Annotated in this window: 56 protein-coding genes (2 of these 56 cut by a window edge); 18 read left to right on the top strand and 38 right to left on the bottom strand. The window is 49.9% G+C overall.

Annotation, left to right across the window (positions count from 1 at the left end):
* Positions 1-567 carry the 5' portion of a heme o synthase gene (cyoE, locus tag ACFSDB_RS05410; protein ID WP_204892604.1) on the bottom strand. The gene continues 351 nt to the left of window position 1, outside the view, so the window shows 567 of its 918 coding nt (coding positions 1-567); the start codon lies at positions 565-567; the stop codon falls past the left edge of the window.
* 401 nt (positions 568-968) lie between these two features.
* Here cyoE and ACFSDB_RS05405 point away from each other — a divergent pair, with 401 nt between their 5' ends.
* Positions 969-1,832, top strand: a complete 864-nt coding sequence (locus ACFSDB_RS05405; RefSeq protein ID WP_377339612.1) for a COX15/CtaA family protein — start codon at positions 969-971, stop codon at positions 1,830-1,832.
* 38 nt (positions 1,833-1,870) lie between these two features.
* Here ACFSDB_RS05405 and pyc read toward each other — a convergent pair whose 3' ends face one another.
* The 3 genes from pyc to ACFSDB_RS05390 all read right to left on the bottom strand — a co-directional run bounded on the left by pyc (position 1,871) and on the right by ACFSDB_RS05390 (position 6,838).
* Entirely contained in the window at positions 1,871-5,311 is a 3,441-nt protein-coding gene (gene pyc, locus ACFSDB_RS05400; protein ID WP_204892606.1) for a pyruvate carboxylase, read from the bottom strand.
* A gap of 15 nt (positions 5,312-5,326) precedes the next feature.
* Positions 5,327-6,493, bottom strand: coding sequence for an FtsW/RodA/SpoVE family cell cycle protein (locus tag ACFSDB_RS05395; RefSeq protein WP_204892607.1), 1,167 nt, complete (start codon positions 6,491-6,493; stop codon positions 5,327-5,329).
* Between the two features lie 63 nt (positions 6,494-6,556).
* Positions 6,557-6,838, bottom strand: coding sequence for an Fpa/YlaN family protein (locus tag ACFSDB_RS05390; RefSeq protein WP_204892608.1), 282 nt, complete (start codon positions 6,836-6,838; stop codon positions 6,557-6,559).
* Between the two features lie 165 nt (positions 6,839-7,003).
* Between ACFSDB_RS05390 and ACFSDB_RS05385 the strand changes: the two genes are divergently transcribed.
* From ACFSDB_RS05385 to ACFSDB_RS05375, 3 genes are read left to right on the top strand one after another with little or no spacing between them, the layout of a single operon-like run.
* Complete coding sequence (locus ACFSDB_RS05385) at positions 7,004-7,510, top strand: peptidyl-prolyl cis-trans isomerase (protein ID WP_204892609.1); 507 nt, start codon at positions 7,004-7,006, stop codon at positions 7,508-7,510.
* Positions 7,511-7,521: 11 nt separating this feature from the next.
* On the top strand, positions 7,522-7,725 hold the full coding sequence (locus ACFSDB_RS05380) for a YlaI family protein (protein WP_204892610.1): 204 nt from the start codon (positions 7,522-7,524) through the stop codon (positions 7,723-7,725).
* Entirely contained in the window at positions 7,725-8,174 is a 450-nt protein-coding gene (locus tag ACFSDB_RS05375) for a hypothetical protein (RefSeq protein ID WP_204892611.1), read from the top strand. Before ACFSDB_RS05380 ends, ACFSDB_RS05375 begins: the two co-directional genes overlap by 1 nt.
* On the opposite strand, the gene ACFSDB_RS05370 is transcribed toward ACFSDB_RS05375, so the two are convergent.
* Both ACFSDB_RS05370 and typA read right to left on the bottom strand, forming a co-directional pair.
* Entirely contained in the window at positions 8,168-8,467 is a 300-nt protein-coding gene (locus tag ACFSDB_RS05370; protein ID WP_204892705.1) for a YlaH-like family protein, read from the bottom strand. The genes ACFSDB_RS05375 and ACFSDB_RS05370 overlap by 7 nt on opposite strands.
* Before the next feature lie 63 nt (positions 8,468-8,530).
* On the bottom strand, positions 8,531-10,378 hold the full coding sequence (gene typA, locus ACFSDB_RS05365; RefSeq protein ID WP_204892612.1) for a translational GTPase TypA: 1,848 nt from the start codon (positions 10,376-10,378) through the stop codon (positions 8,531-8,533).
* Positions 10,379-10,488: 110 nt separating this feature from the next.
* On the opposite strand from typA, the gene ACFSDB_RS05360 reads away from it, so the two are divergent.
* Positions 10,489-10,674 (top strand): YlaF family protein, encoded by a 186-nt coding sequence (locus ACFSDB_RS05360; RefSeq protein ID WP_204892613.1) that lies wholly within the window; start codon positions 10,489-10,491, stop codon positions 10,672-10,674.
* A gap of 88 nt (positions 10,675-10,762) precedes the next feature.
* Here ACFSDB_RS05360 and ACFSDB_RS05355 read toward each other — a convergent pair whose 3' ends face one another.
* Positions 10,763-11,554, bottom strand: coding sequence for an inositol monophosphatase family protein (locus ACFSDB_RS05355; RefSeq protein WP_204892614.1), 792 nt, complete (start codon positions 11,552-11,554; stop codon positions 10,763-10,765).
* Positions 11,555-11,638: 84 nt separating this feature from the next.
* On the bottom strand, positions 11,639-11,833 hold the full coding sequence (locus tag ACFSDB_RS05350) for a hypothetical protein (protein ID WP_204892615.1): 195 nt from the start codon (positions 11,831-11,833) through the stop codon (positions 11,639-11,641).
* 156 nt (positions 11,834-11,989) lie between these two features.
* On the opposite strand from ACFSDB_RS05350, the gene ACFSDB_RS05345 reads away from it, so the two are divergent.
* Positions 11,990-12,628 carry a YktB family protein gene (locus ACFSDB_RS05345; RefSeq protein ID WP_377339341.1) on the top strand — a complete coding sequence of 213 codons (639 nt, stop codon included), beginning with the start codon at positions 11,990-11,992 and terminating at the stop codon, positions 12,626-12,628.
* Between the two features lie 13 nt (positions 12,629-12,641).
* Here ACFSDB_RS05345 and ACFSDB_RS05340 read toward each other — a convergent pair whose 3' ends face one another.
* Both ACFSDB_RS05340 and ACFSDB_RS05335 read right to left on the bottom strand, forming a co-directional pair.
* The gene (locus tag ACFSDB_RS05340; RefSeq protein ID WP_204892617.1) at positions 12,642-12,920 is read right to left on the bottom strand and encodes a UPF0223 family protein; all 279 of its coding nucleotides are present in this window, start codon (positions 12,918-12,920) and stop codon (positions 12,642-12,644) included.
* A gap of 9 nt (positions 12,921-12,929) precedes the next feature.
* Complete coding sequence (locus ACFSDB_RS05335) at positions 12,930-13,901, bottom strand: NAD(P)H-dependent flavin oxidoreductase (RefSeq protein ID WP_204892618.1); 972 nt, start codon at positions 13,899-13,901, stop codon at positions 12,930-12,932.
* Between the two features lie 135 nt (positions 13,902-14,036).
* Between ACFSDB_RS05335 and ACFSDB_RS05330 the strand changes: the two genes are divergently transcribed.
* A complete protein-coding gene (locus ACFSDB_RS05330; RefSeq protein ID WP_204892619.1) occupies positions 14,037-15,506 on the top strand; it encodes an aminotransferase class I/II-fold pyridoxal phosphate-dependent enzyme in 1,470 nt (489 codons plus the stop codon).
* Positions 15,507-15,901: 395 nt separating this feature from the next.
* Here the strand turns inward: ACFSDB_RS05330 and ACFSDB_RS05325 are convergent, their stop codons facing one another.
* From ACFSDB_RS05325 to ACFSDB_RS05300, 6 genes are all read right to left on the bottom strand, one after another.
* On the bottom strand, positions 15,902-16,768 hold the full coding sequence (locus ACFSDB_RS05325) for a polysaccharide deacetylase family protein (RefSeq protein WP_204892620.1): 867 nt from the start codon (positions 16,766-16,768) through the stop codon (positions 15,902-15,904).
* 92 nt (positions 16,769-16,860) lie between these two features.
* Positions 16,861-18,270, bottom strand: a complete 1,410-nt coding sequence (gene lpdA, locus ACFSDB_RS05320; protein ID WP_204892621.1) for a dihydrolipoyl dehydrogenase — start codon at positions 18,268-18,270, stop codon at positions 16,861-16,863.
* A 5-nt stretch (positions 18,271-18,275) separates the two neighbouring features.
* Entirely contained in the window at positions 18,276-19,685 is a 1,410-nt protein-coding gene (locus ACFSDB_RS05315) for a dihydrolipoamide acetyltransferase family protein (protein WP_204892622.1), read from the bottom strand.
* Positions 19,686-19,712: 27 nt separating this feature from the next.
* Positions 19,713-20,690: an alpha-ketoacid dehydrogenase subunit beta gene (locus tag ACFSDB_RS05310; protein ID WP_204892623.1), complete on the bottom strand. Its 978-nt coding sequence runs from the start codon at positions 20,688-20,690 to the stop codon at positions 19,713-19,715.
* Positions 20,691-20,693: 3 nt separating this feature from the next.
* On the bottom strand, positions 20,694-21,806 hold the full coding sequence (pdhA, locus tag ACFSDB_RS05305; RefSeq protein ID WP_204892624.1) for a pyruvate dehydrogenase (acetyl-transferring) E1 component subunit alpha: 1,113 nt from the start codon (positions 21,804-21,806) through the stop codon (positions 20,694-20,696).
* 251 nt (positions 21,807-22,057) lie between these two features.
* A complete protein-coding gene (locus ACFSDB_RS05300; protein WP_204892625.1) occupies positions 22,058-22,702 on the bottom strand; it encodes a YkyA family protein in 645 nt (214 codons plus the stop codon).
* Positions 22,703-22,845: 143 nt separating this feature from the next.
* On the opposite strand from ACFSDB_RS05300, the gene def reads away from it, so the two are divergent.
* The gene (gene def / locus ACFSDB_RS05295; RefSeq protein ID WP_204892626.1) at positions 22,846-23,412 is read left to right on the top strand and encodes a peptide deformylase; all 567 of its coding nucleotides are present in this window, start codon (positions 22,846-22,848) and stop codon (positions 23,410-23,412) included.
* A 479-nt stretch (positions 23,413-23,891) separates the two neighbouring features.
* Here def and ACFSDB_RS05290 read toward each other — a convergent pair whose 3' ends face one another.
* Positions 23,892-24,662 carry a Cof-type HAD-IIB family hydrolase gene (locus ACFSDB_RS05290; protein WP_204892627.1) on the bottom strand — a complete coding sequence of 257 codons (771 nt, stop codon included), beginning with the start codon at positions 24,660-24,662 and terminating at the stop codon, positions 23,892-23,894.
* A 281-nt stretch (positions 24,663-24,943) separates the two neighbouring features.
* Here ACFSDB_RS05290 and ACFSDB_RS05285 point away from each other — a divergent pair, with 281 nt between their 5' ends.
* Together ACFSDB_RS05285 and rnjA are read left to right on the top strand one after the other, a co-directional pair.
* Positions 24,944-25,156: a DNA-dependent RNA polymerase subunit epsilon gene (locus ACFSDB_RS05285; protein ID WP_204892628.1), complete on the top strand. Its 213-nt coding sequence runs from the start codon at positions 24,944-24,946 to the stop codon at positions 25,154-25,156.
* A gap of 2 nt (positions 25,157-25,158) precedes the next feature.
* Positions 25,159-26,826, top strand: coding sequence for a ribonuclease J1 (gene rnjA, locus ACFSDB_RS05280; RefSeq protein WP_204892629.1), 1,668 nt, complete (start codon positions 25,159-25,161; stop codon positions 26,824-26,826).
* A gap of 55 nt (positions 26,827-26,881) precedes the next feature.
* Here rnjA and ACFSDB_RS05275 read toward each other — a convergent pair whose 3' ends face one another.
* Positions 26,882-27,541 (bottom strand): potassium channel family protein, encoded by a 660-nt coding sequence (locus tag ACFSDB_RS05275; RefSeq protein WP_204892630.1) that lies wholly within the window; start codon positions 27,539-27,541, stop codon positions 26,882-26,884.
* Positions 27,542-27,628: 87 nt separating this feature from the next.
* Positions 27,629-27,862 (bottom strand): hypothetical protein, encoded by a 234-nt coding sequence (locus tag ACFSDB_RS05270; protein ID WP_377339334.1) that lies wholly within the window; start codon positions 27,860-27,862, stop codon positions 27,629-27,631.
* A gap of 359 nt (positions 27,863-28,221) precedes the next feature.
* On the opposite strand from ACFSDB_RS05270, the gene ACFSDB_RS05265 reads away from it, so the two are divergent.
* From ACFSDB_RS05265 to ACFSDB_RS05240, 6 genes are all read left to right on the top strand, one after another.
* Complete coding sequence (locus ACFSDB_RS05265) at positions 28,222-28,764, top strand: helix-turn-helix domain-containing protein (RefSeq protein WP_204892632.1); 543 nt, start codon at positions 28,222-28,224, stop codon at positions 28,762-28,764.
* Positions 28,765-28,785: 21 nt separating this feature from the next.
* The gene (locus ACFSDB_RS05260) at positions 28,786-29,892 is read left to right on the top strand and encodes an ABC transporter ATP-binding protein (protein ID WP_204892633.1); all 1,107 of its coding nucleotides are present in this window, start codon (positions 28,786-28,788) and stop codon (positions 29,890-29,892) included.
* Complete coding sequence (locus ACFSDB_RS05255; RefSeq protein WP_204892634.1) at positions 29,882-30,706, top strand: ABC transporter permease; 825 nt, start codon at positions 29,882-29,884, stop codon at positions 30,704-30,706. Before ACFSDB_RS05260 ends, ACFSDB_RS05255 begins: the two co-directional genes overlap by 11 nt.
* Positions 30,690-31,493: an ABC transporter permease gene (locus tag ACFSDB_RS05250; RefSeq protein ID WP_204892635.1), complete on the top strand. Its 804-nt coding sequence runs from the start codon at positions 30,690-30,692 to the stop codon at positions 31,491-31,493. Before ACFSDB_RS05255 ends, ACFSDB_RS05250 begins: the two co-directional genes overlap by 17 nt.
* The gene (locus tag ACFSDB_RS05245; RefSeq protein ID WP_204892636.1) at positions 31,490-32,566 is read left to right on the top strand and encodes an ABC transporter substrate-binding protein; all 1,077 of its coding nucleotides are present in this window, start codon (positions 31,490-31,492) and stop codon (positions 32,564-32,566) included. The genes ACFSDB_RS05250 and ACFSDB_RS05245 overlap by 4 nt, the downstream gene beginning before the upstream one ends.
* A 108-nt stretch (positions 32,567-32,674) precedes the next feature.
* On the top strand, positions 32,675-33,865 hold the full coding sequence (locus ACFSDB_RS05240; RefSeq protein ID WP_204892637.1) for an MFS transporter: 1,191 nt from the start codon (positions 32,675-32,677) through the stop codon (positions 33,863-33,865).
* A gap of 184 nt (positions 33,866-34,049) precedes the next feature.
* On the opposite strand, the gene ACFSDB_RS05235 is transcribed toward ACFSDB_RS05240, so the two are convergent.
* From ACFSDB_RS05235 to fadH, 14 genes are all read right to left on the bottom strand, one after another.
* On the bottom strand, positions 34,050-36,623 hold the full coding sequence (locus tag ACFSDB_RS05235) for a VWA domain-containing protein (protein WP_204892638.1): 2,574 nt from the start codon (positions 36,621-36,623) through the stop codon (positions 34,050-34,052).
* Positions 36,604-38,340: a vWA domain-containing protein gene (locus tag ACFSDB_RS05230; protein WP_204892639.1), complete on the bottom strand. Its 1,737-nt coding sequence runs from the start codon at positions 38,338-38,340 to the stop codon at positions 36,604-36,606. The genes ACFSDB_RS05235 and ACFSDB_RS05230 overlap by 20 nt, the downstream gene beginning before the upstream one ends.
* A gap of 11 nt (positions 38,341-38,351) precedes the next feature.
* Positions 38,352-39,209, bottom strand: a complete 858-nt coding sequence (locus tag ACFSDB_RS05225; RefSeq protein ID WP_204892640.1) for a DUF58 domain-containing protein — start codon at positions 39,207-39,209, stop codon at positions 38,352-38,354.
* Positions 39,206-40,198 (bottom strand): AAA family ATPase, encoded by a 993-nt coding sequence (locus ACFSDB_RS05220; protein WP_204892641.1) that lies wholly within the window; start codon positions 40,196-40,198, stop codon positions 39,206-39,208. The genes ACFSDB_RS05225 and ACFSDB_RS05220 overlap by 4 nt, the downstream gene beginning before the upstream one ends.
* Positions 40,199-40,212: 14 nt before the next feature.
* Entirely contained in the window at positions 40,213-41,658 is a 1,446-nt protein-coding gene (locus ACFSDB_RS05215; RefSeq protein WP_204892642.1) for a hypothetical protein, read from the bottom strand.
* Positions 41,659-41,670: 12 nt separating this feature from the next.
* Entirely contained in the window at positions 41,671-42,516 is an 846-nt protein-coding gene (locus tag ACFSDB_RS05210) for an ABC transporter permease (protein ID WP_204892643.1), read from the bottom strand.
* Complete coding sequence (locus tag ACFSDB_RS05205) at positions 42,513-43,448, bottom strand: ABC transporter ATP-binding protein (protein ID WP_204892644.1); 936 nt, start codon at positions 43,446-43,448, stop codon at positions 42,513-42,515. Before ACFSDB_RS05205 ends, ACFSDB_RS05210 begins: the two co-directional genes overlap by 4 nt.
* Positions 43,445-45,805 carry a hypothetical protein gene (locus tag ACFSDB_RS05200; protein ID WP_204892645.1) on the bottom strand — a complete coding sequence of 787 codons (2,361 nt, stop codon included), beginning with the start codon at positions 45,803-45,805 and terminating at the stop codon, positions 43,445-43,447. Before ACFSDB_RS05200 ends, ACFSDB_RS05205 begins: the two co-directional genes overlap by 4 nt.
* A 676-nt stretch (positions 45,806-46,481) precedes the next feature.
* Complete coding sequence (locus ACFSDB_RS05195) at positions 46,482-47,597, bottom strand: N-acetyldiaminopimelate deacetylase (protein WP_204892646.1); 1,116 nt, start codon at positions 47,595-47,597, stop codon at positions 46,482-46,484.
* Between the two features lie 13 nt (positions 47,598-47,610).
* Positions 47,611-48,324 carry a 2,3,4,5-tetrahydropyridine-2,6-dicarboxylate N-acetyltransferase gene (gene dapD, locus ACFSDB_RS05190; RefSeq protein WP_204892647.1) on the bottom strand — a complete coding sequence of 238 codons (714 nt, stop codon included), beginning with the start codon at positions 48,322-48,324 and terminating at the stop codon, positions 47,611-47,613.
* A gap of 66 nt (positions 48,325-48,390) precedes the next feature.
* Entirely contained in the window at positions 48,391-49,266 is an 876-nt protein-coding gene (locus ACFSDB_RS05185) for a LysR family transcriptional regulator (RefSeq protein WP_204892648.1), read from the bottom strand.
* Positions 49,256-50,734, bottom strand: coding sequence for an MDR family MFS transporter (locus tag ACFSDB_RS05180; RefSeq protein ID WP_204892649.1), 1,479 nt, complete (start codon positions 50,732-50,734; stop codon positions 49,256-49,258). Before ACFSDB_RS05180 ends, ACFSDB_RS05185 begins: the two co-directional genes overlap by 11 nt.
* Positions 50,735-50,802: 68 nt before the next feature.
* Complete coding sequence (gene cbpB, locus ACFSDB_RS05175; protein ID WP_204892650.1) at positions 50,803-51,246, bottom strand: cyclic-di-AMP-binding protein CbpB; 444 nt, start codon at positions 51,244-51,246, stop codon at positions 50,803-50,805.
* 104 nt (positions 51,247-51,350) lie between these two features.
* On the bottom strand, positions 51,351-52,118 hold the full coding sequence (gene fadH / locus ACFSDB_RS05170) for a 2,4-dienoyl-CoA reductase (RefSeq protein WP_204892651.1): 768 nt from the start codon (positions 52,116-52,118) through the stop codon (positions 51,351-51,353).
* A 133-nt stretch (positions 52,119-52,251) separates the two neighbouring features.
* Here fadH and ACFSDB_RS05165 point away from each other — a divergent pair, with 133 nt between their 5' ends.
* Positions 52,252-52,722 carry a YkyB family protein gene (locus ACFSDB_RS05165; RefSeq protein WP_204892652.1) on the top strand — a complete coding sequence of 157 codons (471 nt, stop codon included), beginning with the start codon at positions 52,252-52,254 and terminating at the stop codon, positions 52,720-52,722.
* A 34-nt stretch (positions 52,723-52,756) separates the two neighbouring features.
* On the opposite strand, the gene ACFSDB_RS05160 is transcribed toward ACFSDB_RS05165, so the two are convergent.
* From ACFSDB_RS05160 to ACFSDB_RS05140, 5 genes are all read right to left on the bottom strand, one after another.
* Positions 52,757-53,620: an NAD(P)-dependent oxidoreductase gene (locus ACFSDB_RS05160; RefSeq protein ID WP_377339609.1), complete on the bottom strand. Its 864-nt coding sequence runs from the start codon at positions 53,618-53,620 to the stop codon at positions 52,757-52,759.
* A 177-nt stretch (positions 53,621-53,797) separates the two neighbouring features.
* Complete coding sequence (locus ACFSDB_RS05155) at positions 53,798-55,015, bottom strand: DUF4129 domain-containing protein (RefSeq protein ID WP_204892654.1); 1,218 nt, start codon at positions 55,013-55,015, stop codon at positions 53,798-53,800.
* Positions 55,012-56,166 (bottom strand): DUF58 domain-containing protein, encoded by a 1,155-nt coding sequence (locus ACFSDB_RS05150; RefSeq protein ID WP_204892655.1) that lies wholly within the window; start codon positions 56,164-56,166, stop codon positions 55,012-55,014. The genes ACFSDB_RS05155 and ACFSDB_RS05150 overlap by 4 nt, the downstream gene beginning before the upstream one ends.
* Position 56,167: 1 nt before the next feature.
* A complete protein-coding gene (locus tag ACFSDB_RS05145) occupies positions 56,168-57,103 on the bottom strand; it encodes an AAA family ATPase (protein WP_204892656.1) in 936 nt (311 codons plus the stop codon).
* Positions 57,104-57,135: 32 nt separating this feature from the next.
* Entirely contained in the window at positions 57,136-57,324 is a 189-nt protein-coding gene (locus ACFSDB_RS05140) for a hypothetical protein (protein ID WP_204892657.1), read from the bottom strand.
* A gap of 210 nt (positions 57,325-57,534) precedes the next feature.
* Between ACFSDB_RS05140 and ACFSDB_RS05135 the strand changes: the two genes are divergently transcribed.
* On the top strand, positions 57,535-57,540 hold the beginning of the coding sequence (locus ACFSDB_RS05135; protein ID WP_204892658.1) for a CPBP family intramembrane glutamic endopeptidase. It continues 609 nt past the right edge of the window; the window shows 6 of its 615 coding nt (coding positions 1-6); its start codon is at positions 57,535-57,537; the stop codon falls past the right edge of the window.

The raw sequence follows: 57,540 nt of genomic DNA, 5'->3' as shown, positions 1-57,540 counted from the left end.
CAGGAACAATGCCCATGCGCCCATGCCGAGCGACGGTTCAACTGCAGCCCAGCCGATTAGCGGCGGGATCGCTCCCGAGATGCTCCCCACAATTGTATTGCCGACATGTCTTCTCTTGGACCACATCGAATAAAGAACCACATAAGCCAAGATTCCTGCTATCCCTAGAACACCAGCTGAAACAGAAGCAGAGAACAAAAATATTTCGCCTAGAACGATGAAAGACGAAGCGAGTGCCAATACAGCAGACGGCTTGAATCTTCCGGTAACAGTCGGACGCGCTTTCTTGCTCTCCATCAATGGATCGATGTCAGTATCAATGTAATTGTTCATCGCAGCAGAACCGGCGATGATCAATGCTGAACCGACCAATGTATAAGCGAGAATGTCCAACTCCTGCAGAAAATGCCTGTCAGAAAACTGAAAAGCCAACCATAGACCCGTAAAAACGGTTATTAAATTCGAATTCACGATTCCGATTTTGATCAAAGCAAGAAAATCTGCCAGGAATGTGGTCGTTTCAGCTGCCTGATGGTCTTCTGCAGATAAAGACCGGCCGTTTGACATAAAACCCCCTCCTTTCAAAGTTGTAAGCATATTCCGCTAACCATAACTATATCTAAATTCCAGCCATTTTTCCACAGCAAACTGCAATTTCCCGATAAAAGCGATGATTTCATGTAATTTGTCTCAGAAATATGCTCTCCTCATCATACATGAGTATTCACGTTATTTTAAGATAGAAAAAAATTAGTTTTTGAACAGTTTGTGAAGCCGCCCTGTATTATGTCCAAATCTTGAAAGTTTCCGTGAAACCTCATTTTCCGTTGTGTTTTATTGTGACTTTCGCTATTATCGAGTATGCAGGCAAAGGACGGTTTAAAAAAGTTTTTTATCGAAAAAAGTAGGTGACATCCTTGCAACAAAGTAAATATATAAAATGGTTTGCAGTAGCGGCGACAATCGGCATGCTGCTGATTTTGCTGGGTGGTGCACTTGTCACGAAGACAGAGAGCGGCATGGGCTGCGGCCGGTCATGGCCGAGCTGCAACGGCGAACTGATTCCCGATGAGATCACCGCCGAAGTGCTGATTGAATTCTCCCATCGCTTGGTCACCGGTGCTGTCGGCATCCTGATCGTTGTACTGGCGGTTTGGGCGTGGCGAAAATACGGCCATATCCGCGAAACCAAGTTCCTTGCTTCGATGGCTGTCTTCTTCCTGGTCCTCCAAGCTTTGATCGGTGCTGCCCAAGTCTTGTGGGGGCAAGGCGACTTTATCCTCGCGCTCCACTTCGGCATTTCATTGATTTCCTTCGCTTCGGTTTTGCTGCTTACGCTCCTGGTGTTCGAAGTCGACCGGAAGTTCGACGCAGACCGTGTGATGATTGGCAAGAAATTGAAGTACCATACCATCGGGGTCACGCTTTACTCCTATATTGTTGTTTATACCGGCGCACTTGTCCGGCATACAGAAGCGAGCCTCATCTGTTCAGACTGGCCGCTTTGCCGGAATGACCAATTTGCATTGCCGAACAATATGTACGAATGGGTGCAGATGGGCCACCGGTTCGCAGCCGGATTGATCGTCATCTGGCTCGGCGTTATCGCTTGGCACGCTTTCAAGAATTACAAAGACCAACGCGTCATTTACTGGGGCTGGATCACCGCTTTCATCATCGTGCTTCTTCAAGCGACGACTGGCATGCTAGTGGTCCTCACCAAACTGAATTTGGCTGTCGCACTTCTTCATTCACTGTTGATCTCTATGCTCTTCGGATTGCTCTGCTATATGGTCTTGCTCGTTTCGAGAAGCCGCGTCAAAAATTCATAAACAAAAAAGAGCCGGTGCGCATGCACCGGCTCTTTCATTTATACTCTTTCCATTTCAATCAATAAATCGCCGGTTGAAATGCCGTCGCCAGCTCCTACATGGATCGCCTTCACGTTGCCGTCGAACGGCGCTTGGACGGTCGTTTCCATCTTCATCGCTTCAGTGACCAGCAAGTGATCGCCGCGCTTCACTTTCGCTCCGACTTCCCCGACCACTTTCAAAACGGTGCCTGGCATCGTTGCCGCAATATGCGTTTCATCTTTCAGATCCGCTTTCGGCCGTGCCAATGCATCTGTTTCTACCGTCATATCCTGTATGCTCACTTCGCGGGGCTGCCCGTTCAGTTCAAAATAGATGGTCCGGGTTCCGTCTTTTTGCGGTTCGCCGATCGACACCATTTTGATCATCAAAGTCTTCCCTTTTTCGATTTCCACTTCAATTTCTTCTCCCAGCCTCATGCCGTAGAGGAACGTCAGTGTATCGAGCACTGAGACATTGCCAAATTGCTGATCAGTGGCCGTATATTCATCGAACACTTTTGGATACAGCGCATAAGCCAGCACTTCCTGGCTGGTTACCGGGCGCTCCAATTTTTCAAACAAGGAGTTCTTGATGCCATCGAAATCTGCCGGCTCCAACAATTCTCCCGGGCGCACCGTAATCGGTTTACGCTCTTTCAGGACGACCGACTGCAATTCCTTCGGGAACCCGCCGTGCGGCTGGCCGATATAGCCTTCGAAAAATTCGATGACCGATTCCGGGAAATCGATGTTCATTCCGCGCGTCAGCACTGTTTCTTCATTTAAGTCATTCTGAACCATGAACAAGGCCATGTCTCCTACGACCTTGGACGATGGCGTCACCTTGACCACATCGCCGAAAAGCATATTGACGCGGGAGTACATTTCTTTCACTTCTTCCCAGCGCATGCCAAGGCCGACTGCTTTAGCCTGCTGCTGCAGATTGCTGTACTGGCCTCCCGGCATTTCATGGACATAGATTTCAGAATGCGGACTGTTCATGCCGCTTTCGAAATCGCTGTAATACTTCCGGACATCTTCCCAATAATGCGATAGTTTTTCGAGCGACGCTACATCCGTCCGTACTTCCCGTCCGCCGCCTTTCATCGCGTAATACAACGAGTTCGCACTTGGCTGCGATGTAAGGCCCGCCATAGTGCCCAGGGCCGTATCGACGATATCGACGCCTGCTTCGATCGCTTTCGAATACAGGTAAATGCCGTTTCCGCTAGTGTCATGCGTGTGCAGATGGATCGGCAAGGAAACCGTGTCCTTCAATTCCGAAACCAGGCGGTAAGCCGCTTCCGGCTTCAGTAGTCCCGCCATGTCCTTGATCGCAAGAATATGGGCGCCTGCCGCTTCCAGTTCTTTAGCCATGTCTTTATAATATTGGACCGTGTATTTATCACGGCTCGGGTCTAAAATGTCCCCGGTATAGCAGATGGCCGCTTCCGCGATTTTGCCGGATTGGCGGACTTCGTCAATCGCCACTTCCATGCCTTTGATCCAGTTCAAGCTATCGAAGATGCGGAACACGTCGATGCCGGCATCCGCTGATGCACGGGCGAACTCCCGGATGACGTTATCCGGATAATTCTTGTAGCCGACGGCATTGGCGCCGCGGAACAGCATCTGGAAAAGGACATTCGGAACTTGTTCGCGCAATTTGATCAGCCGCTGCCATGGATCTTCTTTCAGGAAGCGGTAAGACACATCGAATGTCGCTCCGCCCCACATTTCCATTGAGAACAGGTCATTCTGGAGATGGGCCGTCTCTTTGGCGATATTGAACATATCGAACGAACGGACACGCGTCGCCAGTAGCGACTGGTGAGCGTCGCGGAATGTCGTATCTGTCAACAGGACCTCTTTTTGTTCGTGGATCCACTTCACTAAACCTTCCGGCCCTTGGGCATCAAGAATCTGCTTTGTGCCTTGTGGTATCGGCGCAGTGAAATCGACTTCAGGTTTTCTCGGATTGGCGTGGATCGGCTTTTTCTTTTTCTCGATTCCTGGGAAGCCATTGACGGTGACATTGCCGATATAGCTCAGCAATTTTGTGCCTCTGTCTTTCCGTACCGGGAAAATGAACAATTCCGGCGTCGAATCGATAAAGCTTGTATCAAATTCACCTTTTAAGAAATTCGGGTGTTTTACAACATTTTCCAAGAAAGGAATATTTGTTTTGATTCCACGGATCCGGAACTCCTGCAAGTTGCGGTCCATTTTTGCTGCTGCGTCCTTAAATGTCACTGCCCATGTAGACAGTTTCACCAGCAATGAATCGTAGAACGGTGTAATGACAGCGCCCTGGAATCCGTTTCCTGCATCAAGACGTACTCCGAATCCGCCGCCGGAGCGGTAGACCATCAATTTTCCGGCATCCGGCATAAAGTCGTTCAGCGGATCTTCCGTCGTGACACGGGATTGGATGGCATATCCGAAGAGCGGGATGTCCTTCTGCTCGGGTATGCCGATTTCCTCGCTGTGCAAGGAATGGCCTTTGGCGATATTGATTTGGGCATGGACAATATCGACTCCAGTAACCATTTCGGTGATCGTATGCTCCACCTGGACACGCGGATTGACTTCGATAAAGTAGAATTCGTCATTCGCCACCAGGAATTCAACGGTCCCCGCATTTATGTAATCGATGTTCTTCATCAGTTTTACAGCTGCATCACAGATTGCATTCCGCAGCTCATTGCTGATCGAGTTGGATGGCGCTATTTCCACGACTTTCTGGTGCCGCCGCTGAATCGAGCAATCCCGCTCGTAAAGGTGGATGACATTGCCTTCTGCATCCCCTAAAATCTGCACTTCTATATGTTTTGGTTTGTCTACGTACTTTTCCACATACATTTCATCTGATCCGAAAGCCGCTTTGGCCTCTGATTTTGCACGTTCGTAAGCGGATTGAAGCTCGTCTGCTTCCTTCACAATGCGCATGCCGCGTCCGCCGCCGCCAAGTGATGCTTTGATCATCAGCGGGAAGCCGGCTGTCTTGCTGAACTCGATTACTTCTTCAAGAGACTCGACCGGCCCATCTGTTCCTGGGATAACCGGAATGCCTGCCGCAATCGCCTGTTCGCGCGCTTTGACTTTATCGCCGAACATATCAAGATGCCGGGATGTCGGCCCGATGAAGACGATGCCTTCTTCCTCACACCGGCGTGCGAAGTGCACGTTTTCGGATAAGAATCCGTATCCTGGATGTACTGCGTCCGCTTCTGAGTCTTTCGCGATGCGGATAATGTCTTCAATGTCCAAATAAGCGTCAATCGGTTTTTTGCCTTTTCCAACCAAATAAGATTCATCTGCTTTATAGCGATGGTAAGATCCACTGTCTTCTTGCGAATAAATCGCAACCGTCCGAAGATTCAGTTCAGTACATGCGCGGAAAATCCGAATTGCGATTTCTCCGCGGTTGGCCACCAAGATTTTGTTAATCTCCTTCAACTCGCAGCACACCCTTTACTTTTTGGATTTTTCGTATTTGTGGAACATGGAAACATTCATCAATACTCCCATAGCTAAAGATAACAAAATAACCGACGTTCCGCCATAGCTGATAAATGGAAGGGTGACCCCGGTCAGCGGAATCAAGCCGGTCAGGCCGCCAAGGTTGACGAACGACTGGATGCCGATCATGCTCGATACGCCTGTTGCAAGCATCCGCGCAAGCGGGTCATCAGTAGTCATTGCAATTGCCAGCCCTTTAAGGACGATAAAGCCAAGGCCGCCAAGGACGAACAGAACGCCGAATACGCCAAGCTCTTCTGCAATGACAGACATGATGAAATCGGTATGGGGTTCCGGAAGATAGCCGAGCTTCTGAATCGATTGCCCAAGGCCGAGCCCGCTCAGTCCGCCGGAGCCGATGGCCAAATACCCATTGACGATTTGAAGGCCGAACCCCAATTCATCAGAAAAGGGATTGAAAAAGGCGTCCAGCCGGCCAAGCCGTTTTTCGGTAAAGATCATATCCGAGGCAAACAGCATGATCGGGATGATAAATACGGCGGATGCTCCGACGACAATGGCTGCCAGCCTTGCAAAGTATTTGAACTTGATGCCGCTTGCCGCCATTACCGACAACCCGACTGCACCGATGATCATCATGGACCCCAGGTCCGGTTCAAAGAATACCGACAGCAGCACAAGCGTCAAGATGATGACCGGCGGAGCGACCGATTCGTTCAGTTTATTAATGGTGCCGTTTTTGTACTTATTGGAAAAGACGCCTGCCAAGTACAGGATGATTCCGACTTTGGCAACTTCCGAAGGCTGAAAATTGGCAAAGCCGAGGCTGATCCAACTTCTCGCCCCGCCTGCTTCAAATCCGATGATGTGCACAAGGACCAGGCCGAGGAAGATGACCCCCAGTACCGTCATCATCATCCATCGCTTGTTGAAGTGCTTGTACGGGAAGAACGCTGCCACCGCAAACGCCGGGAATGCAATGGCCAAATTGATCAATTGCTGTATGTAAAAGCGGTCAGGTGCATCGCCATAATAATTGACTGACCAGGCCATGCTCGAACTATAGATCATCACTAACCCAAAAAGCGTTAATGCAATATAGACGAAGAATAATGGATAATCGAAATTTTTCATATATCTCTTAAAATACTGTTTCATTGGAATAACCTCATTTTTTTGGATTAGTAAAAAAACTCAAACAAGAATCGTTTGAGTTTTGGTTCATTTATTTGTATACGCTTCATGGAGAATCGAGAGTTTCTTCTCCAGCGTATCCATCAGATTTTTTCCGGTTTCGCGTTCGATAAGGCCTAATTTTACGGCAAAATCGATTTCCCGCGAAAGCCCGAACATTTGCGTGTCCAGCACTTCTTCATATAAGGGGCAAGACGGCAGCGTCAAATTGTCCATCTGGACTTTTATCAGTTGCTCAATTTTTTCTGCGTCGGCTTTCAGGAGTTCCAGAGCCTTCAGCTGATAAGTTTGTTCTTCTGTATGTTCCATGAGGACTCCCCCATTAAATGATATTTAGCTATGATAACCTGTTTAAAGTGTATCTTTTAAACAGCCAAATTGCAAGCCTCTATCCGCCGCAGAATTAATCCCTTTAGGAATTTAGCAGGAAACGGTATACTGATAAAAGATCGATTATTTGATGGAGGGTTAACAATGGAATTTATCATACCGTTTAAAGGTGAAGTGAAATTCAAAATAACGCTGGATCCGACTGTCTGGATTTTTGACGACCGCAAACTCAATTTGGAAACCTATTTCACCGAGGAGCGGATTGAGAAAGACGAATTGGAGGAATACAAACGCGGCATGGGGGAACACTGGTCGCGCGAGATCATGGAAGGCGCTACTGTCCCTCCTACACTGAACTCTGAAAAGACCTACAAGCGGCAGGAAAAGCAGGAAATGATGACCGGCACATTCGGCATGAAATTCGCGCCTTTCTTAAAAACTGCCGAACCTGCAGCCGGAGCGGATACTGTCGTATTCGAAACGGCAAACGGCGAACATGCCTTCCCGATTCAGGAAGCAGAAGAATTGATCTTTAAGTTCAGCGAAAAAGGCAAGCCGCTTAAAGAAGACGGCCCCGTGCACATCCTGCTGCCGGACGGCTCGAACCTGAACAGCCCCATGACGGACATCTTGGCGATCCGGGTCGAATAGGAGGAAAAGCTATGCGCGTGAAATGCGTAATCTGCGATACGATTGAAGAATTGGTTGATGACACGCTTGAAGCCAAGAGGCTGCGCAACCGGCCGATCCACACCCATATGTGCAAGAAATGCCACGACCGCATCACCGAGCGGACCAAAGAGCGGATCGCCACCGGCAATTTCCATTTTTACCGGAGTTCCCGCAGAATCGAGGATGACTTCTGATGAAAGTTCTTAAAGGGATCTGGATCGGCTTCTGGAGCGGCCTGCTGCTTGGACTGTTATTGAAATGGATTCAAGCGGTCACCGGAAAACAAATCTACACTCTTCTATTGAATGTGGATTTTATTCCCTTGGTTGGCAAAGTGGAATGGTCGGAACCGATTGAATTTGCCTTCCATATTGCCATTTCCATCATACTTTGCATCATTTTCGTGTATATCGCCAAACACTGGAATTATTCATTTGGCCAATTGACCATACTCAGCCTGGTCATGAGCATTCCGCTCTACCTGTTGTACTTCCCGCTTTCTGCGCTCGCCCTGCGGGAAGATGTGCCGGAACTGACGGATTTAGGAGCCTTCCTCTATTGGATGTTCGCTCATTTGACTTATGCCTTATCGCTTCCGATCCTTTATAAAACGTTTGAACGCAAAAACGCTGCATCTCAATGAGATGCAGCGTTTTCGCGTTTTTCGCGCCAGAGGCGGATTTTATAAAGGATCAGGATGAGCGCTGCAATGACCAGCCCTTCTACAACCGGAAGGAAAAAAGCCAGGAAAGTCAGGCCTAATCCTCCCGCAAGAAGGAAGAGTGCAATTACGGCGTTTTTGCCGATCGATAATTTTTTTGCAAAGCCGAGCTTATAGACAAACGCCGATAAAAGGAAGATAACCGCAAAAAGCGCATATCCGGCTATCGTGTAATTCGGCAGATTTTCATATAAGACTCGTGCAACGGGATACATACTGTCATAGACAAAAGCTTGTTCGTCGCCCACAGATTATACATCCTTCCCATTCCATAATGATTATTCTTCGATGGCCACTTTTTTCTTCTTAGCCATGCGTTCGCGTTCGTTCTTATCAAGAATCTTCTTGCGAAGACGGATGTTTTGCGGCGTAATTTCGCAATACTCATCATCTGCCAAATACTCAAGCGCTTCTTCAAGGCTCATCAAACGAGCTTTCTTCAACGTTGTCGTTTGGTCTTTGTTTGCTGAACGGATGTTTGTCGCAGCTTTGATTTTAACAATGTTTACAGTCAAATCGCTGTCGCGGTTGTGTTCACCTACGATCATGCCTTCGTAGATTTCAGCGCCAACTTCAACAAATGCCGTTCCGCGATCTTCGATGCCCATAAGGCCATAAGTTGAAACTTTTCCGCGCTCCATGGAAACCAACACACCTTGACGGCGTCCGCCAACGCGCCCTGAAGCGACTGGCTGGTAGCTATCGAATGTATGGTTGATGATTCCGTATCCGCGAGTCTGCGTCAAGAATTCAGTTGTGTAGCCGATCAAGCCACGGGCCGGTACATTGAATACCAAACGGACTTGTCCGCTTCCGTTGTTGATCATATCCAGCATTTCACCTTTGCGCTCACCCAAAGATTCGATGATTGCGCCAGTGTACTCTTCAGGCACGTCAACTTGCACACGTTCAACCGGTTCGCAGCGGACGCCGTCAACCATGCGCACAATTACTTCCGGCTTGGATACTTGAAGTTCGAAACCTTCACGGCGCATGTTCTCGATCAAGATCGACAAATGCAATTCGCCGCGGCCGGAAACGACCCAAGCATCAGGAGAATCTGTATTTTCTACACGCAGCGATACATCCGTTTGCAGCTGTGCATCCAAGCGTTCCTGGATTTTGCGTGAAGTGATCCATTTGCCTTCTTTACCGGCAAACGGGCTGTTGTTGACAAGGAATGTCATCTGCAAGGTCGGCTCATCGATGCGAAGGATCGGCAATGCTTCAGGATGATCTGAAGGACAAACCGTTTCCCCGACGTTGATGTCTTCCATACCCGAGATGGCAATCAAGTCGCCTGCTTCGGCTTTCTGGATTTCAATCCGCTTCAAGCCCATGAAACCGTGAATTTTTGTGACACGGAAGTTTTTCACAGAACCATCCAATTTCATCAATGAAACCGACTGCCCTACTTCGATTGTTCCGCGGAACACACGTCCGATACCGATACGGCCAACATAATCATTATAGTCAAGAAGCGCTACCTGGAATTGAAGTGGCTCATCTCGGTTATCGACTGGCGCTGGAACATGCTCCATGATCGCATCATAAATAACCTGCATGTTTTCTTCCTGATCAGCTGGGTCCGGTGACAAACTTGCCGTTCCGTTCATACCCGATGCAAAGATAACAGGGAATTCAAGTTGATCGTCATTAGCTTCAAGCTCAATGAACAATTCGATGACTTCGTCAACCACTTCTTCTGGACGAGCGAAATCACGGTCAATTTTGTTGACTACAACAATCGGTTTCAAGTTCTGTTCCAAAGCTTTCTTCAAAACAAAACGTGTTTGCGGCATACAGCCTTCATAAGCGTCAACAACCAAAAGTACTCCATCAACCATTTTCATGATACGCTCAACTTCGCCGCCGAAGTCAGCGTGTCCAGGTGTATCCAAAATGTTGATCTTAGCGTCTTTATATTGAATCGCAGTGTTTTTTGCAAGAATCGTAATTCCGCGTTCTCTTTCGATGTCATTTGAGTCCATTGCGCGTTCTTCCACATGTTCGTTCGAACGGAAGATACCAGATTGCTGCAGCAGCTGATCCACAAGCGTCGTTTTACCATGGTCAACGTGGGCAATAATAGCAATGTTTCTTAAGTCGTTACGTAAGTTAGTCATACTTTCACTCCAATTATTCTTTTTTCGTCCCTATAACTGTGTTAGTATATCACATGTAGGGGAAAAACCCTAAGATTTTATTTTGAGTTTTACGCCAGGAGGAAAAATAAGTGAAAAACATCAAATGGATTTTCGTCTTCTATTCTCTTGCTGCAATGTTGTCAATGGCAGGAATCGGAGTGGCCGTAGGATTCCGCAGCATACCGGGCATCTTGCTCGCTATCGTGCTCCTCGGATTCATTATGGCACGCGGTTTCAAAAAGAAAAAAGAGATGATTGATGCAGGTTTATTATAATAAAGCAGATTGTAGGGATGCAACGATACCCGCTTTCCGCAAAATAAAGAGCGCAGAAAGTCCGGATTCCGGACTTTCTGCGCTCCTTTTATTTGATTTGGATATAGTCCGATAAAATCCGGCCGTGAATCGAAGGGTTGGCTGCAATGAATGTATCAGACCCGAGAAGGTTCGGCTGCTCCCCTTTGAAATTGGAAGTGATGCCGCCGACTTCATTGACAATGACCGCTCCTCCGGCGATATCCCACGGGGAAAGCCTCATCGAAATATAGGCATCAATGCGCCCGCTTGCCAAAAAGGCAAGTTCCAGGGCTGCCGAGCCGTAGGAACGGGTCCCCCGGACATCCTGGATCAGCCGTATGGTATCTTCGTGTCTGACATACCTGTTCGGCGTCACCCACATTGCATTGATGGCCACAATCGCATCTGCAATGGAAGTCTCCTCCAGCGGCTTCATCTTTTCATCGTTGAAATAAGCGCCGCCGTCTTTCACGGCATGGTATAAATCATCATTGACCACGTCGTATATGTATCCGAGCTGCCCTACCCCGTCATGGTAAATACCGAGTGAAATGGCAAAATTCCGCTGCTGATGGACGAAATTCATCGTCCCGTCAATCGGGTCCAGAAGCCATATGACGCCTTCCATATCCTTGATGTCATCCCCAAAACCTTCTTCTCCGAAAATCCGGTGGCCCGGGTAATCCTGGCGGATGCGCTCGATGAAGAAATTTTCGATCTCCTTATCGATATTGGTCACCAAATCGTTGATATGCGACTTGCTTTCAATTTCGATTTCCATGCGGAAAGAGCTGCGGATCCGATGCCCCGCTTCTTTGATCAATGATTTGATATATCTGTCTAATGCATGCAAATCCACTTTACTGCCCCCTTTTTCTACTATTATAAATGAAAAAGGCACATACTGTCTTATCTCAGTAGGTGCCATTATGTGATAAAAGTATTAGAGCGCATGTAGGGCCTCCAGTTCGTGATGAATTTCCTGCAGCCGCTTTTTGCTTTTCACTTCCTGGATACCATCTTTTTGCTGAATGGCATCGAACAAGCTGGCAAGTTCATAGTCCAATTCCAGTTTCAAGACATGGATGTATTCTTTCTCGACTTCTGCTTTGCGAATGATTTGAATCATCTGTTTCATAGATAAGCACCCCTTCCTCTCCGCATTTCGACAATTCAGACTCTATTTCTTGCATGTCATCCGGGCCCGTGGCTGAGTGAGAAAAACTTATTTATACTCTTTCTTCCCAAACTTCGTTAAAATGAAACCTGTGAAATGCTAAAGGAGGAAATAAAATTGCAGACTTTCTGGAATCAGCAGGATTTTGAAGTTTTTGAAACACCCGGGCTCGAAGAACGGATGGAATTATTGATTTCCCGTGTCCGCCCGAAATTCGAGGAATTAGGCGATAATTATGCCGCTTTCTTCTCTGCCCTGACAGGCAAGGAATTCTACCCACATGTCGCCAAGCACATGCGTCGGTCGGTCAATCCGCCAAATGACAGCTGGGTGGCATTCGCTTCCTATAAACGCGGCTATAAGGCGCTGCCCCATTTCCAGATCGGTTTATGGAAAAGCCATGTGTTTGTCATTTTGGCCGTCATTTATGAAGCGCCGGGCAAAAGCGCAATGGCGGAACTTCTGCTCCAAAGCGACACAGTCGCTTCGCTTCCCGGTGATTTCATGTTGTCCGGAGACCATATGAAGCCGGATGCTGCCGCCTTGGGAGAATTATCCCCGGCGGAAATCGAGAAAACGATCATCCGGTTGAGGGACGTTAAAAAAGGAGAGTTCGTAATCGGCCGGCACCTTCCGCGCGAAGCTGCTGTAAATATGACAACGGACGATTTCCATAAATTCCTCGAAGCGACATTCGAAGAATTACTCCCTGTCTACAATACTCTTCTCGAAAACACAAAAGTTCCGCAGCGCTGAGCTGCGGAACTTTTTATTTTTTCATGCGGATCGTTTCTTCATCATCTGTTTTCGCTTTCATTTCCTTGATGACCGGAAAGCTGGCATAGCCGCTTTCTTCCTCGAATTCCCGGAAATAAGTCTTCTCTTCTGCAATGGAAGGAACAACTTCCTTGAACCGGCGATATCTCGCCATCAGGTTTCCGCGCTTGATGCCTTTTTCATACGCCATTTCGATCCCCTCGAAAAAGGTGACGACATCAACAATCTCATCTGTGCTCCAGTCAATGGAAAAAGGATATGAATAATCCATGGTGTTTCCCTACTTTCTGATCATGAGCGACCATTTTTCCGAAATGGCTTCCGCTTCTTGTTCCATCCGGCCAAACAGTTCTGCGACTGTCGGGATGTCATGAATCAGGCCGGTCACTTGGCCAGCCCAGCCGAAGCCTTCTTCGGTATGGCCTTCATAAATGTATTTTTTATTGGCTTCCCCGCTGATGTAATTCCGCAAGGCTTCGTACGTCGGAGTTTCCGATTCGATTTCGAGAATCTTATCGGTCCAGCTGTTCCTCAATGTCCTTGCCGGCGACCCGATGCTTTTCTTGATGATGACGGTATCGCTTTCCGAACCGTTGACAAGGGCTTCCTTATATACTTCGGAAGCATGGACGCATTCTTTTGTGGCGATAAACCGGGTGCCCATTTCAACGCCTTCCGCGCCGAGCGCTAAAGCCGCCATCAAGCCCCGGCCATCTCCGATTCCGCCGGAGGCGATCACCGGAATGGACACGGCATCGACAACTTGCGGAATGAGCACCATCGTGCCGATGTCATCGCGGCCCAGGTGGCCGCCGCCTTCATGGCCGACGACCATTACCGCATCAGCGCCCAGCTGCTCCGCCTTTTCAGCTTGCCGCCTTGCAGCCACAAGAACCAGTTTTTTTATCTGTGTGCCTTTTAATTGTTCAAATATCGGCGTCGGGTTTCCGCCGGTCATCGAGACGACTGGCACATTTTCTTCAATCGCGACGTCGAGCATATGCGAAAATGCACGGCCGTGCTCGCCAATAGCAAAATTAACGCCGAATGGCTTGTCTGTCAACTCCCGCACTTTTTTGATTTCTTTGCGCAGCTCGTCCGGACTTGAAAGGCTCATGGCGGTGATTTGTCCAAGTCCCCCGGCATTCGATACTGCAGCAGCCAGCTCGGCATAAGCAAGATATGCAAGTCCGCCTTGCACAATCGGCAAACGGATTCCGAGCAGATCGGTTATTCGTGTATCAAAGTTCATAGCGTGATTCCTCCCCTTCCATATTCCCTTTATTCGATGGAACATTCAAAAATCCTTTTATTTTTATAGTATAGCGTCTTGCAACGTGCTATAATTCAATTTGTTTTTATTTTAAATAAGTTAGGTGGGTTCCCATTGTCTCAATTAGAAACTCCGTTATTCGATGCGCTCTTGAAGCATCGGAACCGGCACCCAATCCAATTCCATATTCCCGGCCATAAAAAGGGCCAGGGCGTCGATCCGGCATTCCGTGAATTTGTCGGCGACAATATCCTTTCAATCGACTTGATCAACATCGCCCCGCTGGATGATCTCCATTCACCAAAGGGTGCGATTAAAAAAGCGCAGGAACTGGCCGCAGAGGCATTTGGCGCAGATTATACGTTCTTCTCCGTTCAAGGAACGAGCGGAGCCATCATGACGATGATTCTGAGCGTAGTCGGCCCGAACGACAAGATCCTTGTCCCGCGCAACGTCCATAAGTCGATCATGTCGGCTATCGTATTCGCTGGCGCGATCCCGATCTTCATCCATCCCGAAGTCGACCCGGAACTCGGCATTTCGCACGGCATCTCGGCAGAAGCCGTCGAAAAAGCGCTGAACGAGTACCCGGATGCAAAAGCGGTCCTCGTCATCAACCCGACCTATTTCGGAATTGCCGCGGACCTGAAGCGCATTGTAGACATTTCCCATGAGCGCGATATTCCGGTCCTTGTTGATGAAGCGCACGGTGTCCATATCCATTTCCATAAATCGCTGCCGGTTTCTGCAATGGCGGCTGGCGCGGATATGGCAGCCACTTCCGTCCATAAACTCGGCGGCTCGATGACCCAAAGTTCCGTCCTGAACGTCCGTGAAGGCCTCGTATCGCCGAAGCGTGTGCAATCAACCCTGTCGATGCTCACGACGACTTCGACATCCTATCCGATCCTGGCTTCGCTCGACACCGCCCGCCGGCAATTGGCCATCCACGGGTACGACCTGATCGACCAGGCAATCCGCCTGGCGCAGGATGCCCGTAAACGAATCAATAAGATTCCGCATCTCCGCTGCGTCGGCAAGGAGCTGCTCAATACATCGGCGACTTACGATATGGATCCGACCAAGTTGTTGATCAGCGTCAAAGATCTCGGCATTACCGGCCATCAGGCAGAGGAATGGCTGAGAGAGAACGCCAATATCGAAATCGAACTTTCCGACCTGTACAACATCCTGTGCCTGGTCACAATCGGCGATACGCGCAAGGAACTGAATCTCTTGGTCAATGCGCTTCACCGCATGAGCGAAGCGTTTGAAAGCGATGCAGCCGTCATCGAGCCGGTGGTCCTCCTTCCGGACATCCCGAGCCTTGCCATGACCCCGCGCGATGCGTTTTATGCGACGACGGAAGTCGTCCCGATCGGAGAAGCGGTCGGCCGGATATCAGCTGAGTTCATCATGGTCTATCCTCCGGGCATCCCGATTTTCATCCCTGGTGAAATCATTACACAGGAGAACATCGCCTATATCGATATGAACGTCAAAGCCGGCTTGCCTGTCCAAGGCCCTGAAGATGACACTTTGCAAAATTTACGCGTCATCAAGGAACAGAAAGCCATCCGATAAAATTTACGGCCCTGAAGCGCATTGCTTCAGGGCCGTATGCTTGTTGAGAAAGATCCAGATTTCATTTCTCTACTAAATAATAAATCGATATTCTGCAAAACAGTCTCGCTTATCGCAGGCTCCCGCTGGTGTCGCCGCTGTTTTGCTCCATATCGAAGCTAAGCTTTCTGAACCAATTTGATGACAGGCACATTTCTCTTCTAGAAAGCCTGTCTAGCGCCGGCGCGTCCGTGGGCTGAGCGGAGCTATGAGACGAGTGCCCTTCTCGGCTCATAGCGGGAGCTTTGCCCCAAGCGACCGAAGCGGCATGAAAGTTCATTTCTTTTATGGACTCTTTGAATGAAAGTTCCTCAAAAGCCTGACGGCCCTGAAGCGCATTGCTTCAGGGCCGTTTTTCATGGCGTAATGCCTTCGATTTCGTCCGGGTCGACAAAGCTGTATCCTTTTGAGCTGAGCCCCTTGATGATGCCAGGCAGCGCTGCTGCGGTCCACTCCCGGTCATGCATCAGCAAGTTCGATCCATTCCCCAGGAATTCCGTATTGACCATGATATCCGTCAACGCGGCAGCGTCCATATATTGCTTTTCCCAATCGTAGCCGTAAGACCAATTCATCAACAGCATGCCTTCCTGGGCAACAAGCGCTTCACTGAAATCCGTATTGCTGCCGTTCGGTGCCCGGAAGAATTTCGGCTTCTCTCCGATGATTTCCTCCACTGTCTGGCTGAGCGAAAGAATCTCCTCTTTCTGCTGCGCTTCGCCGATCGTCTTCAGGTTCGTATGCGTGTATGTATGGTTGCCGATTGCAAAACCCATCTCATGAATTTTTTTCAGATTTTCTTTTTCTTCATCGGTATCCAAAAAATGTCCGTTGACGAAGAAAATTGCAGGCACTTCCAATTCCTTCAATGCGGTGGCCATCTCTACTGAATGATCGTCCGGAGCGTCGTCAATGGTGATCAATACCGCTTCTGCCGGTGCATCCGAAATCGGCTCTACGCGCCAATTGGCTGCATTTACCCGGTATTTCGGCTCGGCCGTGGCTTCTGCAGCCGGTTCTTCCGGAACTTCTGCTTCCGGTTCAGCCTCCGCTTCTGGTTCAGCTTCTTCTTTAGTTTCTTCTTTTGCAGGTTCCGGAGTTGCCATCGGCGCTTCTTCTGCGCTTTTTTCCGCTTCGGTTTCTTCATTTTCAGCAGGTTCAGCACTGCAGCCCGCTAAAAGAGCGATTGTCGCAGTTGCTGCCATCCATTTCTTGAATATCATGTCTTATCACCTATGACCCTTTCGGAGCCATTTTACCATATCGAATTGCATAAAAAAAGAAGCCGCGCAACAAGTTGCGGGCTTCTTTCGGATTATTTGATGATGTGGATTGGTGTGCCAAGTGCCACTTCTGCAGCTTCCATCGTGATTTCAGCCAATGTCGGGTGCGCGTGGATGGTCATCGCGATGTCTTCTACTGTCATGCCTGCTTCGATTGCAAGGCCAAGTTCAGCGATCATGTCAGATGCACCTGCGCCAACGATCTGTGCGCCAAGTAGCAAGCCATCCGATTTGCGTGAAACAAGTTTCACAAAACCTTCAGCTGCATTCAGCGACAATGCGCGTCCATTTGCGCCGAATGGGAATTTCGCAGCCTGAGCTTCGAATCCTTCTTCTTTTGCCTGCTCTTCTGAAAGGCCGACACTTGCAAGTTCCGGATCTGTGAAGCAGACTGCCGGAATCGCCAAGTAATCGACAACTGATTTTTCGCCTGCAATCGCTTCTGCAGCCACTTTGCCTTCGTATGAAGCTTTGTGCGCCAACTGAAGGCCGGCTACAACATCACCGATTGCATAGATGTTCGAAATGCTTGTGCGGCATTGCTTGTCGACTTCGATCAAACCGCGCTCAGACATTTTGAGACCTAGTTCTTCAAGGCCCATTTCATCTGTGTTCGGACGGCGGCCGACAGTTACAAGAACATAATCCGCTTCAACGGTTTTTTCTTCCCCGCCCGCTTCATAAGTCACTGTTACGCCTGTTTCTGTTTCTTCAACGCCTTTAGCAGACGCTTTTGTAATCACTTCAACGCCTTTTTTCTTCAAGCCTTTTTTGACGATTGCCGTCATCTGCTTTTCAAATCCGGCCAAGATGTCAGGTGCGCCTTCAAGGATCGTCACTTCAGAACCCATATTTGCATATGCTGTCCCAAGTTCCGTACCGATATAGCCGCCGCCGATAACCAGCAGTTTGCCTGGCAATTCTGTAAGAGCCAATGCCCCTGTCGAGTTGATGACGCGCTTCGAGAATTTGAATGTCGGGATTTCAACCGGACGTGATCCAGTTGCAATAATGGCATTCTTGAATTTATACGTTTGAGCTGAATTTTCATTGATGACACGGATAGACGTATCGTCTACAAAATAAGCTTCGCCGCGGACGATTTCCACTTTATTGCCTTTAAGAAGCGATTCTACGCCGCCTGTCAGCTTTTTCACTACGCCGTTTTTGAATTCCTGAGCTTTCTCGAAGTTCAACGTCACTTCATTTGCAATGACGCCCATATCCTCCGAGTGCTTAGCTTCTTCAAAACGGTGTCCGACTGAGATCATCGCTTTTGAAGGGATACAGCCGACGTTCAAGCACACGCCGCCGATGTATTCTTTCTCAATGATCGTTACTTTTTGTCCAGTCTGTGCTGCACGGATTGCTGCTACATATCCGCCAGGGCCTGAACCGATGACGAGCGTATCTGTTTCGATTGGAAAATCTCCTACTACCATAAGTTTTACGCCTCCATTAATAGTAATTCTGGTTCGCTTAATAAACGTTTGATGTGATTTAATGCGTGTTGAGCAGTTGCTCCATCAATCATCCGATGATCGAAGCTCAATGATAATGCTAACACAGGTGCCGCTACAATTTCACCATTTTTAATAACCGGTTTCTCTGCAATGCGGCCAATTCCTAAAATCGCCACTTCCGGATGGTTGATGACCGGCGTGAACCACTGGCCACCGGCAGAACCGATATTGGTGATCGAACAAGAAGCGCCTTTCATTTCTGCAGGCGTCAATTTGCCTTCGCGGGCTTTTGTCGCCAAGCCGTTGATTTCATCGGAAATTGCAAACACAGACTTGCGGTCAGCGTTTTTGATGACCGGTACAAGAAGTCCTTTTTCAGTATCCGCAGCGATGCCGATATTGAAGTAATGCTTCTGGATAACTTCGCTTGTCTCGTCATCGAATGATGTATTCAATGCCGGGAACTCACGCAATGTGCTGACAAGCGCTTTTACAACATACGGCAAATACGTCAATTTGATTTGCTTTTCCGCTGCAATGTCTTTGAACTTTTTGCGGTGAGCTACCAATTCTGTTACATCCACTTCGTCCATCAACGTCACGTGCGGAGCAGTATGCTTCGAATGCACCATCGCTTTGGCAATGGCACGGCGCATGCCGGACATCTTCTCGCGCGTTTCCGGGAATTCCCCTTTAGGTGCAGGAGCTGCCTTCGGCGCCGCTTCTTTCGCCGCTTCTTCTTTTGGAGCTGCTTCGGTTTTCTCTTCAACCGCTGCCGGTTGTTCAGCTGCAGCTTGCTGCTGTCCGCCGCTCATGAACGATTCTACGTCTTCTTTCAGAACTCGGCCGTTATTGCCTGATCCTGTAACTTGCGTAATGTCCACATCTTTATCGCGGGCGAATTTACGAACAGACGGCATCGCGATAACACGTGCATTTGGGTCTTTCGGAGCCGTTTGAGCTTGCGGCTGAGCACCTGCGCCGGTTTCCCCTGTTGCCGGCTGTTCTTCTTTAGCCGGTTCTTTGTCAACATCCTGGGCAGCTTCCGCTGTTCCAGCCTGCACTTGCTCTTCTGTTTCCTCTTCGCCTTGAGGATCTGCAGCCTTTTCAGGAGCTGCTTCTTTTTCCCCGCCTGATCCTTCGTTATCAGCGGCATCGTCGCTTTCAATCGTCACGAGTACATCTCCGACAACAGCGACAGTGCCTTCTTCGACAAGGATTTCCTTGACTGTGCCAGAAACCGGCGAAGGCATTTCAACTACCGCTTTATCATTCTGTACTTCGAACATAATGTCATCTTCTTCGATACGGTCGCCTGCTTTCACGAACCATTTTACAATTTCACCTTCATGGATACCTTCACCGATATCCGGTAAACGAAATTCAAAAGCCATTAGTTTCACCCTTTCTATTCTCGACCATTAAAACGTTAGAACTTTTGTAGCTGTTTCTACTATATCCTTCGAATTTGGAAGCCAAACTTGCTCAGCTTGCGAGAATGGGAATATAGAATCCGGTGCAGTTACGCGAAGTACAGGAGCCTCTAGGCTAAGAATCGCACGGTCCATGATTTCAGCCACGACGTTAGCGGCAATTCCGGCCTGTTTCTGTGCTTCTTGTACAACCATTGCACGTCCTGTCTTTTCGACCGAAGCCACAATCGCTTCGATATCCAGCGGCTGGATGGTGCGCAAATCGATGACTTCTGCTGAGAAGCCTTCTTTTTCAAGTTCTTCGGCAGCTTTCAAGCTTTCTTGTACCATTGCGCCGTAAGCGACAATCGTCAAATCTTTACCTTCACGCTTCACGTCCGCTTTGCCGAGTGGAATCGTATACGATTCTTCAGGCACTTCCTGGCGTCCTGAACGGTAAAGTTTCAAATGCTCAAGGAAGATGACCGGATCGTTATCGCGGATAGAAGAAATCAACAACCCTTTTGCATCGTATGGTGTGGACGGGATAACAACTTTCAAGCCAGGCTGGGAAGCCATAAGGCCTTCAAGTGAATCGGCGTGCATTTCCGGTGTATGGACACCGCCGCCAAATGGCGAACGGATCGTGACCGGTGCATTCAGGCTGCCGCCGCTGCGGAAACGCATACGCGCCATCTGACCGCTGATTGAATCCATCACTTCATAAACAAAACCGAAAAACTGGATTTCAGGTATCGGACGGTATCCTTGCAATGCCAGACCGATTGCCAAACCGCCGATGCCCGATTCCGCCAATGGCGTATCGAAAACGCGGTCTTCTCCGAATTCTTTTTGCAGCCCTTCCGTCGCCCGGAAAACACCGCCGTTATTCCCTACATCTTCTCCAAAAACAAGTACATTTTCATCGCTTTGCATCTCTGTTCTTAGAGCGTCGGTAATTGCTTGAACCATCGTCATTTGTGCCATCGCTTACTTCGACTCCTTTGCATTGTAGATATCAAGCTGCTCTTGTACATTAAAAGGAACTTCTTCGTACATGATTTCCAGCATATTTGTGACAGTCTGTTTCGGAGCAGCATCCGCTTTCTTGATTGCTGCTTTGATTTCTTCTTTCGCTTGTTCGATCACTTCGTTTTCTTTCTCTTCGCTCCAAAGCCCTTTAGCTTCCAAGTACTTGCGGAAACGGAGAAGTGGATCTTTCTTTTCCCATTCGCTGTCCGTATCGGATGTGCGGTAGCGGGTCGGATCGTCACCAGCCATTGTATGCGGCCCGTAGCGGTAGCAAAGCGTTTCGATCAATGTCGGGCCTTCACCTCTGATAGCGCGCTCGCGTGCATCGCGTGTGACTGCGTAAACTGCCAATGGATCCATTCCATCGACCAATACACCAGGAATCCCTGCGGCAACTGCTTTTTGCGCAATGGTTTTTGCGGAAGTCTGCAATTCACGCGGTGTCGAGATTGCGTACTGGTTGTTCTGCACGATAAAGATCGCCGGCGCACGGAATGCACCTGCAAAGTTGATGCCTTCATAAAAATCGCCTTGCGAAGATCCGCCATCGCCTGTATATGTAATAGCGACCGCTTCTTTTTTGCGTTTCTGCATGCCCAAAGCAACTCCGGCTGCCTGAATGTACTGTGCGCCGATGATGATCTGAGGCGGCAGGATATTCAATCCTTCTGGCATCTGGTTGCCCATGAAGTGCCCGCGCGAGAACAAGAATGCCTGGTGCAACGGCCAGCCGTGCCAGATCAATTGAGGAACGTCGCGGTATCCCGGTAGGATGTAGTCTTCTTTGCTGAGTGCAAAATGGGAAGCAAGCTGAGAAGCTTCCTGCCCCGCAGTCGGCGCATAAAAGCCCAGGCGCCCTTGGCGGTTCAACGAAATGGAACGCTGATCAAGGATACGCGTATAGACCATCCGGCGCATCAATTCCTGAAGATCTTCATCGGATAATTTCGGATCCGCTTCTTCATTGACGATTTCGCCCTCTTCATTCAAAATCTGAACCATTTCAAATTTCTCTTCAATTGCGTGCAGTGTTTCCACTGGTTGGAACTGCATCGATTTTTTCGCAGCCATAAAAGCAACTCTCCTTTATCTGTATTAAAATTATTTAATTCAATTAGTAATACAATACAATTTCTTTCTCAGTATACGTGAGAAAATTTTATGGGTCAATCATACCGAATCTATTATTAGCAAGCATTATAGGAAAATAGAAAATTCAAAATCCAAAAACTGTATCACTATATCTTTCGGTCTGTATTATAAAACAGTTGAGCTTTCCCTCTCCTTTTATAGCACAGAAAAAGCGGCCTTGGAGGCCGCTTTTATTGTTCGCTTTTTTCGATCGTTTCGATCGTTTTGTTTTTCAGCTCATTGAATTCCTCGGTCTGTGTGTTGAACGCTTCGACCGCTTCCTGTACCGCTGTATTTTGTTCGTTCACTGCAAGAGCTTTCTTTTGAAGCTCTTGGAGATTTGCCTCATCATCCAATAGCATTTCATACAGTTCCTGCTGTTGGGCGTTCAGCGTTTCATAGGCTTCAGCGAAAACCGCATGTGCTTCGAAACGCTCCTGCATCTTCGCTTTCAAAGCTTCAAGATCAGACTTGACGGCTTCGTCTTCAGTTTCAGCAATCACCGTATCGATTTCCTTGAAATTTTCTTTGGCGCTGTCCATTGAGGCCGTTTCTGCCTTAAGGAGTTCCAGCCTTTCTTCAGCACTTGCAATCGCTTCTTCAGCATGCCCCTTCACTTCTTCTTGCTGCTCTTGGGTCAAAGACATGATGGACTCGAACAGCTCCTGCTCCTCTTTTTCGAGCTTCTCCATTTCACCTTGTGTTTCGCGGTATTCTTTTTCTGCTTCGAATGTATTTTTCAAGACGCCGTCCAATTGTTCGCCTGCCGCCGGGCCTGAACAAGCCCCTAAAAGCAATGCACTCGAAAAAACGGTCGCTATAACTGCTCTTTTCACGCTTAACCCTCCTCATATCCTACATCAACTATAATCTGGCAAATAAAAAAATACAACCGGGAAAATGGATGTTTTTTCTTTTATAGCGCGGCTTTTTTGGGCTATACTAAAGAGCAGCGGCATGAATGAAAGGATGAATCCACTTGATACTTATGAAAGACATTATACGTGAAGGCCACCCGACACTCCGGATGCGTTCGGAAGAAGTGGCGTTTCCCTTATCCGATGAAGACCGGAAACTCGCTGAAGACCTTTTGATGTATGTAAAAAACAGCCAGGATGAGGAAATGATTGAAAAGTACGATTTGCGGCCAGGGGTCGGAATTGCAGCGCCTCAGGTCAACCAGCCGAAACGGATTTTCGCGCTCCATTTTGATGAGTCGTCGGACGAGAATTTGAGCCTGATTGCCATCAACCCGAAAATCGTCAGCCATTCGGTCGAGCGCTCCTACCTCACTTCCGGCGAAGGATGCCTGTCCGTTGACCGGGCCGTACCAGGTTATGTGCCAAGATATGCCCGCATTACGGTCAAAGCTTTTGATATAGAAGGAAAAGAGTATAAGATGCGATTGAAGGGGCTTCCTGCCATCGCGTTTCAGCACGAACTCGATCATTTGAACGGCATCATGTTCTTCGACCACATCAACCCGAAAAACCCGTTCGCTGAAATTCCAAATGCAACACCAATAGACAGAAGCTCAGGAGATTGATCTCCTGAGCTTCTGTCTTTTTTTTCAGTATACGTTGAATTATTGAAGATCCTATTTATATGCCGCTTCGGCGCTTTGGGCACGGCTCCCACAATGAGCCGAGAAGACCACTCGTCTCATTGCTTCGCCCAGCCCGTAGGCGCGCCGGCGCTAGTATAGTTCATCGAAAGCTAATAACTTACCTATTTAGTGCTGCTGTCTGAGATATGAAGCAAAACAGCGGAGACGCCCGCGGGGCAGCGTAGCGACGACAAAGCCGAGACCCCGCAATCCGCAGAGCGGCTGAGGAGGCTTGGCGCTCGCCTGCAGGCAAGACATCAGCCGAATCCTGCGAAGCTAATGTCTTTGCGACGAAGCTAGCGAAGCGATGCAGGAGCATATTTTTTCAGCGCAGCTGTTTTGCGGAATATCGAGAATAAAAAGTTCTTGCTTCACCGTCTCCCGATACTTTGAAACTTGCTAACATCCAAATGTTTTTATTAAACCAATCCGAAATGGCTGAAGGCTTTTGCTAGCCCGTCTTCGTCGACATGGCTGGTTACGTGCGAAGCAATGGCTTTTGTCTTCTCATGGCCGTTTGCCATCGCCACGCTGATTCCTGCAATCTCCATCATCTGCAGATCATTCAAACCATCACCGAAAGCGATCGTATCTTCTATCGAATGCCCGGTCGCGCGGATCAATTGTTCGATGCCGCTCGCTTTGCTGCCGCCTTTTGGAAGAATATCGCACGACACCCGGTGCCAGCGCACAAAATCCACTTCCTTGAACGTTTCATGGTATTGCCGTTCTTCGGATTCTTCACAGAAAACAAGCGCCTGGTAGATTTCGTTGTCGCTGTGGAACCCTTCTTCCGTCTGGGGATGAGGGAATTTTAAACTTTTGATGCTTTCATCGATATCCGGATGGAAGTCAATCGACGACACCATTTTCAATTCATTCATATAAACAAGCGGATGGTCGCGCTGTCCCGCGAATTCCGTGATCGATTGGAGCGTTTCTGTGTTCAGTGCTTCTTTATGGATCGTTTTCCCTTTATGAACGATGTATTGGCCATTGAAGGAAATATAGGTATCGATGTTCAAGTCTTTGCGGAGCTCTTCGAACATGAAAGGCGCACGTCCAGTGGCAATCGCCAATTCATGGCCCTGCGCTCTCGCTTTGGCAAGGGCCTCTCTTGCACTAGTAGGCAGCTGTTTGTGTGAATTCAATAGCGTGCCATCAATATCCAATAATAATAATTTACCCATGATAAAAAATCTCCATTCAGTATTTAGATTCTCGCTGAGGCTTGTTTCTTTACATTTTTCAGAAAAAACAGTATAATGCCGTCAAGGAGTGAGTTAGCCATGCTGAAACGGATCAAGAGAAAACTTCTCAAGCAGCTAAATGGCATCATGAACAAGAAAAAGATTGCATAATCTTGCGGCCCTTCTTAATAAAATAAGAAGGGCTATTCTTTATTTTAAAACAGTGTCATGATAATATAAAGAAAGTGATTTTATTTGAACGTGCAAAAGGAGAGCAAACTATGATCTTTAAAGTATTATACCAAGAAAACCGTGCAGAGGTGCCAGTTCGCGAAAACACTAAGAGCCTCTATGTTGAAGCTTCATCCGAGCGTGAAGTGAGACAGCACCTGAAAGACCGCAACTATAACATCGAATTCATCCAGCTGCTTGAAGGAAGCCATCTTCAATACGAGCAAGCGAGCGCGAATTTCGAAGTTGAGAGTTTGGAATAACAATGAAATTTGTAAAAAATGACCAAGTTGCTGTTTTCGCCCTCGGCGGACTAGGGGAAATCGGCAAAAACACGTACGGTGTCCAATTCCAGGATGAAATCATTCTGATTGATGCAGGCATCAAATTTCCGGAAGACGATTTGCTCGGAATCGATTATGTTATCCCGGATTACACCTATCTTGTAAAAAATGTCGATAAAATCAAAGGCCTGTTCATCACTCATGGCCATGAAGACCATATCGGCGGAATCCCTTATCTTTTGAAGAAAATCAATATTCCTGTATACGGCGGCAAACTGGCGTTAGGCCTGCTCCGCAAAAAACTGGAAGAACACGGTTTGCTTCGGCAGACTAAGATGATGGAAATCGACGAAGATGAAATCGTCAAGTTCCGCAAGACATCTGTCAGCTTTTTCACTACTACACACAGTATTCCTGATGCATTCGGTGTCGTTGTCAAAACACCGCCAGGCAATATTGTCCACACAGGCGATTTCAAGTTCGACTTCACACCTGTCGGCGAGCCGGCCAACCTTTTGAAAATGGCTCAGATCGGCAGCGAAGGCGTTCTATGCTTGCTTTCAGACAGCACGAATGCCGAAGTTCCCGACTTTACCATGTCGGAACGCAAAGTTGGAGAATCGATCAAAGACATCATGCGCAAAGTCGATGGCCGTCTAATTTTCGCCACTTTCGCTTCCAACATCTATCGTTTGCAGCAAGTAACCGATGAAGCCGTGGCACAAGGCCGGAAGATTGCCGTTTTCGGACGCAGCATGGATAACGCCATGACCATCGGACGCGAGCTAGGCTACATCAACGCTCCTGAAGATGCGTTTGTCGATACCCAGACGCTGAACCGCCTCCCGGCAAATGAAGTGCTCATTTTGTGCACTGGTTCCCAAGGTGAACCGATGGCTGCCCTTTCCCGGATTGCCAACGGCACACACCGCCAGATTCAGATCCAGCCGAATGATACGGTCGTCTTCTCGTCTTCCCCGATTCCGGGCAATACGAGCAGCGTCAACCGTACGATCAATTTACTGTTCCGCGCCGGAGCAGACGTTATCCACGGGTCCCTGAACAATATCCACACCTCCGGACACGGATCTCAGCCGGAAAACAAATTGATGCTGCGATTGATCAAACCGAAATTCTTCATGCCGATCCACGGCGAATACCGCATGCAGAAAATCCATGCACAGCTTGCAGTGGACTGCGATGTACCGCTTGAGAACACATTCGTCATGGAAAATGGCGACGTGCTCGCCATGAGCCAGGACGAAGCTTCTGTTGCCGGCCGCATCCCTTCCGGCGATGTCTACATCGACGGCAGCGGAATTGGCGATATCGGCAATATCGTCCTCCGCGACCGTCGTGTCCTTTCAGAAGAAGGATTGGTGATCGTGGTCGTCAGCGTCGATATGAAGAAAAACAAAATGGTGTCCGGCCCGGATATCATCTCCCGCGGATTTGTCTATATGCGTGAATCCGGCACGATGATCTACGAGGCGCAGCAAATGCTGAACCGCCATTTGAACAAGAAAATCCACGGCAAGAACACGGAATGGGCAGAGCTGAAGAACGACATTTCAGATGTGCTCGGACCATACTTGTACGAAAAAACAAAACGTCGTCCGATGATCCTCCCGATCATCATGGAAGTCTAATAACTTGAAAAAGGAAGTTCCGGCATGCGCCGGAACTTCCTTTTTTTGGTTGCCTTTAGTTCAAAACTTTCTTTTCGAAGCGGTTGATGTCCGCATCAGAACCGATGATGATCAGAACATCTGCTAGCTCGATTTCAAGGTCGGCTTGTGGGGAGACGATGATTTCCCCTTCCCTTTTGATGGCGACGATATTGATGCCGTATTTCGCCCGGATATCGAGGCCGATGAGCGTGCGGCCAGCCAATTTGTCGTTGGCCTGGATTTCCGCAATTGAATGTTCATCGGAGAGCTCCAAATAATCGAGCACGTTATTGGACAGCATGTTGTGTGCAATGCGTATGCCCATATCGCGCTCCGGATGGACCACCCGGTCGGCGCCGATTTTGTTGAGCACTTTCGCATGATAATCGTTCTGTGCTTTGACGGTGATCTGTTTGACCCCGATTTCTTTCAGCATCAGCGTTGTCAGGATGCTCGCTTGGATATTCTCGCCGATTGCGACAATAACGTGTTCGAAATTTCGGATGCCCAGCGATTTTAATACCGTTTCATCCGTCGTATCTGCAACGACCGCCTGTGTCGCGATCGTTGCGAATTCATCCACTCGTTCGCTGTCTTTGTCGATTGCCATTACATCGGCATCTTGTTCAATCAGTTCTCGGACAATGCTGCCGCCGAAACGGCCAAGCCCGATGACCACAAATTCTTTCTTCATGTCCATCCCCCAAATCTTCAGCTTCCCCTCATTTTACCATACTCCCCCTCTCTGTGAAAAAAGATGGCCGGAATTAAAAAACCCCGCTCATCGGCGGGGGTCCAACGGCCGTTTCGGCCGTTTATCGCAATATTCACATGTGATGTCACTGCATTTTTCTTCGCGCCATTCATTGCAGCTCGAACAGTAGCTGGCGTCGAATTCATCATCAAACGTCAATTTCTCCAAGCAGCTATGGCAATACGTATGAACATCCATCCAATTGATGAAGTTCTTGTTTGCCAACAGATAAAGTCCCTGCTCTTCTTGTTTGTAATTCATGATGGAAGATTTTTGCACTACGCGTTTTTTTGGATCCAAAAAAAAGTTCATTTTGCTGTTCATACTGATTTGATCACTCCCAGGGGATAGGTTGAGCTATATTTGCGTCACGATTCGTCAATGTTAAGGCCAGATTAAGAATTATACGTCCATGTTAAGCTTTTGCACTTTCTCTATGATAGTAAAACCTTGCCCTAAAAAGCAATAGATTTGAACTTTAAATAATATAAATATTTATGATTTCCAAAAAGGTTCCTATTTTGTATAATAAAAGATGGTGTTAGTAAACTTTAAATCTACTTTAACTAAACTTTATGGTATTAACGGTTTTTTATTCTATAAGAGATGTGGTGACTGGTATGCAAATCGGCCAAAAAATTAAAAGGCTCCGATTGAAGAACGGGTTGACCCAAGAAGAGCTGGGTGAACGCACTGATCTCAGCAAAGGCTTCATTTCCCAATTGGAGCGTGACATGAATTCTCCTTCGATCGAAACCTTGTTTTCGCTGTTGGAAGTGCTCGGCACGACACCACGGGACTTTTTCGATGACAGCGACAAGGAACCTAAAATCGTCTTCACCCCTTCCGACCATACCGTCCATAAAGATCCGGATGCCGGCTATGAAGTCGACTGGCTCGTTGCCACATCGAACGAAAAGGAAATGGAACCGGTCTTTCTCACCTTGGCGGAAAAAGGAGAATTCAAAAAATTCGAGCCTTCCTTGGCTGAAACTTTTGTCTACGTCCTGAGCGGTAAGGTCCGGCTGTTGCTTGGCAATAAAGAATATACGGCCAGTGAAGGAGATTCCATCTATTATGAAGCTTCCGACCACCATCAATTGGTCAATGATTTTGAAGGACAGACCGAAATGGTGATTGTCGCAACCCAATCTTATCTATGAACCCAGGAGGGATAGCAGAACATGGCAGAAACACCGATTATCCAATTTAACAAGGTTACACAAACATACGACGGGGCCGGCCCCGTCCTCAATAACGTCAGCTTCGAACTCGAACGCGGCAAATTCTATACGCTGCTCGGCCCTTCCGGCTGCGGGAAAACAACGATCCTCCGCCTGATTGCGGGTTTTATTGCCCCGACGCAAGGCGACATATTCATCAAAGGCAAAAAAGTGAACCATTTGCCGGCAAATGAGCGCCAAGTGAATACCGTCTTCCAGGACTATGCACTTTTTCCCCACCTGAATGTTTTTGAAAACGTGGCATTCGGGCTGCGCATCAAAAAAGTGAAAGGCGCGGAAATCAGCCGCCGGGTCCAAGAAGCGCTGGAGTTTGTCAATCTGGCGGGCTACGAAAAACGCGAAATCGCCGAGATGTCAGGCGGGCAGCGCCAACGGGTCGCGATTGCACGGGCCATCGTCAACGATCCTGAAGTGATCCTCCTCGATGAACCGCTGTCGGCGCTGGATTTGAAGCTGCGCACAGAAATGCAGTATGAACTCCGGGAATTGCAGCAGCGCCTCGGGAAGACCTTCATCTTCGTCACGCACGACCAGGAAGAGGCGCTGGCGATGTCCGATGAAATCTTCGTCATGAATGCTGGTGAAATCCAGCAAAGCGGGACGCCAATGGATATCTACGACGAGCCCATCAACCGGTTTGTCGCTGATTTTATCGGCGAGTCGAATATTGTTGAAGGCGAAATGGCCGCAGACTACCGGGTGCGTTTTGCCAATAAGGAATTCCAATGCGTCGACCGCGGCTTGAATCCGAACGAGAAGGTCGAAGTCGTCATCCGTCCGGAAGATCTGGAAATCACTTCTGTGGCCCAAGGAAAAATGGAAGTTGTCGTGGATACCCAATTGTTCCGCGGTGTCCATTTTGAGATCTCGACACTCGATGAAGTCGGCAATGAATGGCTGGTGCATTCGACCAAAAAGGCGGAAGTCGGCGCCCGCATCGGCTTGGATTTTGAACCGGAAGCGATCCACGTCATGCGCTTGAATGAAACGGAAGAAGCATTCGACGCACGGCTGGAATCGTATGGAGCAGAAAGCCATGAAAAATAGTTCATCGCGCCCACTGTACCTGATCCCTTATTATCTTTGGATTGCGCTGTTCGTGATCGCCCCGATCGCGCTTATCGCTTATTATTCATTTTTCGATCTGGCAGGCGATTTTACGCTTGCAAATTACCGGAACTTTTTCTCATCTGTCTATCTGCAGTTGACGCTCAGCTCGTTTTGGTACGCTTTTCTGATCACGGTGTTTTCATTGCTGGTCGCCTATCCGGCTGCCTACTGGCTGACCAAAGCCAAGCACAAGCAATTGTGGCTGCTTCTGATCATCGTTCCGTCCTGGATTAACCTTTTGTTGAAAGCATATGCCTATATTGGGATATTCGGCTTGTACGGACCTGCCAATAAATTGCTTGAAGTGCTCGGCATCGGCAAACAGCAGATCCTGTTCACCGACTTCAGCTTCATTTTTGTATCGGTCTATATTTTTATCCCGTTCATGATCCTTCCGATCTTCAATTCATTGGATAAATTGAACCCGGCGCTGATCGATGCCTCACGGGATCTGGGAGCTTCTTCATGGATGACATTCCGCCGCGTCATTTTCCCACTCGCCATCAACGGCGTGAAATCGGGTGTCCAGGCGGTCTTCATCCCTGCCCTTTCGCTGTTCGTCATCACGCGGCTGATTGCCGGAAACAAGGTCATCACATTAGGTACGGCAATTGAACAACAATTCCTGGTCACCCAGAACTGGGGAATGGGATCGACCATCGCCGTCTTCCTGATCCTATTCATGATCATCATTATGATGCTGACCGGCCCTAGAGACAAAGGAGGTGCAGCCCATGGGAAAATTAAGTAATGCCGGAAAAGCCTATTTGGCCGTGGTGTTCATCATCCTGTATGCACCGATCTTTTATTTGATGTTTTATTCATTCAATAGCGGAGGCACAATGTCGAGTTTCGAAGGGTTCACACTCGAACATTACGGAGCCGTCTTCAGTGATACCCGCCTCATCATCATTTTGATGAACACGGTGATCGTGGCCCTCCTTTCTTCATTGGCTGCGACGGCAATCGGCGTGCTCGGCGCAATTGGCATCGTCTTTTTGCGAAATCCGAAAATGCGCAATGCCGTCCTGTCGCTGAACAATATTCTGATTGTCAGCCCGGACGTCATCATCGGCGCATCTTTCCTGATTCTGTTCACAATGGTGGGCGTCAAGCTCGGATTCGCTTCCGTGCTGATTTCCCATATCGCCTTCAGCATCCCGATTGTCGTCATCATGGTGCTGCCGAAACTGCAGGAAATGAGCAGTTCGCTGCTTGATGCGGCCGCTGACCTCGGCGCCACCAAGCGGGATATCCTGACACGTGTCATCATCCCCTATATCAAACCGGGGATCTTCGCCGGATTCTTCCTGGCGCTCACCTACTCGCTCGATGATTTCGCGGTCACCTTTTTCGTTACAGGGAACGGGTTCTCCACCCTGTCCGTCGAAATCTATTCGATGGCCAGATCCGGCATCACGCTGACCATCAACGCATTGTCGACGCTGATATTCGTGGTGACTCTTGGTCTTGTCATCGGCTATTATTACTTTAACCAGCGGTCGCGGAATACTACCGGAACGGGGGCTTCCAGATGAAAAGCATCATTCAGGCCAGTGTAACGATTCTTGCCGTTTCTGCTTTGCTGCTGTTCGGCGTGTCAATGCTTGAAAAGAGCTCCGCGACAACCGGCGGCGGTTCAATCAGCATCTATAACTGGGGCGAATACATCGACCCCGAACTGATCGAACAGTTCGAAGAAGAAACGAATATCAACGTCGTCTATGAAACGTTCGACTCCAACGAATCGATGATGACGAAAATCGAACAAGGCGGCACTTCCTACGACGTTGCCATGCCGTCGGAATACGCGATAGAGAAAATGAAGGAAAATGACTTGTTGATTCCAATCGACTTGGACAAGATACCGAACCTAAAAAATATCGACCCGTACTTTTTGGACCTCCCTTTTGACCCAGGCAATGAATATTCCGTGCCTTATTTCTGGGGGACCGTCGGCATCGCATTCAATCCGGAACTTCTCGATGGCCAGACGTTCGAGAGCTGGGATGATCTATGGGATCCAGGCCTTGAGCAGGAAGTGATCCTTGTCGACGGCGCCCGCGAAGTCATCGGCATGGGCTTGAACAGCCTCGGCTACTCGCTCAATTCAAAAGACAGCGGCCAACTTCGCGAAGCGACCGATAAATTGAAAACGCTTGGACCGAACGTCAAAGCGGTTCTCGGCGATGAGATTGTCGAAATGATGCGGCGTGAAGAAGCGGCCGTCGCCTTGACTTGGTCGGGCCAAGCGGCAGATATGATGTTCGTCAATGAAAACATCGATTTCGCTGTCCCGGAAGAAGGTTCCAATCTGTGGTTCGACAATATGGTCATTCCGAAGACTGCCGGCAATGTGGAAGGCGCGCATCAGTTCATCAATTTCATGCTCGATGCCGAAGTTGCGGCGCAAAACACTGAATACGTTGGCTACTCGACTCCGAACCAGGCAGCCACAGAGTTGATGGATCCGGAAGTCACAGCCGATGAACGCTTTTACCCGACAGAGGAAATGCGGGAGCGCCTCGAAGTATACGAGAACCTCGGACTCGAGATGCTCGGAACATATAACGAACTGTTTTTGGAATTCAAGATGGATATGGAAGAGTAACAGGCAGATTTTTCTGCCTGTTTTTTTATTGGGCATGCGGGTATGGTATTTCTATAACTTTGTGATAAACTTTTAGTCACACGAAATAAATAGAGAGAAGGATACGATATGGCCCAACGCTCAAATAAATTCGCATTATATGTGCTGATGTTCAATATGTTTATCGCCATGAGCGGCATCGGGCTCATCATCCCGATCATGCCTGAATACCTGGACACATTCGGAGTCGCCGGACAGGCTCTCGGCACGCTGATCGCCACTTTTGCTTTAGCGCAATTCCTGTTTTCGCCGCTATCCGGAGAACTGTCGGACAGATACGGCCGGAAAAAGCTGATCATCATCGGCCTCATCATCTTCGGTTTGTCCCAGCTGGTATTCGGACTGGCTCCAAGCCTTTGGGTGTTGTATGTCGCCCGGTTCTTCAGCGGGCTCGGAGCTGCATTTCTGATTCCGCCTATGATGGCATTCGTGGCAGACATTACCACTTATGAAGAGCGCGGCAAAGGCATGGGGCTGCTCGGCGCCTCGATGTCGCTCGGCTTCATGGTCGGGCCCGGCTTCGGTGGCTTCCTTGCAGAAGTCAGCCTGCAATTCCCCTTCTTCGTGGCTACTATTGTGGCTCTTGCAGCAGCAGGCATTTCTTTTGTTGCCCTGCCGAATGTCGCGCCTACGATTGAAGCGGCTCCCGCCAAGCGGGAAAACCTGCTTCAGCAAATGAAACGCTCGACGTATACACCGTATTTCGTCATGCTATTGGTGATGTTCATCTTTGCCTTCGGGCTGGCGAATTTCCAATCGACCATTGCCCTGTACGTCGATAAGAAATACCAGTTCACCCCTAAAGAAATTGCGGTACTTATCACTATCGGCGGATTTGTCGGGGTCATCGTCCAGACATTTGTCATCGACAAACTCTTCAAACGCTTCGGCGAGATGAAAGTGATTTTGGTCAACCTGCTGATTTCTGCAGCCGCCATGATCGGCGTCCTGTTCGTCAGCACGTTCTGGACGATCCTTCTTGTTTCTGCGGTCTTCTTTACAGCCGCTTCCCTGCTCCGTCCGGCGATCAATACCCTTATTTCCAAACTCGCCGGCAATGAGCAAGGGTTCGCAGCCGGCATGAACAATGCCTACATGAGCCTCGGGAATATGATCGGACCGGCCCTTGCAGGCATCCTGTTCGATATTGACATGAGCTTCCCGTATATTTTCGGAACTGCCATATTGATCGCTTGTTTCTTCATCGCAAATGTCTGGTCAATGCGCAAACAAGATCTGTTGGCTGAAAGCCGGACTTAAAGAAAAGCGGAGGCGCCTGTCCAGATTCGACGGGCATAAGACAGACCGGCAAAGCGGCGCTTTTTGCCGCAAAGCCGGGTTGGCTTATGACCCCGAGAATCTAGGCGCCGGAGTCTCGACATAGAAAAGCGGAGGCGCCTTGATGGGCCCGACAAAATAAAACACAAAAAAAGCGAAAAAGAGGTCATCCCCTCTTTTTCGCTTTTATTAATTGTTCAATAGCTGCTGGTGCAGCCCTTTGTTCCAGTTTTTGCCGCGGTTTGCGGACAGGCATCTTCAAGCCGAATCTCCTGATGGTGATGTCAGCGAAAAACAGCAGCATCGCCAGGAAAACCAGCAGATGGCGGATTGGCTGCCGGGTTCCGCCTTCAAACGGAATATCCCGGAAAGAGGCTTCAAGCGATTCCACAACCTGCCCTCCGCTCCGTTCAGCAAGCGCAGAAAGCAGTGGCAGGTTCGGCTGGCTCATCTTGTATTCATCGCCGTAAGGGATCGTCAGGCCAGTCTTATAGCGTTCGCCATTTTCATTGGAAATGCTGAAAAACACAATGCCCGGTTCTGCATCGATGGAAACTTCCACTTTCCCCGGTGCAACCGGCTCTGCTTGGAGCGGCACGTTCTTCCCTTGCTCATCCACCGCCTTCACGTCGATTATGGCCGACTTGCGCGACGGGTCTTCCACCAAATAGACGCCTTGCCCTTGGCCTGTGACAGAGAACGGGATTTCTTCGAATGACGGCAACAGTTCAGAAACGGTCCGGTTCCAAAAAGCCGGCCAGTTTTTCCAATTTTGGAATCCGCCGCTCCACGCGCCGCTTCCGGACATGTATGCAACGGTTCGGCCAAGGCCGTAATTCCATTCAGCCAGCACCGGATCTCCCTGATCGCTCTCCAGGGCAATCGACGCCGCGCTTTTCGCCGTCGTCGCAATATAGGCATTCATTTCGGGGACTCCATCATTGAACAGGTCGGACCATCCGCTTTGATAGACAGTCGGATAGAAGGGCTCGTCGACGATATACGTCCTCGACATCATGATCGTCTCACGCGACAAGATAGCCGGGATTGTCGTAGCGTCTGATACATCGTAATAGCGTCCGCTCCCTGTTTGCGCAAGCGATTCAAGGAGGCCTTTGTCGGCATCGTCCCCGATCGAAACGGTCGACAGCGTAATGTTATTGTCTTTGCCTCCTTCGATCAAGGCGTCGTAGTCATTTGACGTAGCCGACTGTCCGTCTGTCAGCAAAATGATGTGCTTGCGCTGAAGCTTCAAGTTTTCGAGCTGTGCATACGCCTCTCCCAATGAATTGTAGATTTCCGTCCCGCCGCCCGGTGTGACCGAAAGAACTTTGTCGATCGCCTCTTTCGGATCGCCGAGCTTTTCCGTCGGGATGATCTGCCACGGCTTATCATCAAACGCTATGACGCCGACCGTATCATCTTCTCGTAAAAGCTCCAGGGAGCGGGCGGCCGCTTCTTTTGCCAATTCCATTTTGACGCCGCCCATGCTTCCGGAACGGTCCATGACGATGACCAATCCAAGCGATGGCAATTCATGCTTGCCTTTCACTTCCATTTCCACCGGCAGAATCCGCTCGATCGGAGTCTTGAAATAGCCGCCAAGGCCATAGCTCTGGTCTCCGCCGGCCATCATGAATCCGACGCCGAACTCCTGGACCGCCTGTTCAATGACATTCATCTGCTGCGCACCGATGTCTGTGCCGGATACATTATCAAAAATAATGGCATCGTATTTGAGAATAGAGGAAAGGTTTGCCGGCAATGCGGCTGCCGGCAGTTCGGTGATGCCGATATTGCTGATGTCGACCAGTGAGGGAATCGGACTCCCTTCGCTCCCGCTGACTACCAGCAGTTCAGGATTTCCTTCCACTTCGGTCAAACTGGCCAGTGCATTGTTTTCAATGAACCCGTCCTGCTCCAATTCGAGGCGGGCTTCATATTTCACTAAACCCTCGCTTGCTGCTGGAAAGGTGTAGGAAAAGAGGTTCTGGCCGGCAGCCAATGCAATGTCCTGGCGGGAAATTTCTGCATCGTCAGCCGTAAACACCAGTTCTCCTTTTGTTTCTTTGTCCGAAAGGATGGTGACGGAAAACGGCTGTGCTTCGCCAAGAAAAGCATCTGCAGGCGTTTCAAAACTTGCAATCGCAGCATCGCCTCCCGCTTTCTGCTCGAGCGGCCAGACATCGATCTGGACACGGTCGGAAGCGTGGCGCGCCAACCCTTCTAGCGCTGAGCCCCTGGTTTCATTGCCATCGCTTAACAGGACGATGCGGGTCGCCAATTCTGTGTCACCGCTATTGGCTGCTAGTTGGAGCGCCTGTTCGATATCCGTATGCCGCTGGCTGCTCTGGACCGCATCGAGCGGCAGAGGCCCGAGGTCTTTTGAAACCGGCAAAAGCGTCTGGAAATCTTCCGCAAACGAATAAACGCCTGCAAGTTGCGAGTCCTTCTTATTTGCTGCCGCTGCTTCAATCGCTGTTGCCACCTCTTTTTCCATCCCGTCCATTGATGCAGACCGGTCGAACAAGAAGATGACCTGTTCTTTAGCCTCCGGCCGGAAAAGGGAAGGTTCGGCGAGTGCGAAGACCAAGCATAATACAGCCGCAACCCTCAGCAGGAAAACAGCCCGGAAAGGACGGGCAAGCTTTTTGAAGTTCCGGTAGCCGGCAAATGCGAAATATGCGGCTGCGGGCACCAGGAGCCACAGCCAAAGAGGGTTATCTACGAGCAATTCCACGGCGGTACACCTCCCACTCTGCAATCAGCAGCAAAAGAATCACAACAATCAGCCACGGCATGACAGAATGGCGCACCGTCTCAGCCTTTTCGGCAGCTTCGCCAATTCTGTAGGACGTTCCTGCGGCGAGCATCTTTTCTTCATTGCTGAGGCGGACAATCAGCTTCATGGCTTCATCTTCCCCGACCACATTGTAAACGCCCGGTTCCGCCGGCGCCTTAAAGGCTCCTTGTCCTTCTAGATAAGAAGACAAATAGGCATCTTCTTTGAAAATCTCCCATTCGCCGCTGTCCGATGCAAGGGCAACGGACCGGTATTCATTAGGCTGAAAGAATCCGAGAAAATCTCCGCTTTGCGAAAGCGACTGTACAGCACTCCACAAGAACAGCGGAAACGACGGATTCAACGGCCAATCGGTTGACTGGATATCTGCCAGAACGGCAATGTCCCCCTCCGGCGACAGCTGGATGAACGGCTGCCCTCCAATGGAAGCCAGCGTCTCATACCCGTCAAACCCAGGGTAAAGGTGCGATACAAACACCCCATCAAGCGGAGCATAGGCTAGGAGCGGATGATCCATCCACTCAATTTTGCCGGACACTTCGACAGGTGATGCATCATTCCTGCCCAGCAGCAGGACCGGGGCCGGGTTAGCCAGCAAATCGGTCTGATTGGTGGCGATAGGAGCCCCCGTGCTCTTGCCGACGGCATCCGATTCCATCAATACAGCTTCCATGCCCAATGCACTGAATCCGCTTGCCACCAATTCGTGGAGAGCGGCATCCAGGTAGATTTGATCCACTGGCTGTTGAAGAATCGCGGACATCTCGTTATCCGCTTTATACTCATCGCCGATCTGCAATTCCGCACGCCAAACATTCCCGTTCGCCAATCCTTCGAACGGTACCACGATTTCAGCCCCGGCATCTAGGACAACCGGTTTCTGTTGCCGTGTTCCGCTATCGGACGTGACGATGATTTCCCCTGCCAGTTTTTCTGTGCCATGGTTTGCTGCCTGGACGATGGCGCGCACCCCCCCTTCGCCTTCAGCAAGGCCGAACTGCAGAACCGATGCATTGGCAAGCGGCCGCTCCATCCCATGAACGACATAAGCACGGCCGGTTTTACCGGCTAAGCGCCCGCGGTCAAGCGCATCGGTGAACACGTGGATCACGGCCGATTCATCGCCTGCGAGCGACTCAGCATACAACAGCGCCTGTTCCATTTCTTCATTTCCATAATCCACTTCCAAGCCGTCAATCGTTTCCAGCAATTTTTCGGTTTCCTGCTCTTCCCGCACCAGCACTTCCGGCGACTCTCCGGCGGTGACTATGGTCACTGGTTTTCCGCCTGCCTCTTCCGCCAGTTCCCGCATTTTTTCCTGCTGCACTTCAAACTGGCTTGGCGAGCCGGCTAGCATCGTCGCTGAAGTATCCACCACGAAGATGAATTCATTGCCTTCGAGCCCTTCATCTTCCAAATAAGGCCCCATCAAGGCCAACACACAAAGAACCAGCGCCGCCATCTGTAAATAAAACAAAAGGTGATGCTGCAATTTTTTCAGGTAAGGCGAGGCCTGGATTTCCTTCATCATCTCTTCCCAGAATAGGAGAGAAGAAATCTTTTGGTCCTTGTATTTCTTGCGGAAAAAATAATACAGAATGACTGCCAGCGGCATGATCGCCGTCCAGAGCCAAAGCCAATTCGAGAAGTTCATGCCGCTTCACCTCATTCGATCCATTTTTTTTTGGCCAGCTGCTTGAACAGGGCATGCTGGATGCCTTCTTCGATATGGAGCTGTTCGAGCCGGACTCCGTGTTTTGCACAAAGCGACTCCAATCCTTTTTGGTGCATTTCCCTTTTCTTTTCATAAGCTGCCAGGGTCTGCGCCCCCATTGTTACATTCAGCGGCTCGCCGGTTTCCTGATCGAGAAGCCGGACATCGCCTGTGAACCGGGGATTCCGTTCGTCTTCCGTGCTCACTTGCAAAAACCGTACATCATGGGCATACCGGGGTGCCTGGCGAAACAGCCCCTGCCAGTCCTCCAGCGGCTCCAGGCCGTCCGAGATGATGAACAGCACCGTCGAATCCTTCGCGGCATGGAAACTTGCCGTTCTCGCAAAAGATAGTTCTTCCGGGTCCGGCAAACCGGCCATGAAGTATTCGAAGAGCTTTCGCTGGGACTTCCCTTTTTTCCGAAATGGCGCTGCAGCCAACGAGCCGATCGACATCGACAGCCGGTCGTCGTGGCTCAGCACCATCAAGCCTAGTGAAAACGCGAGCTGCTTGGCAAACAGCCATTTATCCGCCATCGATTTCGAACTGTCGAGCAGGAGATGGACCCTCATTTCCTGCTCATCAAGAAATCTTTTTATGTAGACCCGCTCGGTCCGGGCATAGACGTTCCAATCGATATGCCGGACATCATCTCCCGCATGGTATTCACGGAAATCCGAGAAGTCGAGTGAAGAGCCGAACCGTGCGGAGCGGTGCGACCCTTTATGGTGTCCGCGTATCTTCGCTTTAGTCGCAATGGAGTAGCGGCTCAGGTGGCTGATCCAGTCGGCTGGCAGCTGGAGGTTCATTTCAGAACGCCTCTTCCTGCCCCTTGAAGAATCGCGTCGATCAGTCCATCGGCCTTCTTTCCTTCCGCTTCCCCTTCGTAATTCAGCAGCAAGCGATGCCGCAGCACGGGTTTCGCGACATGCTTCAAATCTCCGATCGACACGTGGTAGCGCCCTTCCATCAAGGCACGCGCCTTCGCCAGCTTGATCAGGCTCTGCAGACCGCGCGGGCCGCTGCCATATTGGATAAACTGCTGCACCCCGTCAATTTCAGAAGTGTGCGGATGGGTGTTCTGGATAATATCCACCGCAACCATCAAGATGTCGTCAGCAATCAAAACCGACTTGACCATCTCTTGTGCTTCCAGAAGCGACGCTGCATCCATTTTTTTATTCAAAGCGATCGACTCGGATCCGGTAGTCCGCCTGCTGATTTCCGCCAACTCCTGGCGCGTCGGATAAGCAATAAGAATTTTGCATAAAAAGCGGTCCATTTGTGCTTCAGGAAGCGGATAGGTCCCTTCCATTTCAATCGGGTTCTGGGTGGCCAGGACGAAAAAAGGCCGGGCCATCGGTTTTGTATCGCCAAGCACCGTCACGGTTTTTTCCCCCATCGCTTCAAGCAAGGCACTTTGCGTTTTCGGCGTAGCGCGGTTGATCTCATCAGCTAGAACCATCTGATGGAAAATCGGGCCTTCGCGGAATGAAAACTGCTGGCGCCCGTCCATATCCCGTTCGATCAGGCTGGTGCCTGTAATATCCGAAGGCATCAAGTCGGGAGTGAACTGTATCCGTGAAAAAGACAAATCCAGGACATCGGAAATTGTCCGGATCAGCATGGTTTTCCCAAGGCCGGGCAGCCCCTCGAGCAACGCGTGGCCGTCTGCCAAAACGGCATACAATGAAAAATCGATCGCTTCTTCCTGTCCGACGATAAATTGCTTGATTTCTTCCCGGACCTCCTGGAGCCGGCTGCTCATCCCGGTAAATTGTTCTGCTGTATACGCCATGCTATCCCTGCTTTCTATTGGTTGGATTGGATTGTTGTAAAATATTGTTCGACTATCTTCTGCAGATCTGCCGGCAGCTTCATTTGCTCGGCGCTGGAGAAATAGGAGTCGGAATAACTCCCGACGACTTCAGAATACGGCCGTACCGTCCCCCGCTCGGCTGGAACTTTCCCTTCCCGTTGTTCTGCTGCTTCCCCTTCGCCTGCTTCTCCGCTGTCCACAGTAGTCTCACTTGATCCGCCGATGCGTTCCGGAACTGTCAGCAATTCTCTGCTGCCCTGGCCAGAACCACCTTGGAGGCCTTGCCCCTGGCCTTGACCTTGTCCTTGTCCCTGTCCTTGGCCCTGCCCTTGGCCTTGACCCTGTCCTTGGCCTTGCCCCTGGCCTTGACCTTGCCCTTGACCTTGCCCTTGTCCCTGTCCTTGACCCTGTCCTTGACCCTGTCCTTGGCCTTGGCCTTGGACCTGGCCTTGGCCGGATCCTTCGCTTGATTCCGCTCCTTCACTTTCCCCAGCGTCACCGGATTCCCCACTTCCTTCCGTTGCTCCTTCTCCAGAAGCAGATCCGCTTTCTTGGCCGGAAGTCTGCTCTCCAGTTGAGCCCGTTCTTGCTTTCGCTCCGTTATTGGCGATTGTCTGCTGCAGCGGGAAAGCGACCGGCTTGCCCATATTGCTTAAAGCCGTCTGGGCTTTTCCAGCTTCTCCTGCCAACTTCCCTGCCGCCTGCCCGGCATCTTTTCCCTGTTCCTTTGCAGCTTTCGCGGCTTCAGCAGCCAGCTGTTTTTCCTGCTGCGCAAATTCTTTCTGTTTCTTGACCATTTCTTTCAATGCCGCTTCAGCAGTCTCGCTTTCTTTGACCTTTTCTGCCAGTTCCCGGAGCTCTTCTTTCACCCCTTCGGTTTCTGCTTCTTTTTCAGCTTCTTCGACTTTTTCCGCCATTTCTTCAATGATTCCGCGCTCCTGCTCGATATCTTTTGCCTGCATTTGCGTAGAGCTTGGAAAAGCGATCAAGAGGCCTAAAGCAATCAAAGCAGCTAGTGTACCAAATAGCCATCTAGCCTGCAGCCACCCCTTCGGCTCTTTTTGGAACAGTTTAAAGCTATAAGGCAAGATGTCTGCCGTTTTCTTCGCCAGAACTGCTCCTAATCCGCTCATTCCGTCCGTCTGCCATACAGTCAGCAGCTGATTATGCGGCGTGAAGCGGTCGAGTTCGAGGACTGCCTCATGTCTGCCCGGCATTTTGCGCAATGTAAAGCCAAGCCAAGCAGCTAGTAAAAGGCCGCCGGCTGCATATGAATAAAATCCATAATAAGGAAGCACAAACAACCGGGAAATCAGCAGCATCACCACTGCAGCTGCCAGCCCCCAAAAGACGGCTTGCTGGAAGGCCTGGCTGATCGCCAAAAGCTTCAAGCGGTTTCCGGTTTTATTGACATAGCGCACGATTTCCCGATTGTTCATGTAAATCCCTCCTTATTTGTATTTAGCCATATTGACGCGAAGCTTTTTGACAGCCAACAGCAGCGCACCGGCGGTCAGCAAAAAATAGAAGACCAGATAACCCGCCCACAATGGCAAGTTGACTGAAGTCATATTGACGACCTCTTCTGCAAATGCCGGCTGCAGGAGCGTCAGCATGACGACGCCCGGATTGATGCTCGCCCAAAAATAAGTCATCGGCGAGAATACGGCGGTCCCGGTGCTGCCGTACTGTGAAATCTGCATGGAGATGATCATGAAAAATCCAGTGACCGCAACGAGTACGATCATGGTGCCGTATGTCGTAATCATGGAAACAATCGTCTTGCGGATCAAAGTCGAGTACATGACCCCAAGGCTCCCGATTGTCAGCAGGGTCAAAAAGTAAAACAGGAAAATGACGGCGATCTGGCCTGGTGAAACGCCTCCGTAGAGGAAAACCATGCTATAGATCGGCAACCCTGCCACAATCATCAAAAGCAGGAACGCGATGGAACTCGTCAATTTGCCAAAGATGATTTGGAAAGAGGTCTGAGCCGTTGTCAGCAGTATGTTCAACGTCTGCTTCTCGCGTTCAGACGAAATTGTCCCCGCGGTCAGCCCCGGAGTGATGAATAAGATCAGCCCAAGCTGGATATAGGTCATCATGGTAAACAGCATGAAGCTTTCTGCGGGCCGGAAAAAACCGTTGCCCGTCAACGAAGTGGCCAAAAAGATAAAGCCGAAAACGAAAATGCTCATGGCAACCAGATAAAACAGGATGCCGGTGAAGCTTTTCAAGCTGCGAAAACGCAGCTTGATTTCTTTTACGAGGACCGGATTGGCCAGGTGTTCCTTCATTTCGCTTCCGCTCCTTTCGTGATGGCCATAAAGACATCCTCGAGATCGGTCTCTCCTTCGGAGAACGACAGGATCGGCAGCCCCTGGGAAACCGCTTTTCGGAGCAGCAGAACTTGATCCTCTTCACTGCCCCGATAGAGGAATTCGATGAGGTTGCTTTCGGGCTTCTCCGTAATTTGTGTGATAAATGGATCGTTTTCAAAAAAGCTGCTTGCCGCTGCCATGCCTTCCGCCAATTTAACGCGCACGACGCGCTCGCTTTGCAGCTGCGCCTGTATGTGGGCGACAGAACCTTGTGCAATCAGCCTGCCCGAATCGATTACACCGATGTTGTCGCACATTTCAGCTAATTCCGGGAGGATATGGGAAGAAATCAGGATGGTCTTGCCCATCGCTTTCAATTCTTTCAGAATGTCGCGCATCTCGATTCTCGCACGGGGATCCAGTCCGGAGGCAGGTTCATCCAGGATCAATATCTTCGGGTCATGGATCAATGCCCGGGCCAGGCATAACCGCTGTTTCATCCCCCGTGACAGGAGATCCACATATTCATAACGCTTCCCTTCCAAATTCACGAGTTCGAGCAATTTCGGAATGAGCACTTCCCGTTCTTTCGGCTTCAGGCCGTAGCTGGCGCCGTAGAAATCCAGGTATTCATTGGCTTTCAATTGATCGTATACGCCGAAAAAGTCAGGCATGTAGCCGATTTGTTTTCTGACTTCGTGCGGGTTGTGGATCACGCTCATGCCGTTGACAAAGGCATCGCCGGCAGTCGGCTGCAAAAGGGTGGACAAAATCGAAAAAGTCGTCGATTTGCCGGCTCCATTAGCTCCCACAAACCCGAAAACCGATCCGTCCTCGACCGTCAGATTCAGATCCTGCAATGCATAGAAGGAACCGTATTTTTTCGTCAATCCGATTGTTTCAATCATGGTGCCATTTCCCCTTTCAGTTTGATTTTTGGAACCGTCACTTCCGGGGAATTTCCTGAAGCATTCATTTCCAGTTGGATGGTGATTGTGCCATCATCCGTTATAAAGTCGCCGACCGATTCCGTCAAGACCGTCTGCTTATTTGGCAATTCGACCGCTTCCCCTTTTTTGGCATGGACAAGCGTCGCTGTCAGGCCGGGTTTCGAGCTGGAAACGGTCAGTTCATTCCAAACAGTAGCTGTGCCTTGCAAGGTCTTCGGCAATTGATAGGTCATTTCATATTTGCCATTCTCCAAATAATAGAGATAGGGATCATTCGAAATCTGCTCAAAGAATGATGTTGCGCTTGTGCCAGTCAAGTCCATCCCGAATGCATCGGAATTCAAGCTGATTTCTCCCGAAAGCTTGATCTCCGGTTCAAAAGGCTGCGCAATCAGATGGACAGCCGAAACGGCCGCCCGCTTGCCTTCAAGTGCAATCGGCACGATGGCATCTTTTGCATAGCCCGCAATATAGGGGGCTTTGGCTTCTCCATCCATTTCGTTATAAGAGACGGACAGAACCGATTGTTTTCTTGCTTTCTGCAATTCTTCCACATCGGCAATCGGCTGGTAGGAATTTCCGGACCCGATCTGAGCGGCAGGGGCCAAGAGGTCGGATTGGATTTTAGCGTTGACCTCCAATTGTTCTCCGGGCGCCAGATCTCCGAGCGCAATCAGCCGGGTTCCAGTCCAAATCGATACATCTTCCAGTGCGAACGGAAAATTATTTTTTACTGTTCCTGAAACACGCCGGTTCTCAACCGCTAATTGGATACCATAATTCCCCGCATCCTCGATATAGGATTCACCAATGATGGAACCGACCGACCAATAGCGCATGTCGCGTACCGTCAGGCTGTTTCCTTTGGCCAGGGGTTCGACAATGGCGGCTTTTTGCGGGGATTGCTGCATGAATTCCTCGCTCCGGCTGAAAGTCATTGAAGTGGAGGCAGGTGCAGTAAACTGATAATCCCCTCCGCGGTTTGATAATAGCGTATGCATGTAATAGCCGTTCAGTCCGCCAGACGGGTCTGCGATAAAAAAGCCTGTCTGCTGGACTTGCGGATTGGCGATGCGGTCTTTTGCGCCGACCGCAAACAAACCGACCGATACCAATACGGCTGCCACCGGGATGGCAATCCAGGCCATTTCCCGCTTGTCTTTCTTTTTCAGAATGATATAAAGCACCGGGACGATCAAAACGATGTAGATCAAAATGATGGAGATGATCAAGGTTTTCGACACCTGAAAACTCTCAAACAATTCGTTTACACTGCCAATTTCATATGAAATGACTTCCTTCAAGGGTTGTCCATAATTCATGGCAGCCTGATTGGCTGCAGATGTTTTGAAAAAATTCTGCATGACTGCAGTATAGGCTTCCTGTGAAGCAACCGGCTCATCGCCCAGTGAAAAGCTGGTTTGCGTCAAGGCGCCGGAACCAATGGGCATGCGCCCTGCGAGCACTTGGCCATTTGACTCCATCAACGCCTGTGCCCCTTCTGCCAACTCCGCTTCAAATGCAGGGACCGGCTTTGCCAGAGACGGAATGGCTGCCTGTTCAGAGCTGCCCAGCTGCAATGGCAAATAGCCGCTTAGATTGCCCATCGCCAGCTGCATGTTTTCAGTGGAGCCGACAACGACATGTCCCCCTTCACGCACCCATTGCAAAACGGCTTCTTGCACAGGTTCAGGCAAATCGCCGTAAGCAAATTCATCAATCAGCAAGTAATCAATGAATTCCCATCCCATCGCTTCACGCGGCAAAGCGAATTGTTCCAGCTGATTCAAATGGAACACTTCTACCGAACCCTGTCCTTTCGCTCCAAGTTCTTTCAAGGCGATCAGCCGATCGGAATTATTCGTCAGCGTTCCGATAAAAAGCGAAGCGGGGTCGAATAAATTCGCTTTGAGCGTTTTCGATCCTTTGAAAGCGATCGCGTCTCCATTCTCCCAGCCGCCTTCGTACAAAAAGATCATCTGCTGCTGTGTGCCGTTCATCATGTACATATCCGTTAATCCGGGAATAGCCACTTGGAGCGTTTTTGTCTCGCCGGCTGCCAATTCCACCGGCACTGCCAACCCTGCACCCAGGTTGTACGTTTCACTATAATTGATTACCAGGTCCCCCGAAAAATCCGATCCGCTGTTTGATAGCGTAATCCGCACGGGAACTCCCTTATCATACTTCACCTTGTTTTGAATTCCGGCCTCTGTCTCGATGGTGATTTGAGGAGAGGCAAGCGGCGCCTGCGGCATCATGAAAAACAAAAGGATAAATGCACTTGCACAGAACGCCAGCAACTTCTTCGACATGGTAACACCCCTATTCTTCTCTATAGTAAGTAGTACGTAACAGGAAGAAAATGGTTCCATGTACACATAAAAAAGACGGACAGCTTTTTGGCTGTCCGTCTTAGTTTATAGATAAAAGATTTATTTTTTATTAAATGAATAAACGAAATAGAAGCTGTGCTGGATCCTCCACTTCAGGCGGACGCTTTCCGCGGGCTCGCGCCGAACTAACTCGGACTGACGTCCGAGTGGATTTCGGCACTTCGCTATCCCGCAGGCAAAACCGGTGCTCCTGCATCGCTTCGCTGCTTCGTCGCAAACAAGTCGGTCGAACTGCCTTCGACCAACTTGCTCGCCGCCTTCCGTTACGGATTCCAAAGCTAGCGGCTTGTACTTATCGAGTTGAAGTTGGATCTATTTCTCCTACCACATCAATTAGATACATGCGATACGCCCGATCGGTCTGGCCACGAGACTCCTGTGGGAGCAGCGAAGCGACTCGAGCTGAAGACCCTGGACTGAGCGAAGCGAATGTTTTTTCAATTTGCGACGAGTAATCGCAGGAGCAAGGGAAGCGGCTGAAGCCGAGCCCACGGAAAGCGAAGTGGCCAGCCCGGGCGGGCTTATACGTTTCTATTCATTCAAATTAGACTTTGTCTACAAACTAAAACGGACAGCTTTTCAGCTGTCCGTCCTGTTAGCAATTTTTGAACAATGAATACAGAAAGTCCGGCATGAAGCCCAGCAGCTTTTCATCGGGGTTCAGCTTGGCATGGTGCAGGCCGAATTCCGAGCCGGCTCCCGCCCAAAACATCAGGGCGGGCAGTTCCTCCGTAAAATAGCCGAAGTCTTCTCCGGTCATCGCCGCTTCACATCTTATTGCCTGGATGCCTGCTGCTTCTCCGGCAAAGGCGAGGAACTCTTCTGCCAGCGCTTCATCGTTGTCGACCTGAAGATAACTGGCGCCGTAATCGATGGTGACCCGGCAGTTATAGCCTTCTTCAATCGCCCGGCACAGTCCTTCAATCCGGCGTTTGATCCTGCGCATCGATTCGGCATTCAGTGTGCGGATCGTTCCTTCCAGCCGGGCATTTTCAGCGATGATGTTCTGGACCGTGCCCGCTGAAAATTTTCCGACTGTCAGAACAGCTGAATCCATCGGATCCACATTCCGGCTGACAACCGTCTGGAGCTGGATGAGAAGGGACGCTGCTGCCACCGCCATATCTTCTGTCAAATGGGGATAAGCAGCGTGCCCGCCTTTGCCATGAAGGTCGATAAACAATTCCGAAGTGTTGGCAAACAGCAGCCCTGGTTTTGTTGCGACAGTGCCGACCGGCAGCTCCGGCGCAATATGCAGCGCGTAAAGACGGTCGGGCATGAACGAAGGCATGTCATGCTTCAGCCATTCCCGGAACGGCAAAGCGCCGCCCGGCCCTTCTTCTGCCGGCTGGAAAAGAATGACCGCATCATCTTTAATCGGCTCTGCCACGAGTTTTTCAAGCAGCCCGAGCGCCACTGCCATGTGGATGTCGTGGCCGCACGCATGCATAAGTCCGGGATGGACCGATGCAAACGGAAGTCCGGTCAATTCTGTTATCGGGAGACCATCGATATCCGTCCGCCATCCGATCGTTTTCATCGGTTCGGTGCCGCGTATTTTCACCGCCAGGCCTGTCTTCCATTGGACCACTTCCAGGCGCTCCTGTGGCAATTGGCCGATCAGGTTTTTCAGATAGGCCTGAGTCTTGAATTCCTGGAATCCGATTTCCGGTATTTGATGCAATTCTCTTCTGATGTTCACTAGATCCATATGGAGCCGCCTCTTACAACTGGCGAAGTTCTTGCTTGATTTCCGTTTTTGAACGCGTTTTCTCGTCCATCAATTTCAGGACGCGAGCTGGTGTGCCGCCAACTACTGAGTTAGCCGGTACATCTTCGATGACGATGGCGCCGGCAGCAACTACTGCGCCTTCGCCGATGCGTACGCCTTCCAATACGACTGCATTCGCCCCGATCATGACGTTGTCTTCCACGATGACAGGCGTCGCTGATGCGGGCTCGATGACGCCAGCCAGCACTGCGCCTGCGCCGATGTGGCAGTTCTTGCCGACAGTTGCACGGCCGCCCAAAATAACGCCCATATCGATCATAGTGCCATCGCCGATGACTGCTCCGATATTGATGACAGCCCCCATCATGATGATACAGTTATTGCCGATTTCTACATTTTCACGGATAAATGCACCTGGCTCGATGCGGCTGTTGATGTTTTTCATATCCAGTAGCGGAATCGCTGAGTTTCTGCGATCGTTTTCTACCACTGAGTCTTCAATCGCTGAAGCGTTCGCTTCCAATGCTTTTTGCACTTCCGCCCATTCGCCGAACACGATCGCGTGATTGCCTTCGCCGAAGACTTTCGAGCCTGTGCCGTAGTCCAAAGAAGCAACGTCCTGGCCTTTTACATAGACTTTGACCGGCGTTGATTTTGTCGCATTCTGTATGTACGAGATAATTTCATTTGCATCCATTTGTTTCATCAATAAAAACCTCTTTCTATGAGTGATGGTGTTATTATAACGGATTTAGAATAATAATTCAGTACTTCAGCTTAATAAAGCGGCATGTTTTTTCACTATATCGACAAATGCCTCTACTTGCCGCAGCTCGAATGCGGATTCATAGCCGATCAGCCACGTATCGCGCGTCAGCTGGAGTTCTTCAGCACTGCTCGACAACGGGATTTTATGGACGCCTTCCTCCCCAGTCAGCGTAATGGAAGGAAGGATTGCGTAGCCGATTCCGTTCACGGCCATCTGCTTGCACGTTTCAATCTGGTCAACAGTGATTTGCCGTTTCGGGCTCGAAGCGAAATGTTTTTGCCACCATTGCTGGATTTCTTCATAATAATTTGAATCGCTTTTAAACTGGATAAAAGGGCGTTCTGTCTTTTCAACTTGGTCGAGTGAATTGATTTCCTTGTCGACCAGATACAAGGTATCCCGGAAAAGGTGCATTTTCGGGCCTTTCCATTCTGTCTGCCCGCGGACAATCCCGACATGCGCTTCTCCTTCATAAAGTGCGCGGACGATTTCCGAGCTCCAGCCGGTAATCAGCTGGATCTTTGCTTCCGGGTAAAGCGTTACAAAATCCTTCAGCACTTTCGGCAGCCAATTCTGCCCGATTATCGAAGCACAGGCAATTTTCAGCGTGCCATGTACTTTGGAAGTCAGCGTATGCAGCACTTCAAACACTTCTTCCTTCCGTGCGAGCACGTCATTCGAATAGCGGATAACCAGTTCGCCGGCAGGTGTAGGCGTAAGGCCTTTCTGGGATCGGATGAACAACTGCTGGCCCCATTCCTTTTCGATCGACTGGAGGCGCTGGGACAAAGCGGGCTGCGATAAGAACAGCCGCTCAGCAGCTTTCCGCATATTGCCTTCTTCCGCCAGTATTTTGATGATCAGTTCTTCATTGGCCATTCCCGCTCATCCCTCTCTTTCTAGGCAATCCGAATATCAGCAGCAATGAGATAAGCGCAAATACCGCTGTCAATCCGTAAACGTTCTGGGATGCTTGTGCCAGCCCTTCCTGAAGAAAATCCATTGCATCCTGCGGCAATGCCGCCCGGCCGTCTTCGGTCAGCAGCTCATTTACGGAGTTCAAAGTAAAATTTTGTCCGGTGCTGCGGAAATAATTGAGCAGCGTCGAATTCAGCACGCTTCCGAGGAGAGCCGCCCCAATGGTCGAACCGAGGTTCCGCATGAAAATATTCGATGCGGTTGCCGAACCCCGCTGTTCATAGGAAACAGCCGCTTGGATCGATACGATGAACGCCGTTGAAGTAAGCCCCATACCGACGCCGATAAAGAAACTCGACATCGCCGCCCACCAAGGCCCGTATTCCGCCTGCATCAACACGAACAGCACCGCTCCGATCACCAGTGAAATTCCCCCGAGGAGGGAGGTTTGGAAGTAGCCGATTTGAATCAGGAGCCTCCCTGAGAAAAAGGCGGCGATCGGCCAGCCGATTGACATAGCCGTCAGCGTAAAGCCGGCGACAGTCGCCGGCTGTTCCATCACCCCTGTGACGTAGGCCGGCAAATAGCTCGATACTCCGATCAGGATGATGCCGGTAAATAGCGACACCAGGTTTGCGAACAAAATCGACCGGTTGCGCCAAATATCAAAAGGCATCATCGGATCAGTCGCTTTCCGCTCGACTTGGACAAACCAGAAAAAGACAGCCGCCGCTCCAGAGACCAACAGCAATGACGGTGCGGAAAGCCACGCAAAACCGACGCCTCCTTCAACGAGCCAATACAAGAAACCGGACAATGCGACGGTCAACAGCAAGGCACCCAGGTAATCGATGGTGGGCTTTTTCTTTGCGGCCGGCTCCACCAGAAAGATCATGACGCCCAACAACGCCAAAATTCCGAGCGGGATATTGACCCAAAAGACGTATTCCCAGCCGATCGAGGCAACCAGAATGCCTCCGATGGCAGGGCCGGTGACTGCGGAAATTCCCCAGACGCTCGACAGATAGCCCTGGATTTTCGCCCGCTCCTCAGCGGAGTAGATATCACCGACGATGGTGGTGGCAATCGGCAGGACGGCGCCTGCCCCGATGCCTTGGACAAACCGGTAGATGATCAGTTCCTCCATCGAATTGGCCAGTCCGCACAGCAAAGACCCCGCCAGGAACAGCAGGATACCGATAGCGAAGATCGGCTTGCGCCCGAATATATCTGAAAGTTTTCCGTAAAGCAGTACCGTAACAGTGCTCATCAGCAAATAAGCTGAGAACACCCAGCTGTATTTCGAAAAGCCTCCCAGTTCTGCGGAAATGCTGGGCATCGCGGTCGAGACAATGGTCGCTTCCACTGCACCGATGAACATGGCGAGCATGACCGAAGCCAGTACCAGGGGCCGATTAGTTGTTTTCATGATGGTTTCCTCTTTTCGACTGACAGAAAAAAGGCCCCGTAAGGAGACCTTTCTTTTACAGCAAACACTTATTTTTTCAATTGGTAGATCTGTTTTTTCAGCTGTTTTAAAATCACACGGCGTGTCAAGATTCCCATGAATTGATCGTCATCGTCCACGACACATAAAAAGTTCTGGTCAATCAGCAGGTCCAAAGCCCGTTGGAAGCGCTCGTTGATATGGATCAACGGCAAATTCTTTTCCATGATATCATCCACTTTAATGTCCGGAAGCCGTTCATACTCGATGTGATCCAATCCCAAGATGGCGTCGGTGATGCGTTGGGCATTGATCAGCCCGCGGAAACGGTATTTGGGATCAAGCACCGGTATTGCGGAATAGCCTGTTTTAGTCAACACCAGCAAGGCGTGTTCTGCGCTGTTTCCGATTTGGACATGCGCAACTTTTTCAGAAGAAATGATGAATTCTTCAATGGGGGTATCCAGAAAATCTCTGCTAGGTAATGAAATCATGTACTCTACTCCTTTAATATCCTAAACGAGCCTGACTTGTTTTCTTCGATTTCATCATAACATATTCCAATTACCGAAACTATTTTTTGCCTTAGCCATTTTCTTTAAAATGGAAATTTGTTCAGCCATTGCCCGCCATCAAGCGTTACAATTTCGCCGTTCATATACGAAGCTTTGTCCGACATGATAAACGCAGCAAGCTCTGCCACTTCTTCCGGTTTGCCAAGGCGGCCGAGCGGAATCGACTCCAATGTGCGTTTTGCCGCCTTTTCGGATTCCCAAAGCTTGTCTGCGCCGCCGGTCCGTTCAATCGGCCCAGGAGCTATGCCATTTACCCGGATGCCATACTGAGTGCCCCATTCAACCGCCAGCGTCCGGGTCAATGACATAACCCCCGCTTTGGCTGCTGCCGAATGGGCGACGCCGGCACCGGCATTCCATGCATAGGTTGCCAGCATATTAAGGATGTTTCCTTTAGCGCCATTTTCAATCCAGTAGTTTCCTACTGCATGGGAACAGAAAAAAGTGCCGTTCAGGACAATATCGATGACTGAACGCCAACCGTTCGGCGATAGCTTCTCAGCATGAACGATGAAATTCCCTGCGGCGTTATTGACAAGTCCGTCGATTCGGCCGAATTTGTCATGAGCAAACTTCACCATCGCTTTGGCATGTTCCGGTTCCCTCACATCCATCTGAAAAGCTTCTACCGTACCTTCCTCTGCCTGGATGGAAGTAATCGCTGCATTCAGTTTCTCCATGTCCCGTCCGGTAATGACGACATTTGCCCCTTCTTTTGCAAACCGCTCGGCCATGTGGTACCCCATTCCGCTTGATCCGCCTGTCACGATAATCGTTTGATCTTTAAACATGTTCATTTCCCCTTTGTGTTTTTTTGATTGAAATAAATTCCATGAATCCGCTTTCACTTCGGTATACAGCCTATACGATTTTTGATATGATGGATGTGCATTAAGCTAGCCAAGAACCGAAAGGAATGAGTTCATGCCCACCCAAAAATCGGATTCCGAGATTGCCCAAGCAATTTTTACTGTGAACCGGCATGCGAAAACCGCCCCTGACAACCAGTATTTATATGCGCTGAAAAAAGAAGCGCTGTCAGCGATGATCATTCACAACCGCGCCCAGAAAATCGGTCTTCACTTCAGCAAAAACCCCCGGAAAAGCCAACAGCAATCTTCAGTCCTCGTAAAATGCGGCAATTACTATTTTCATATGCTTCCTAAAAAAGAAGATTTTGAACAACTTGAGCATTTGGGCCAATTGGATGAATCGTACCGCAATCCGCCTAGCCGCATGAATTTGAAGACTGCCAAGGAAATCTTGAGTGATCTTACCGGCCTTCAACCGCAAAAAAAAGAGACGCAGCAGACGCAGGCTGCCCATTATGCAAAAACGTATAAACCGCGCCAATCCGACCGGTTCTATACGCCGAAGAAATCATATTTTGATTGAAGGATGATCCGGAGACTTCCCGTCTCCGGATTTTCTATTTCCAGTAATAATGGATAAGCGCCTGTGTGCCGCTTTCGCTATGGCCCGATGCAGCAAGCTCTTCGTACATGCTGAGCGACAGTTTCAGCCCCGGCAGGTCAAGGTCCATCCGGTCCGCTTCCTCCGCCGCTATTTTCATGTCCTTGATAAAATGCTTTATGTAAAACCCTGGTGCAAAATCCCCTTTGATCATGCGCGGCGCAAGATTCGACAAAGACCAGGATCCTGCCGCTCCAGAAGAAATTGACCGCAGCACCTGTTCAGGATCCAGACCGGCTTTTTTCGCATAGATGAGCGATTCGCAAACCCCGATCATATTGGAAGCGATGGTGATCTGGTTGCACATCTTGGTGTGCTGCCCAGCACCCGCGGCCCCTTGAAAGACAATATTTTCCCCCAAAAGTTCAAACAGAGGCAGTGCCTCATTGAAGGTTTCCTCGTCACCGCCCACCATGATGGACAATGTGCCTTTCTGTGCACCGATATCGCCTCCGGAAACAGGGGCATCCAGCGCTTTCAGGCCGTTTTGGGCGGCTGCCTCATAGATCCGCTCCGCCAATTCCGGCTTTGATGTAGTCAAATCGATCAAGACAGCTCCGGCTTTCGCATGGCCCAAGATGCCATTGTTACCGAAATAAACCTCTTCAACATCTGTTGGATATCCTACCATCGTAAAAAGGACCTGTGCATACTGTGCGACCTCTTTGGGTGACTCCTTCAATTCAGCGCCCATGGCGACCAAGTTCTCCGCTTTTTTGGCTGTGCGAGTGTAGATGGCGACATCGTGCCCTGCATTCAGCAGATGTTTAACGAGGCTATTGCCCATTACGCCTGTTCCGATAAATCCGATTTCCATTATTTCATCCTCCCCTTCTTTGCATATCTCTAGTTTAGCAAAAATCTTCTGTCAATTCACAGGAATTTAAAAAGCCCCAAAAAAAGAAGCCGATCCGTTATCCGGACCGACCACAAAAGGGGGAAATGAGAATGTTGCTGTGTTCAAGTATACTATCCCCCTCAAAAAGCCTGCTTAAACCTATAAATGAAAATATTCTGCTTTTATTTTTTTTATTTCTTCCAGAAACGGAAGTGCGTCCTTCTCTGCAACCGTCCCTAACCCGTAGCGGACCTTTTCGTATGTGCGGAAGAATGAGTCCGATGCCGGCCACTCCATCCGGTTCATCCATTCCTTCACCGTCTCGTGCGGATGCCTGCCCAAACCGGCAGACTGCGCCTCCTGTTCGAAAAGGCGATAGGATTGTCGGATGATTTCGAGCGGCATTTCCGAGTAGCGGACCTTTTCCGAAGCTTGGACAGCTTCCTCGTTCCCGATTGACGAAAAGCGGACCTCTTCTGCCGGAGAGGCAGGCAGTTCCGTTTGCAGAGCCGATTTTGTGCGGCGCAAATAAAAGAACAGAAGCAGAATGATAAGGACCGCTCCGGCGCCGAAGAACAGCTCGACCGGAAACTCGGACGGTGAGTAGTCCGCTGCTGCCTGCTGCAGCTCTTCAGGGGCTTCGGAAGTCTGCAACTTGGCAAATGTTTCTTGCGCTTCCTGCGTCGAGGACAAGCCCGAAAAATAATTGGCTGCTTTTTCCATCAGCGGCGCAAATGGCCAAAGAACTCCCTGCAGGAGCCAGCCGGCTGCAGTGCCGGCGAAATTGCGGGCAGTGGGGCCGATCCAATAAACGGCAAGGGCCGCGGCGGCGGCTGCCGATAAAACCGCCGCTCCCGCAACTGCCGGCTGCCAAAGTTTTGCCCCAGCAGTACGTCCATGAAGGAACCTGTGCGCCAAATGGAACAGGACGTAAAAACTGAAAGCTGCCAGGATGATGGCATTCGCTTCTCCTGCCGCGCCGCGGTCAGCGGAAAGCAGATCAATGAAAAGAACTGCCAAATAGACCAGAACCCATAAGAGCAGCGTGTTGCCGTCTTGCCCGGCATCAGCATCCCATTCTGCGAAACGGGCATGGAGCAGATACACCGCCAATGCCGCGAGGATTGCTGCAAGCCAAAGTGACATGCCCAGAAAGAGAGCGGGTACCATACTTGCAAGAGCGATTGCCGCCGCCGAACCTGAATGATAAGGGAATTTCCAGAACGTCAAAAATGCAGCTCCTGCCATTAAAAAGCTGGAGCCAAGCCAAAGGAATGCCAATGGCTGAGCCGTTCCGTTGTCAAAAATCACAAGCACCAACGATACGGAAAAAGCATCGAACAAAAATCTTCCGGAAGAGGAAAAGCGTGGCATCATGCAATTCCACTTCCTTTCGGGCTGGCGATGACCTTCAATTGGGTCCTTCTGCTCCAGGATGCAACCACTTTTTCCATGCCTTTTAGATCTTCGGCCAAGAGAAAAGTAGTCAATGGCAATTCAATATGCATATCGAGATGAGCCGCCATGGAACGGAATGGGAGCGTTGAATGGTTTTTCGAGATAAGGGCGAGCAATTCAAGCGCCCGCTGACGGTGCACCTGTCCGTCACCTGCCGGCAAGAACAAGTAAGGCATCGCTCCTGCTGACCGGATGTTGATCGCCAGTGCAAACGGGACGCTTTCTTTGAAGCAGCTATCCACATACGATGCCAGTTCTTCGATGCGTGCTTCCAGGTTCGGGATGGTTCCATAAAATGCGGCTACATCCAGCATGAACAGCATCGACTCGTTTGCTACCGGCGAGAATATTTTGGTTTGGAAACTCTGCATGCGCGCACTCGCTTTCCAGTGGATATGCTGGAATTGGTCGGTCGGCGCGTATTCCCGGGTTCCGATGGGCTGGAATGGATCGCTGAAGAGCGAATGGTTCAAATTGAAATGGCCGGGCTTTTGCAGCGACGGTGAATAAGTGAACGGTTTGGGATGGATCTTCGGATACACCAGCAGTTCTTGAAGAAGCGTTTCCCGGTATTCAATGACCGCTTCGCCTTCCCCGAAAAGAAGCGGGACGCTCAATTCCATTTTCTTCAGCCTCGCCAATCCTCTCCCGCTCCCCGTTACAGGAATCTTCAAAGACAGGTTTTCCCGGAATCCGATGGTGAACGGAACGTCCATCTCCACCAAACCGGTATAATTCGTCAACCCACCGCTTGCGGGCATCACAGCGTCCTGGAACCAGATTTTCAGATTTCCGCCCCAGATCGGCATTCCCTTGTTTTCAAAATCGAGCTGCCACTCTGATTCGCCGCCATTTAATACACGCTTGCGGTTTAGGCGGTTTGAAAACTGGAGTTTGCTGCCGGCATGCTTTGCATATTGCCATTGCAGCATGGCTATGGCCAGTGCAAAGGTGATGGCACCGGCTGCGGCAAATTGAAGGAAAATAAAGGAAATGAACAAAAAGACGGCCAGCATCCCGATGACGGCTTTTGTTTTTGCAGCATTGTATTCATGGCGGATCCAGTGCATCTTAAAGCGCCTCGACAGGAGAAGGGATGGACTCACTGATTTCCTTCAGCACATTTTCGGGTTCTGTAACGAGCATTCCTTCCGCTGTCAGCAACAGCCGGTGAAGCGCAACCGGTTCAAGTATGTATTTCACATCATCCGGCGTTGTATAGCTGCGGCCGTCCAAAAAAGCCCGGCCTTGTGCTGCATGGACAAGTGCAAGAGCTGCCCGGGAACTCAGGCCCATTTCGATCAGCGGATGATTCCGCGTAGCCCGCACCAATTCGATGATGTACTTTTCAATATCCTCATGCACTTCCACCCGCTTAGCCGCTTTCGCCCATTCCTGGACTTCTTCGATTGAGGCGACGGCGTGTATTTCTTTTTTATGAGACGCATTATCCCGGAATTCGCGGACAATTTTCAATTCTTCTTCATAATCGGGATAGCCGATTTTCAAGCGAAATAAAAACCTGTCCAATTGTGCAGCCGGCAGCGGAAACGTCCCCTGCTGAGATTCGACCGGGTTCTGCGTGGCAATGACGATAAAAGGGTTCGGCAATAGAAGCGTTTCCCCGTCAATTGTGGCCTGCTTCTCCTCCATGGCTTCAAGCAGGCTGGACTGGGTGCGCGGTGTAGCGCGGTTGATTTCATCAGCCAGCAGCAGATTGGTCAGGACAGCACCCGGACGCAATTCAAATTCCTGTAGCTTCGGATTGAAAAAACGGATGCCGGTCACATCAGACGGCAAAACGTCCGGCGTAAATTGCAGCCGCTCAAATTTCCCGCTGAAAGAACCGGCAAATGCTTTAGCCATCCACGTTTTTCCGGAACCCGGCACACTTTCCAAAAGGACGTGCCCTTCCTGCAGCAATGCGATCAACATAAAATCCAGCTCTTTCTCCCTGCCAACGACCAATTGGTTCAAATGCCTTCTTGTGGCGTGCAATTTCTCCATAACGTTTCCCCCTGGCTTTTTAGCAAACTCGCTTATTTGGATGGCTCTTCTGTATAAGTATAGATTGTGATTCCGTGATGATATGCCGCTCCCCTGAAATGCTTGAAGTCCTCCCGCTGCACCAGCACGTTCCGGAAGTCCAGAAAGTCCTCTTTCGGTACGGTGATAGACGGGATTTCCCCTTGCTTCAGTTGTTCGAGCATCGAGCTGTAATCCACCATAGACGCTTCCTCCTTTCGCTTTCGATTCCCCTTGTTTGTTCTGCTATACTGGGTAAAAGATGAAATTAACCAGTTCCATTGGAGCAGCCATTTCTTTTCCTGACTTTCCAGTGAAATGCCATTAACTTCAATTATACAGCACGAAAAGAAGTTGAACAGTATGGGTTTTTGCTGAAAATCAACCCGCCATTTAGTTTTAGGAGGATTTCCATGTTG

The organism is Planococcus chinensis, from assembly GCF_042681545.1.
In the GTDB taxonomy this organism is placed as follows: domain Bacteria; phylum Bacillota; class Bacilli; order Bacillales_A; family Planococcaceae; genus Planococcus; species Planococcus chinensis.
This window is presented reverse-complemented; position numbering and strand designations above follow the sequence as displayed.

Excerpts from the sequence above, each read along its gene's own strand:
- ACFSDB_RS05405 (WP_377339612.1), top strand. The coding sequence starts at position 969 with ATGCTGCTGATTTTGCTGGGTGGTGCACTTGTCACGAAGACAGAGAGC.
- ACFSDB_RS05395 (WP_204892607.1), bottom strand. The coding sequence starts at position 6,493 with ATGAAACAGTATTTTAAGAGATATATGAAAAATTTCGATTATCCATTA.
- ACFSDB_RS05390 (WP_204892608.1), bottom strand. The coding sequence starts at position 6,838 with ATGGAACATACAGAAGAACAAACTTATCAGCTGAAGGCTCTGGAACTC.
- ACFSDB_RS05385 (WP_204892609.1), top strand. The coding sequence starts at position 7,004 with ATGGAATTTATCATACCGTTTAAAGGTGAAGTGAAATTCAAAATAACG.
- ACFSDB_RS05380 (WP_204892610.1), top strand. The coding sequence starts at position 7,522 with ATGCGCGTGAAATGCGTAATCTGCGATACGATTGAAGAATTGGTTGAT.
- ACFSDB_RS05375 (WP_204892611.1), top strand. The coding sequence starts at position 7,725 with ATGAAAGTTCTTAAAGGGATCTGGATCGGCTTCTGGAGCGGCCTGCTG.
- ACFSDB_RS05370 (WP_204892705.1), bottom strand. The coding sequence starts at position 8,467 with ATGTATCCCGTTGCACGAGTCTTATATGAAAATCTGCCGAATTACACG.
- typA (WP_204892612.1), bottom strand. The coding sequence starts at position 10,378 with ATGACTAACTTACGTAACGACTTAAGAAACATTGCTATTATTGCCCAC.
- ACFSDB_RS05350 (WP_204892615.1), bottom strand. The coding sequence starts at position 11,833 with ATGAAACAGATGATTCAAATCATTCGCAAAGCAGAAGTCGAGAAAGAA.
- ACFSDB_RS05340 (WP_204892617.1), bottom strand. The coding sequence starts at position 12,920 with ATGGATTATTCATATCCTTTTTCCATTGACTGGAGCACAGATGAGATT.
- ACFSDB_RS05335 (WP_204892618.1), bottom strand. The coding sequence starts at position 13,901 with ATGAACTTTGATACACGAATAACCGATCTGCTCGGAATCCGTTTGCCG.
- ACFSDB_RS05325 (WP_204892620.1), bottom strand. The coding sequence starts at position 16,768 with ATGATATTCAAGAAATGGATGGCAGCAACTGCGACAATCGCTCTTTTA.
- lpdA (WP_204892621.1), bottom strand. The coding sequence starts at position 18,270 with ATGGTAGTAGGAGATTTTCCAATCGAAACAGATACGCTCGTCATCGGT.
- ACFSDB_RS05315 (WP_204892622.1), bottom strand. The coding sequence starts at position 19,685 with ATGGCTTTTGAATTTCGTTTACCGGATATCGGTGAAGGTATCCATGAA.
- ACFSDB_RS05310 (WP_204892623.1), bottom strand. The coding sequence starts at position 20,690 with ATGGCACAAATGACGATGGTTCAAGCAATTACCGACGCTCTAAGAACA.
- pdhA (WP_204892624.1), bottom strand. The coding sequence starts at position 21,806 with ATGGCTGCGAAAAAATCGATGCAGTTCCAACCAGTGGAAACACTGCAC.
- ACFSDB_RS05290 (WP_204892627.1), bottom strand. The coding sequence starts at position 24,662 with ATGGGTAAATTATTATTATTGGATATTGATGGCACGCTATTGAATTCA.
- ACFSDB_RS05285 (WP_204892628.1), top strand. The coding sequence starts at position 24,944 with ATGATCTTTAAAGTATTATACCAAGAAAACCGTGCAGAGGTGCCAGTT.
- rnjA (WP_204892629.1), top strand. The coding sequence starts at position 25,159 with ATGAAATTTGTAAAAAATGACCAAGTTGCTGTTTTCGCCCTCGGCGGA.
- ACFSDB_RS05275 (WP_204892630.1), bottom strand. The coding sequence starts at position 27,541 with ATGAAGAAAGAATTTGTGGTCATCGGGCTTGGCCGTTTCGGCGGCAGC.
- ACFSDB_RS05270 (WP_377339334.1), bottom strand. The coding sequence starts at position 27,862 with ATGAATTACAAACAAGAAGAGCAGGGACTTTATCTGTTGGCAAACAAG.
- ACFSDB_RS05265 (WP_204892632.1), top strand. The coding sequence starts at position 28,222 with ATGCAAATCGGCCAAAAAATTAAAAGGCTCCGATTGAAGAACGGGTTG.
- ACFSDB_RS05260 (WP_204892633.1), top strand. The coding sequence starts at position 28,786 with ATGGCAGAAACACCGATTATCCAATTTAACAAGGTTACACAAACATAC.
- ACFSDB_RS05255 (WP_204892634.1), top strand. The coding sequence starts at position 29,882 with ATGAAAAATAGTTCATCGCGCCCACTGTACCTGATCCCTTATTATCTT.
- ACFSDB_RS05250 (WP_204892635.1), top strand. The coding sequence starts at position 30,690 with ATGGGAAAATTAAGTAATGCCGGAAAAGCCTATTTGGCCGTGGTGTTC.
- ACFSDB_RS05245 (WP_204892636.1), top strand. The coding sequence starts at position 31,490 with ATGAAAAGCATCATTCAGGCCAGTGTAACGATTCTTGCCGTTTCTGCT.
- ACFSDB_RS05240 (WP_204892637.1), top strand. The coding sequence starts at position 32,675 with ATGGCCCAACGCTCAAATAAATTCGCATTATATGTGCTGATGTTCAAT.
- ACFSDB_RS05230 (WP_204892639.1), bottom strand. The coding sequence starts at position 38,340 with ATGAACTTCTCGAATTGGCTTTGGCTCTGGACGGCGATCATGCCGCTG.
- ACFSDB_RS05225 (WP_204892640.1), bottom strand. The coding sequence starts at position 39,209 with ATGAACCTCCAGCTGCCAGCCGACTGGATCAGCCACCTGAGCCGCTAC.
- ACFSDB_RS05220 (WP_204892641.1), bottom strand. The coding sequence starts at position 40,198 with ATGGCGTATACAGCAGAACAATTTACCGGGATGAGCAGCCGGCTCCAG.
- ACFSDB_RS05215 (WP_204892642.1), bottom strand. The coding sequence starts at position 41,658 with ATGAACAATCGGGAAATCGTGCGCTATGTCAATAAAACCGGAAACCGC.
- ACFSDB_RS05210 (WP_204892643.1), bottom strand. The coding sequence starts at position 42,516 with ATGAAGGAACACCTGGCCAATCCGGTCCTCGTAAAAGAAATCAAGCTG.
- ACFSDB_RS05205 (WP_204892644.1), bottom strand. The coding sequence starts at position 43,448 with ATGATTGAAACAATCGGATTGACGAAAAAATACGGTTCCTTCTATGCA.
- ACFSDB_RS05200 (WP_204892645.1), bottom strand. The coding sequence starts at position 45,805 with ATGTCGAAGAAGTTGCTGGCGTTCTGTGCAAGTGCATTTATCCTTTTG.
- ACFSDB_RS05195 (WP_204892646.1), bottom strand. The coding sequence starts at position 47,597 with ATGGATCTAGTGAACATCAGAAGAGAATTGCATCAAATACCGGAAATC.
- dapD (WP_204892647.1), bottom strand. The coding sequence starts at position 48,324 with ATGAAACAAATGGATGCAAATGAAATTATCTCGTACATACAGAATGCG.
- ACFSDB_RS05185 (WP_204892648.1), bottom strand. The coding sequence starts at position 49,266 with ATGGCCAATGAAGAACTGATCATCAAAATACTGGCGGAAGAAGGCAAT.
- ACFSDB_RS05180 (WP_204892649.1), bottom strand. The coding sequence starts at position 50,734 with ATGAAAACAACTAATCGGCCCCTGGTACTGGCTTCGGTCATGCTCGCC.
- cbpB (WP_204892650.1), bottom strand. The coding sequence starts at position 51,246 with ATGATTTCATTACCTAGCAGAGATTTTCTGGATACCCCCATTGAAGAA.
- fadH (WP_204892651.1), bottom strand. The coding sequence starts at position 52,118 with ATGTTTAAAGATCAAACGATTATCGTGACAGGCGGATCAAGCGGAATG.
- ACFSDB_RS05165 (WP_204892652.1), top strand. The coding sequence starts at position 52,252 with ATGCCCACCCAAAAATCGGATTCCGAGATTGCCCAAGCAATTTTTACT.
- ACFSDB_RS05155 (WP_204892654.1), bottom strand. The coding sequence starts at position 55,015 with ATGATGCCACGCTTTTCCTCTTCCGGAAGATTTTTGTTCGATGCTTTT.
- ACFSDB_RS05150 (WP_204892655.1), bottom strand. The coding sequence starts at position 56,166 with ATGCACTGGATCCGCCATGAATACAATGCTGCAAAAACAAAAGCCGTC.
- ACFSDB_RS05145 (WP_204892656.1), bottom strand. The coding sequence starts at position 57,103 with ATGGAGAAATTGCACGCCACAAGAAGGCATTTGAACCAATTGGTCGTT.
- ACFSDB_RS05140 (WP_204892657.1), bottom strand. The coding sequence starts at position 57,324 with ATGGTGGATTACAGCTCGATGCTCGAACAACTGAAGCAAGGGGAAATC.